The sequence below is a fragment of the Pseudomonas sp. GW456-L12 genome (assembly GCF_059424045.1).
On record NZ_JBWKZA010000007.1, the window covers coordinates 114,646 to 159,135 of the forward strand.

The 44,490-nt window shown below is 62.6% G+C and carries 40 protein-coding genes (1 of these 40 only partly in view); 17 read left to right on the forward strand and 23 right to left on the reverse strand.

The window, feature by feature from the left end:
- Positions 1-759, reverse strand: the 5' portion of a protein-coding gene (locus AC07Y9_RS11450) for an MFS transporter (protein WP_007920621.1). 609 nt of this gene lie to the left of the window's left edge; only the first 759 of its 1,368 coding nucleotides appear in the window; the start codon lies at positions 757-759; its stop codon lies off the left edge, out of view.
- 119 nt (positions 760-878) lie between these two features.
- On the opposite strand from AC07Y9_RS11450, the gene AC07Y9_RS11455 reads away from it, so the two are divergent.
- Complete coding sequence (locus AC07Y9_RS11455) at positions 879-1,766, forward strand: LysR family transcriptional regulator (protein ID WP_102679210.1); 888 nt, start codon at positions 879-881, stop codon at positions 1,764-1,766.
- A 45-nt stretch (positions 1,767-1,811) separates the two neighbouring features.
- Positions 1,812-2,936, forward strand: a complete 1,125-nt coding sequence (locus AC07Y9_RS11460; protein ID WP_102679209.1) for a GNAT family N-acetyltransferase — start codon at positions 1,812-1,814, stop codon at positions 2,934-2,936.
- A 15-nt stretch (positions 2,937-2,951) separates the two neighbouring features.
- Here the strand turns inward: AC07Y9_RS11460 and aqpZ are convergent, their stop codons facing one another.
- The 5 genes from aqpZ to AC07Y9_RS11485 all read right to left on the reverse strand — a co-directional run bounded on the left by aqpZ (position 2,952) and on the right by AC07Y9_RS11485 (position 8,242).
- A complete protein-coding gene (aqpZ, locus tag AC07Y9_RS11465) occupies positions 2,952-3,650 on the reverse strand; it encodes an aquaporin Z (protein WP_007920624.1) in 699 nt (232 codons plus the stop codon).
- A gap of 333 nt (positions 3,651-3,983) precedes the next feature.
- Positions 3,984-5,816 (reverse strand): ABC transporter ATP-binding protein, encoded by a 1,833-nt coding sequence (locus AC07Y9_RS11470; protein ID WP_102679208.1) that lies wholly within the window; start codon positions 5,814-5,816, stop codon positions 3,984-3,986.
- Positions 5,817-5,904: 88 nt separating this feature from the next.
- Positions 5,905-6,468, reverse strand: a complete 564-nt coding sequence (locus tag AC07Y9_RS11475) for a peptidylprolyl isomerase A (RefSeq protein WP_007920626.1) — start codon at positions 6,466-6,468, stop codon at positions 5,905-5,907.
- Between the two features lie 3 nt (positions 6,469-6,471).
- Positions 6,472-7,275 carry an alpha/beta fold hydrolase gene (locus tag AC07Y9_RS11480; protein WP_102679207.1) on the reverse strand — a complete coding sequence of 268 codons (804 nt, stop codon included), beginning with the start codon at positions 7,273-7,275 and terminating at the stop codon, positions 6,472-6,474.
- A 43-nt stretch (positions 7,276-7,318) separates the two neighbouring features.
- Positions 7,319-8,242 (reverse strand): PA3225 family LysR-type transcriptional regulator, encoded by a 924-nt coding sequence (locus AC07Y9_RS11485; protein WP_053260035.1) that lies wholly within the window; start codon positions 8,240-8,242, stop codon positions 7,319-7,321.
- A gap of 49 nt (positions 8,243-8,291) precedes the next feature.
- Between AC07Y9_RS11485 and AC07Y9_RS11490 the strand changes: the two genes are divergently transcribed.
- The 3 genes from AC07Y9_RS11490 (at position 8,292) to AC07Y9_RS11500 (ending at position 10,455) form a co-directional block, all read left to right on the forward strand.
- Positions 8,292-8,606, forward strand: coding sequence for a hypothetical protein (locus AC07Y9_RS11490; RefSeq protein WP_007920629.1), 315 nt, complete (start codon positions 8,292-8,294; stop codon positions 8,604-8,606).
- A gap of 149 nt (positions 8,607-8,755) precedes the next feature.
- The gene (locus tag AC07Y9_RS11495) at positions 8,756-9,355 is read left to right on the forward strand and encodes an FMN-dependent NADH-azoreductase (RefSeq protein WP_053260036.1); all 600 of its coding nucleotides are present in this window, start codon (positions 8,756-8,758) and stop codon (positions 9,353-9,355) included.
- Between the two features lie 239 nt (positions 9,356-9,594).
- Positions 9,595-10,455: a carboxylate/amino acid/amine transporter gene (locus AC07Y9_RS11500; protein ID WP_087088994.1), complete on the forward strand. Its 861-nt coding sequence runs from the start codon at positions 9,595-9,597 to the stop codon at positions 10,453-10,455.
- A 175-nt stretch (positions 10,456-10,630) separates the two neighbouring features.
- Here AC07Y9_RS11500 and AC07Y9_RS11505 read toward each other — a convergent pair whose 3' ends face one another.
- Entirely contained in the window at positions 10,631-11,929 is a 1,299-nt protein-coding gene (locus AC07Y9_RS11505; protein ID WP_038581308.1) for a mechanosensitive ion channel family protein, read from the reverse strand.
- Positions 11,930-12,121: 192 nt separating this feature from the next.
- On the opposite strand from AC07Y9_RS11505, the gene AC07Y9_RS11510 reads away from it, so the two are divergent.
- Positions 12,122-13,459 (forward strand): DEAD/DEAH box helicase, encoded by a 1,338-nt coding sequence (locus AC07Y9_RS11510; protein ID WP_007920640.1) that lies wholly within the window; start codon positions 12,122-12,124, stop codon positions 13,457-13,459.
- 56 nt (positions 13,460-13,515) lie between these two features.
- Here the strand turns inward: AC07Y9_RS11510 and AC07Y9_RS11515 are convergent, their stop codons facing one another.
- Entirely contained in the window at positions 13,516-13,791 is a 276-nt protein-coding gene (locus AC07Y9_RS11515) for a hypothetical protein (protein WP_102679206.1), read from the reverse strand.
- Positions 13,792-14,478: 687 nt separating this feature from the next.
- Between AC07Y9_RS11515 and AC07Y9_RS11520 the strand changes: the two genes are divergently transcribed.
- From AC07Y9_RS11520 to AC07Y9_RS11530, 3 genes are read left to right on the forward strand one after another with little or no spacing between them, the layout of a single operon-like run.
- Complete coding sequence (locus AC07Y9_RS11520; RefSeq protein ID WP_102679205.1) at positions 14,479-15,606, forward strand: merozoite surface protein 3b; 1,128 nt, start codon at positions 14,479-14,481, stop codon at positions 15,604-15,606.
- 1 nt (position 15,607) lies between these two features.
- Entirely contained in the window at positions 15,608-17,020 is a 1,413-nt protein-coding gene (locus AC07Y9_RS11525; protein WP_178085541.1) for a DUF6384 family protein, read from the forward strand.
- A complete protein-coding gene (locus tag AC07Y9_RS11530) occupies positions 17,020-18,375 on the forward strand; it encodes a coiled-coil domain-containing protein (RefSeq protein WP_102679204.1) in 1,356 nt (451 codons plus the stop codon). The genes AC07Y9_RS11525 and AC07Y9_RS11530 overlap by 1 nt, the downstream gene beginning before the upstream one ends.
- Positions 18,376-18,442: 67 nt before the next feature.
- Here AC07Y9_RS11530 and AC07Y9_RS11535 read toward each other — a convergent pair whose 3' ends face one another.
- The 5 genes from AC07Y9_RS11535 to AC07Y9_RS11555 all read right to left on the reverse strand — a co-directional run bounded on the left by AC07Y9_RS11535 (position 18,443) and on the right by AC07Y9_RS11555 (position 22,533).
- Positions 18,443-19,390, reverse strand: a complete 948-nt coding sequence (locus AC07Y9_RS11535; RefSeq protein ID WP_102679203.1) for an AraC family transcriptional regulator — start codon at positions 19,388-19,390, stop codon at positions 18,443-18,445.
- Between the two features lie 117 nt (positions 19,391-19,507).
- A complete protein-coding gene (locus AC07Y9_RS11540) occupies positions 19,508-20,245 on the reverse strand; it encodes a DUF899 domain-containing protein (RefSeq protein WP_007920657.1) in 738 nt (245 codons plus the stop codon).
- A 239-nt stretch (positions 20,246-20,484) separates the two neighbouring features.
- On the reverse strand, positions 20,485-21,354 hold the full coding sequence (locus AC07Y9_RS11545) for a DUF6279 family lipoprotein (protein ID WP_102679202.1): 870 nt from the start codon (positions 21,352-21,354) through the stop codon (positions 20,485-20,487).
- A 79-nt stretch (positions 21,355-21,433) separates the two neighbouring features.
- A complete protein-coding gene (locus tag AC07Y9_RS11550; protein ID WP_053260065.1) occupies positions 21,434-22,147 on the reverse strand; it encodes a TorF family putative porin in 714 nt (237 codons plus the stop codon).
- Between the two features lie 197 nt (positions 22,148-22,344).
- Positions 22,345-22,533, reverse strand: coding sequence for a PFL_1563 family small protein (locus AC07Y9_RS11555; protein ID WP_016702300.1), 189 nt, complete (start codon positions 22,531-22,533; stop codon positions 22,345-22,347).
- Between the two features lie 351 nt (positions 22,534-22,884).
- Here AC07Y9_RS11555 and AC07Y9_RS11560 point away from each other — a divergent pair, with 351 nt between their 5' ends.
- The 3 genes from AC07Y9_RS11560 (at position 22,885) to AC07Y9_RS11570 (ending at position 26,695) form a co-directional block, all read left to right on the forward strand.
- Positions 22,885-23,721, forward strand: a complete 837-nt coding sequence (locus tag AC07Y9_RS11560; protein ID WP_087088976.1) for a CvfB family protein — start codon at positions 22,885-22,887, stop codon at positions 23,719-23,721.
- 446 nt (positions 23,722-24,167) lie between these two features.
- Positions 24,168-25,616: an NCS1 family nucleobase:cation symporter-1 gene (locus tag AC07Y9_RS11565; protein WP_102679201.1), complete on the forward strand. Its 1,449-nt coding sequence runs from the start codon at positions 24,168-24,170 to the stop codon at positions 25,614-25,616.
- Positions 25,617-25,771: 155 nt separating this feature from the next.
- A complete protein-coding gene (locus tag AC07Y9_RS11570) occupies positions 25,772-26,695 on the forward strand; it encodes a DMT family transporter (RefSeq protein ID WP_009042666.1) in 924 nt (307 codons plus the stop codon).
- Between the two features lie 8 nt (positions 26,696-26,703).
- On the opposite strand, the gene AC07Y9_RS11575 is transcribed toward AC07Y9_RS11570, so the two are convergent.
- Positions 26,704-27,864 carry an MFS transporter gene (locus tag AC07Y9_RS11575; RefSeq protein ID WP_102679200.1) on the reverse strand — a complete coding sequence of 387 codons (1,161 nt, stop codon included), beginning with the start codon at positions 27,862-27,864 and terminating at the stop codon, positions 26,704-26,706.
- Between the two features lie 104 nt (positions 27,865-27,968).
- Between AC07Y9_RS11575 and ptrR the strand changes: the two genes are divergently transcribed.
- Positions 27,969-28,850 (forward strand): putrescine utilization regulator PtrR, encoded by an 882-nt coding sequence (gene ptrR, locus AC07Y9_RS11580; protein WP_007920672.1) that lies wholly within the window; start codon positions 27,969-27,971, stop codon positions 28,848-28,850.
- A gap of 138 nt (positions 28,851-28,988) precedes the next feature.
- Positions 28,989-29,117, forward strand: a complete 129-nt coding sequence (locus tag AC07Y9_RS11585; RefSeq protein WP_009042667.1) for a PA1414 family protein — start codon at positions 28,989-28,991, stop codon at positions 29,115-29,117.
- A 148-nt stretch (positions 29,118-29,265) separates the two neighbouring features.
- On the opposite strand, the gene AC07Y9_RS11590 is transcribed toward AC07Y9_RS11585, so the two are convergent.
- The 6 genes from AC07Y9_RS11590 to speB form a co-directional block, all read right to left on the reverse strand.
- Complete coding sequence (locus AC07Y9_RS11590; RefSeq protein WP_007920673.1) at positions 29,266-29,517, reverse strand: phosphopantetheine-containing protein; 252 nt, start codon at positions 29,515-29,517, stop codon at positions 29,266-29,268.
- A 72-nt stretch (positions 29,518-29,589) separates the two neighbouring features.
- The gene (locus tag AC07Y9_RS11595) at positions 29,590-30,315 is read right to left on the reverse strand and encodes an MBL fold metallo-hydrolase (protein WP_102679199.1); all 726 of its coding nucleotides are present in this window, start codon (positions 30,313-30,315) and stop codon (positions 29,590-29,592) included.
- Positions 30,316-30,399: 84 nt separating this feature from the next.
- Positions 30,400-31,779 carry a sodium:solute symporter family protein gene (locus AC07Y9_RS11600; protein ID WP_087088967.1) on the reverse strand — a complete coding sequence of 460 codons (1,380 nt, stop codon included), beginning with the start codon at positions 31,777-31,779 and terminating at the stop codon, positions 30,400-30,402.
- Positions 31,780-31,919: 140 nt separating this feature from the next.
- On the reverse strand, positions 31,920-33,431 hold the full coding sequence (locus AC07Y9_RS11605; RefSeq protein WP_102679198.1) for a purine-cytosine permease family protein: 1,512 nt from the start codon (positions 33,429-33,431) through the stop codon (positions 31,920-31,922).
- Positions 33,432-33,485: 54 nt separating this feature from the next.
- On the reverse strand, positions 33,486-33,908 hold the full coding sequence (locus tag AC07Y9_RS11610) for a YybH family protein (protein WP_062823289.1): 423 nt from the start codon (positions 33,906-33,908) through the stop codon (positions 33,486-33,488).
- Positions 33,909-33,917: 9 nt separating this feature from the next.
- A complete protein-coding gene (gene speB, locus AC07Y9_RS11615) occupies positions 33,918-34,868 on the reverse strand; it encodes an agmatinase (RefSeq protein ID WP_007920678.1) in 951 nt (316 codons plus the stop codon).
- A gap of 373 nt (positions 34,869-35,241) precedes the next feature.
- Between speB and AC07Y9_RS11620 the strand changes: the two genes are divergently transcribed.
- Positions 35,242-36,135: a LysR family transcriptional regulator gene (locus AC07Y9_RS11620; RefSeq protein WP_087088963.1), complete on the forward strand. Its 894-nt coding sequence runs from the start codon at positions 35,242-35,244 to the stop codon at positions 36,133-36,135.
- A 10-nt stretch (positions 36,136-36,145) separates the two neighbouring features.
- Positions 36,146-36,757: a tRNA-uridine aminocarboxypropyltransferase gene (locus tag AC07Y9_RS11625; RefSeq protein WP_087088961.1), complete on the forward strand. Its 612-nt coding sequence runs from the start codon at positions 36,146-36,148 to the stop codon at positions 36,755-36,757.
- A gap of 139 nt (positions 36,758-36,896) precedes the next feature.
- On the opposite strand, the gene AC07Y9_RS11630 is transcribed toward AC07Y9_RS11625, so the two are convergent.
- The 3 genes from AC07Y9_RS11630 to AC07Y9_RS11640 are packed head-to-tail and all read right to left on the reverse strand — an operon-like array spanning position 36,897 to position 41,800.
- A complete protein-coding gene (locus AC07Y9_RS11630) occupies positions 36,897-38,252 on the reverse strand; it encodes an HlyD family type I secretion periplasmic adaptor subunit (RefSeq protein ID WP_007920682.1) in 1,356 nt (451 codons plus the stop codon).
- A 10-nt stretch (positions 38,253-38,262) separates the two neighbouring features.
- Positions 38,263-40,422, reverse strand: coding sequence for a type I secretion system permease/ATPase (locus AC07Y9_RS11635; protein WP_087088959.1), 2,160 nt, complete (start codon positions 40,420-40,422; stop codon positions 38,263-38,265).
- A 19-nt stretch (positions 40,423-40,441) separates the two neighbouring features.
- The gene (locus tag AC07Y9_RS11640; protein ID WP_007920684.1) at positions 40,442-41,800 is read right to left on the reverse strand and encodes a TolC family outer membrane protein; all 1,359 of its coding nucleotides are present in this window, start codon (positions 41,798-41,800) and stop codon (positions 40,442-40,444) included.
- Between the two features lie 588 nt (positions 41,801-42,388).
- Here AC07Y9_RS11640 and AC07Y9_RS11645 point away from each other — a divergent pair.
- Positions 42,389-44,490: retention module-containing protein (locus AC07Y9_RS11645; RefSeq protein WP_146021871.1), on the forward strand; the 2,102-nt coding region annotated here is incomplete at its 3' end.

Genomic DNA, 44,490 nt, shown 5'->3' on the forward strand with positions numbered 1-44,490 from the left:
CAGGCTCAACTCGACGATGGCGTTGTCGCAGCGGCGGTAGTGCAGGACATACAGCACCACGCAGGTGACCCCCAGCATCAGGCAGCTCAGGGCGGCCAGCGGCGGGTAGTCGCCGCCGTACAGCGACATGCCCATCAGCAGGCTGCCCAGGGCCGCGCTGACCAGCAGCAGGCCCTTGATGTCCGGGCGCGCCAGGCTGGCGGGCCGGGCTTCCTTGATCCACAGCCAGGACAGGGCGGCGGCGATCAGCGAGAACGGAATGTTGCTGTGGAACACCCAGCGCCAGGAGCTGCTGTCGACGATCACGCCGCCGATGGTCGGCGAAATGGCCGGGGCGATCAGGGCGACGGCCATCACCAGGGTGGAGATCTTGGCCCGCTGCGGGCCCTGGAACAGGTTGAAGGTCAGGGCCTGGCCCACCGGGATCAGCAGGCCGCCGCCGATGCCCTGGACGAAACGCCAGATCACCAGTTCATGGAAGCTGCCGGCCATCCCGCACATCCATACGGCGGTGCTGAACACCAGCATCGAGGCGGTGAGGGTTTCGCGGCTGCCGAAACGTCCGGCCAGCCAGGTGCTCACCGGAATGATCAGGGTCAGGCCGAGAATATAGGCATTGGCCACCCAGGCCACGGATGAAGTCGAAACGTGCATCTCATGGGCAATACTCGGTAAAGCCACGGCCGACATGAATATGTTTATACAGTCGATAAAGAACCCGATGAGGAATATAAGAGCCACTTTGTAGCGATAAGTCATATGATCTCCCTTTTGCGGCGGGATCATAGGAGCGATAGACCGAGGGTGTCGATACGCCTATACTTGAAACATTGTTTGGTGGAATTTGACAATGATTTACAACACGGTGAGCATATAACATGCACACGCATCTAAATCGCGTCCAGACATTCCTGGCGGTTGTCGATTTCGGTTCCTATACCAAGGCAGCCAACTACCTGTGCATCAGCAAAGCCATGGCCAGCCTGCATGTCAAGGCGCTCGAGGAAGTTTTGTCGGCGACCCTGTTGATCCGCAATACCCGCAATATATCCCTGACGGAAATAGGCCAGGACTTTTATGACGAGTTCAAGGGGATTGTCGCGGATATCGACAATGCCTTCGAGAATGTCCTGCATGGGCATAATCGTATTTCTGGAAAGTTGCGTTTCAGTTCAACTAGTGAATATGGTGAGCGGTATATACTGCCGATCATTTCCAAGTTCACCGAACGTTATCCGGAGATCCGTCTTTGTTATAACTTCAACTCTTCGTTGAATGATCTGGTGGCGGAAAAACTCGACCTGGTGATCCGCCTGGGCAACCTTGCCGACTCGGCTTTCAAGAGCCGCAAGCTGGCCGACTACGACATCGTCCTGGTGGCCAGCCCGGACTTTCTGGTGCGCCATCCGGTGGTCGAGCCCCTGGACCTGAACAGCGTGCCGTGGATCGCCAACAGCAACCTGCAAGGGCCGACCAACTGGACCCTGAGCCACCCGCAACGGGGCCAGGTCGAAGTCAGCGGGCCCAATCATTTCGAATCCAATTCCTCCACCGCCATTCGCGCCATGACCCTGTCGTCCCTGGGGGTGTCGGTACTGCCCGGCTGGGTGGTCGAGGACGATCTGGCCAGCGGCCGGCTGGTGCGCCTGCTGCCCGACTACGCCTTGCCTTCGCAGTCGGTGAACGTGGTGTTTCCCAACAGTTCGCACCTGCCGCACAAGTCGCGGGCGTTCATCGATTTCCTGTTGCTGCACCTGGGGCAGTGATGGGCGATACTCGGCGCGTTCGTGGCATCACTTGTGGGGAACCCAATGCCGTTGCAATCCTTGACCAGCCTGGCCGCCGTCGATCCGCAGCAATGGGACGGTTTGCTCAGTGACGGCCAGCCGTTTCTGCGCCACGCCTTTCTCAGCGCGCTGGAAGACAGCGGCAGCCTCGGCCCGAATTCTGGCTGGCAGGCCGAGCATCTGCTGCATGTGCAAGACGGACGCCTGATCGCGGCGCTGCCCAGCTACCGCAAGTGGCATTCCTACGGCGAGTACGTGTTCGACCATGGCTGGGCCGACGCCTGCGCCCGGGCCGGCATCGAGTATTACCCCAAGCTGCTGAGCGCCGTGCCCTTCAGCCCGGTCAGCGGCGCGCGGCTGCTGGCGGCAAGCCTGGAAGACGGCTTCGAACTGCTGCAAAGCCTACCCGGTTACCTGGAGATCGAAGGGCTTTCCAGCGCCCATATCAACTTCACCGACGCCTTTACCGATGCCGCCCTGGCTGGGCAAGCCGGTTGGTTGCAGCGCCTGGGTTGCCAGTTCCATTGGCAGAACCGCGGCTATCGGGACTTCCAGGACTTTCTCGATACCCTCAGCTCGCGCAAGCGCAAACAGATGCGCAAGGAGCGCGAACAGGTGGCGGGGCAGGGCATCGAGTTCGAGTGGCTCGAAGGCCGGCAACTCAGCGAAGCGCAGTGGGATTTTGTCTACGCCTGTTATGCCAATACCTATGCGGTGCGGCGCCAGTCGCCCTACCTGACCCGGGCCTTTTTCAGCCTTCTGGCCGAGCGCATGCCCGAGGCCATTCGCGTGGTGCTGGCCAAGCAGAACGCCAGGCCGGTGGCCATGGCCTTCAGCCTGATCGGTGGCGACAGTTTCTACGGGCGTTACTGGGGCTGCCTGGCGGAATTCGATCGCCTGCATTTCGAAACCTGTTTCTACCAGGGCATGGATTACGCCATCGCCCAGGGTGTGCAGCGTTTCGACGCTGGGGCCCAGGGCGAGCACAAGTTGATTCGGGGGTTCGAGCCGGTGATTACCCGGTCCTGGCACTACCTGCGACACCCCGGCTTGAAAGCGGCGGTGAAGGATTTTCTCCAGCAGGAGCGGGTGGGCGTGCTGGCTTACGCCGAAGAGGCGAGGGCCGCGCTGCCGTATCGGCAGGCGTGACCCTCGGGGTTGCTGTCAGCTGTCTTCCTTGCCCAGCCAGCGATAGAGGCCACCGCCGACCACCGCGCCGAGAATCGGCGCCAGCCAGAACAGCCACAGTTGTTGGATCGCCCAGCCACCGACGATCAAGGCTGGCCCGGTGCTGCGCGCCGGGTTGACCGAGGTGTTGGTCACCGGAATCGAGATCAGGTGGATTAGCGTCAGCGCCAGGCCGATGGCGATCGGCGCGAAGCCCACCGGCGCACGTTTATCGGTGGCGCCGAGGATGATCACCACGAACATCCCGGTCATCACCAGCTCGCTGACAAAGCCCGCCGCCAGTGAGTAGCCCCCCGGCGAATGTTCGCCATAGCCGTTGGAGGCCAGCCCGCTGGCCAGCTCGAAGCCAGGCTTGCCGCTGGCGATGAAGTACAGCAGCGCCGCGGCGATCACCCCGCCTATCACTTGCGCGATGACATAGGCGGGCAGTTCCTTGAGCGGAAAACGCCCGCCGACCACCAGGCCGACGGACACCGCGGGGTTGAGATGGCAGCCGGAGATATGGCCGATGGCGAAGGCCATCGTCAGCACGGTAAGACCGAAGGCCAGCGCCACGCCGAGCAGGCCGATGCCGACATCCGGAAACGCGGCCGCCAGTACGGCGCTGCCGCAACCACCCAATACCAGCCAGAAGGTGCCTAACAACTCAGTGACTGAACGTTTGAACAGCGACATAGAAGTTATTCCTTATCGATCCGATAAAGCCGTTATGCAGCCGTGCAGCCTGGCTACAGGCCCTGCTCCAGAACCTAGGCTCAGTACAGCAGGCTTTTTTTACAAATCCAGTGCAAAAAAAAACGCCAGGGCCCTGTTCACGGGGCTCTGGCGTTTTCTGTAGCCGCTGGCGCAGCCTGCGATGGGCGGGTAGTGATTGAAGTAGCCGCCCCCCTTGTAGCCGCTGCCGAAGGCTGCGATCGGCCCCGAAGGGGACGTGTCCCTGAGGGCGTCGAGGGTTCTGCGAACCCTATCGCAGCCTCGCAGGCTCGGCAGCGGCTACAGGGCTATAGGTCAATCGATACCGACGAACCCCCCGGTCTGGTGCTGCCAGAGGCGCGCATACAAACCGCCGTGGGCCAGCAGCTCGGCATGGCTGCCGGTCTCGGCGATGCGGCCTTTTTCCAGGACCACCAGGCGGTCCATGCGGGCGATGGTCGAGAGCCGGTGGGCGATGGCGATCACGGTCTTGCCTTGCATCAGGGTCTCCAGGCTTTCCTGGATCGCCGCCTCGACTTCCGAGTCCAGGGCCGAGGTGGCCTCGTCCATGATCAGGATCGGCGCGTCCTTGAGCAGCACCCGGGCAATGGCGATGCGCTGGCGCTGGCCGCCGGAGAGTTTCACCCCGCGTTCACCGACGTGGGCATCGAAGCCGGTGCGGCCCTGGGCGTCGGAAAGCAACGGGATGAACTCGTCGGCACGGGCCTTGCGCACCGCTTCCCAGAGTTCCTCATCGGTGGCGTCGGGCTTGCCGTACAGCAGGTTGTCGCGGATCGAGCGGTGCAGCAGCGAGGTGTCCTGGGTGATCATGCCGATCCGTTCGCGCAGGCTTTCCTGGGTCACGTCGGCGATGTTCTGGTTGTCGATCAGGATGCGTCCGCTCTCCAGGTCGTAGAGCCGCAGCAACAGGTTGACCAGGGTCGACTTGCCGGCGCCGGACGGGCCGATCAGGCCGATCTTTTCCCCGGGCTTGATGGTCAGGTTGAGGTCGCTGATGACCCCGGACTTTTTCCCGTAGTGGAAATCCACATGCTCGAAACGCACTTCGCCGCTGGCCACTGCCAGGCGCGGCGCCTGCTCGCGGTCGCTGACGCTGATGGGCTGGGCGATGGTCTGCAGGCCGTCCTGGACCATGCCGATGTTCTCGAAGATGCCGTTGACCACCCACATGATCCAGCCGGACATGTTGACGATGCGGATCACCAGGCCGGTGGCCAGGGCGATGGCGCCGACCGAGATCAGCGACTGGGTCCACAGCCATAGGGCCAGGCCCGTGGTGGAGACGATCAGCAGGCCGTTCATGGCGGTGATCACCACGTCCATGCTGGTGATGACGCGCCCGGCCAGCTGGCTTTTCTCGGTCTGTTCGCCGATGGCTTCGCGCGCGTAGTTCTGCTCGAAGTGGGTGTGGGCGAACAGTTTGAGGGTGGTGATGTTGGTGTAGCCGTCGACGATCCTGCCGACCAGCTTGGAGTTGGCGTCCGAGGAAATCACCGAGCGTTCCTTGACCCGCGGCACGAAGTACCAGAGCGCGCCGATGTAGCTGGCGATCCAGATCAGCAGCGGGATCATCAGGTGCCAGTCGGCCTCGGCGAACAGCACCAGGGCGCTGACCGCATAGATCAGCACGTGCCACAGCGCGTCCACCGCCTGCACCGCCGAATCGCGCAGCGAGTTGCCGGTCTGCATGATGCGCTGGGCGATACGCCCGGCGAAATCGTTCTGGAAGAAGTTCAGGCTCTGCTTGAGCACATAGCTGTGGTTCTGCCAGCGAATCAGGCTGGTCATGCCCGGGCTGATGGTCTGGTGCACCAGCAGGTCGTGCAGGGCGACGAACAGCGGGCGGAAGATCAGCGCGACCACCGCCATCCAGGCCAGCTCGAGGCCGTGGGTCTTGAAGATCTCGACATTCGGCGTGCCCTGGGCCAGGTCGATGATCGTGCTCAGGTAGCTGAACAGCGACACTTCGATCAGCGCGACGAACAGGCCGACCACCAGCAGGGCGACGAAGCTCGGCCAGACCTGCTTGATGTAGTAGAGGTAGAAGGGCAGTACGCGGTTGGGGGGAGCGGCAGTGGGAGCGTCGCGGAAAATATCGATCAGCTGTTCAAAACGACGATAGAGCATGGGATCTGACGCCCGCGTGGCGGGCTCTCCTTATCAGTAAGCAGGCGCAGCGCTGTGTCAGCGCCGCGCCGGGACTCCCGGTGACACATTAGTCGATGCGCTTGGCCGACTTGATCAGCACGGGGTCGATCGGCACGTTCTGCATGCCTTGTTTGGTGGTGGTCTGCGAGTTGACGATCTGGTCGACCACGTCCATGCCGCTCACCACTTTGGCGAACACTGCGTAACCGGCATCGCGACCCGGATCGAGGAAGGCGTTGTCGGCGACGTTGATGAAGAACTGGCTGGTGGCCGAGTTCGGGTTCGAGGTGCGGGCCATCGACAGGGTGCCACGTACGTTATGCAGACCGTTGCTGGCTTCGTTCTTGATCGGGTCGCGGGTTTCCTTCTGCACCATCTGCGGGGTGAAGCCGCCGCCCTGGACCATGAAGCCCGGGATCACCCGGTGAAAGATGGTGTTGGTGTAGAAACCACTGTCGACGTAGTCGAGGAAGTTCTTGCTGGAGATCGGGGCCTTGACCGGGTCCAGTTCGACTTCGATCTTGCCGAAGCTGGTGTCCAGCAGGACGTGAGGCGCCTTGGCCGGTTGGGCGGCCATCAGGTTGGCAGCGAACAGAACGGAGCCGGCGACGAGGGCGATTTTTTTCAGCATGGGTCAGTGATCCTGGGTGGTGGTGTCGACTGCGGTTAAAAACTCGAGCAGGGTTTGGTTGAAGCGTTGCGGCTGGTCCAGCGGCGTGGCGTGACGCGAATCGGCGATCACCACCAGGCGTCCGTCGGGCAGCAGTTTCACATAACTTTCTTTCAGTGCGACCGGGGTGTAGTCACGGTCGGCGCTGATGACCAGGGTTGGACAGGCGACTTGCGAAAGTCGTTCCTGGACCCCCCAGCCAACGATGGCATCGAAGCTTGCGAGATAAGCACGTTTGTCGTTTTTTGCCCAGCGCTCGGCCATCTTTTGCCGCAGCTCGGCCTGCGCAGGTAGGGGGAACAATTTGCCGGCCAGGGCAATGCCGATGGTTTCCAGGCTGAGCAGGCGCATCAGGCTCCAGCGCTTGAACCATTGCCAGGCGTCGTTGGCGCTGCGGATCTTGACCTCGGGTGCGCTGTTGACGATGCACAGGCTTTTCAGCAGCCCGGGCTGATCCACCGCGAGCTGGAAGGCGATCATGCCGCCCATGGACAGGCCCACCAGATGCACCTGCGTCAGGTTCAGGTGCTCCAGCAGGGCGATGAGGTCGGCGCTGAAACCGGCGATGCTGTAGGGCCCACGAGGTTTGTCGGAGCGGCCATGGCCGCGCACGTCGGGCAGGATCAGGCGGTAACGGGCGGACAGCTCGGCGATCTGCTTTTCCCAGTCACGGGTGCTGGAGCCGAGCCCGTGGACCAGCACCAGCGGTTCGCCATGGCCGTATTCCTCATAGTGCAGGGTGCATCCTTCGTGTTCGAAATAGGCCATGGCTGAATTCCTGTTCAGGCGCGTGGAGGGTTCAAGTACGGGGTCAGGCTTGTTCCGGGGCGGCGAACGGCGCGTCCAGCGGCGCGGTGTCGAAGGTGCGCAGCAGCTCGACAAGGATCTGCGTGGCCGGGCCCAGGGGTTTGTCCTTGTTCGAGTACAGGTAGAAGGTCGGGTGGCGGCTGCCGCCCTGGTCCAACGGTAGCACCTTGAGCAGGCCCTCCCGGAGTTCGCGCTCGATTATATGCCGCGGCAGCCAGGCAAAGCCCAGGCCGCTGCCGACGAAGGTGGCGGCGGTGGCCAGGCTGCCGACGGTCCAGCGCTGTTCGGCGCCGAGCCAGCCGACGTCCCGCGGCTGTTGGCGGCCGGAGTCGCGGATCACCACCTGCAGCTGGCTTTCCAGGTCCTGGAAATTCAGCTCGCGGTTCAGGCGGTGCAGGGCGTGTTCCGGGTGGGCCACGGCGACGAACTCCACCGAGCTCATTTCCGTGCCCAGGTAGCCGGAGATATTGAAGCCACTGATGGCCAGGTCGGCCACGCCTTCGAGCAGCACCTCTTCGACCCCGGACAACACTTCTTCGCGCAGGCGCACCCGGCAGCCACGGCTTTGCGGCATGAAGGCGGTCAGAGCGCGGACCAGGCGGGCGCTGGGGTAGGCGGCGTCCACCACCAGGCGCACTTCGGCTTCCCAGCCCTGTTCCATGTGGTGGGCCAGGTCTTCCAGCTGGCTGGCCTGTTTCACCAGTTGCCGCGAGCGCCGCAGCAACACGCCGCCGGCTTCGGTGAGCACGGCCTTGCGCCCATCGATACGCAGCAGCGGCACGCCCAGTTGGTCCTGCATGCGCGCCACGGTGTAACTGACAGAGGATTGCGAACGGTGCAGCGCTTCGGCCGCCTGGGCGAAGCCGCCGTGGTCGACCACGGCCTGCAGCGTTCGCCATTGATCGAGGGTAACGCGGGGCGCTTTCATGAGGAGCTCCTCTTGTCCTAAGCTGGCGCTCCTTATTGGAGACTGCCGAATGAGAAAATTCTGTTGTGTGTTGCTGGCCCTGCTACCGCTCAGTGCGTTCGCCTATCCCATCGACGTGAAGAAACACCTCGAAGGCGTGAGCATCGACTACACCGCCTACGACACCGATGCCGACATCGGTTCGATCCAGGTGAACAACTACGGCACCACCGACGCCGCCTGCACGGTGGTCTTTCGCAACGGTCCCGAAGCCCCGCGCACGCGCAAGGTGGAAGTGGCGGCCGGCAAGTTCAAGAACGCCACGGCCAAGTTCAACCGCAGCATCATCAAGCTGCGCATCGACCTGACCTGTACCGCCAAATAAGCGCAAAGCGGAGCAGGGTGCGCGACCTGCTCCGCTTATAAACGAATTTATTGATTGGTTATAGCAGTTATTTGCGCTTTTTCATCGATATGACTCTGTTTAATCTGCGCTCCATCGACCTACAGCATTCCCGATGGAGGCTACATCCCATGTCCCGCGTTCTGATCATCGAAAGCAGTGCCCGTCAGCAGGATTCCGTTTCCCGTCAGCTGACCCAGACCTTCATCAAGCAATGGCAAGCGGCCCACCCGGGCGACCAGATCACCGTGCGTGACCTGGCGGTAACCCCGGTGCCGCACCTGGACAGCAACCTGCTGGGCGGCTGGATGAAACCCGCCGGGCAGCGCAACGAGATCGAAGAGGCCTCGCTGCAGCGCTCCAACGAACTGACCGACGAACTGCTGGCCGCCGACGTGCTGGTGATGGCCGCGCCGATGTACAACTTCGCCATCCCGAGCACCCTCAAAGCCTGGCTGGACCACGTGCTGCGTGCCGGTGTGACCTTCAAGTACACCGCAACCGGTCCCCAGGGCCTGCTCAACGGCAAGCGTGCTTACGTACTGACCGCCCGTGGCGGCATCTACGCCGGCAGCACCGCGGACCACCAGGAACCTTACCTGCGCCAGGTCATGGGCTTCATCGGGATCCACGACGTCGAGTTCATTCACGCCGAAGGTATGAACCTGGGCGGCGACTTCCAGGAGAAGGGCCTGAACCAGGCCAACGCCAAACTGGCCCAGGTCGCCTGATCCGTTAATCGCCAGATAATCGCGCAGTGGTCTAGTAGGCCCTGCGCTCCCCTTCAAGTTTGTTTGCGCATCGAACCTCCCTTTGCACTTGTTGCTCCTGAGTGCTCCCGCCCGATTGAACGCTTTGCGAGATCGGGCTTTTTTTTGCCCACGATTTATCAACCCCGCTCCTACGTAAGGTGTTTTATTGTGCGCGGCAAAACCGCTATCGTCGCCGCCTCTTCAAGACGAGGCGAGCAATGGGCTATCTACTTTTTGTCACGCTGATCCAGGCGTTTTCCTTCAGCCTGATCGGCGAATACCTGGCCGGGCATGTCGACAGTTACTTCGCGGTGCTGGTCCGGGTGCTGCTGGCCGGGCTGGTGTTTATCCCGCTGACCCGCTGGCGCCAGGTGGAGCCGGCGTTCATGCGCGGCATGCTGCTGATCGGCGCCTTGCAGTTCGGCGTGACCTACGTCTGCCTGTACCTGAGTTTCCGTGTGCTGACGGTGCCGGAGGTGCTGCTGTTCACCATCCTCACGCCACTGCACGTGACCCTGATCGAGGATGCGCTGAACCGGCGCTTCAACCCCTGGGGCCTGCTGGCGGCGCTGGTGGCGGTGGCCGGGGCGGCAGTGATCCGCTACGACCGCATCAGCCCGGACTTCTTCATGGGCTTCTTGCTGCTGCAACTGGCCAACTTCACCTATGCCGCCGGGCAGGTGCTGTACAAGCACCTGGTGGCGCGCCATCCGAGCGACCTGCCGCATTACCGGCGTTTCGGCTACTTCTACCTGGGGGCGCTGGCGGTGGTGTTGCCGGCTTTCCTGTTGTTCGGCAAGCCGGACTTCCTGCCCGAAGCGCCGTTGCAATGGGCGGTGTTGCTGTTTCTCGGGCTGGTGTCCACCGCGCTGGGGCTGTACTGGTGGAACAAGGGCGCCTGCCTGGTCACTGGCGCGACCCTGGCGGTGATGAACAACCTGCATGTGCCGGTGGGGCTGCTGATCAACCTGTTGATCTGGAACCAGCACGAAGAACTGGGGCGCCTGCTCCTCGGGGCGCTGGTGATTCTGGCGGCGGTGTGGATCAGCCGTCGTGGCACGAAAACTGTCACACCGTAGGTTGTAGGAGCGAGGCTTGCCCGCGATCCGCGCAGCGGCCTGATATTGCGTTGCCTGCCAGATTGCTATCGCGAGCAAGCTTCGCTCCTACAGATAGGCAGATAGGCAGATAGGCAGATAGGCAGATAGGCAGATAGAGGGTGATCGCCCCGGGGACGGGGCGATCAGGCGGGAATTACAGCGCGCGTTTTTCCGCCTCGGGGATATGGCTGGCGCCCAGCACCGCCGGCAGCAGGCCAGCGCGCAGGTCGTTGCCGCTCGGCTGTTGATACAGGCTCAGGCCGAACTCCGGCATCACCGCCAGCAGGTAATCGAAGATATCGCCCTGGATACGCTCGTAGTCAGTCCACGCCGTGGTGCGGGTGAAGCAGTAGATTTCCAGCGGAATGCCCTGGGCGGTGGTCTGCATCTGGCGGACCATGCAGGTCATGTTCGGCTGGATGTCCGGATGACTCTTGAGGTACGCCAGGGCATAGGCGCGGAAGGTCCCCAGGTTGGTCATGCGGCGGCGGTTGGCCGACATGGCGGCGACATTGCCCTGGGCTTCGTTCCAGCTCTTGAGCTCGGCCTGCTTGCGACTGATGTAGTCGGTGAGCAGGTGGACCTTGCCCAGGCGCGCTTCTTCCTCATCGTTGATGAAACGCACGCCGCTGGCGTCGATGTACAGGCTGCGCTTGATCCGCCGGCCGCCGGACTGCTGCATGCCGCGCCAGTTCTTGAACGACTCGGACATCAGGCGCCAGGTGGGGATCGAGACGATGGTCTTGTCGAAGTTCTGCACCTTGACCGTGTGCAGGGTGATATCCACCACATCGCCGTCGGCGCCGACCTGGGGCATTTCGATCCAGTCGCCGACTCGCAGCATGTCGTTGCTGGTCAGCTGCACGCTGGCGACGAACGACAGCAGGGTGTCCTTGTAGACCAACAGGATCACCGCCGACATGGCGCCCAGGCCGGACAACAGCAGCAGCGGCGAGCGGTCGATCAGGGTGGCGACGATGATGATCGCGCCGAACACGAACAGCACCATCTTCGCCAACTGCACATAACCCTTGATCGAACGGGTACGAGCGTGTTCGGTGCGCGCGTAGATGTCCAGCAGGGCGTTGAGCAGGGCGCTGATGGCCAGCACCTGGAACAGGATAGTGAAGGCCAGGGCCAGGTTGCCGAGGAACACCAGGCTGGTCTTGCTCAGCTCCGGCACCAGGTGCAGGCCGAACTGGACCACCAGCGACGGGGTCATCTGCGCCAGGCGATGGAACACCTTGTTCTGGCGCAGATCGTTGAGCCAGTGCAGGGACGGCTGGCGGCCGAGCAGCTTGACCGCGTGCAGGATCAGGTAGCGCGCCACTCGTCCGACGAGCAGCGCCACCACCAGCAGGATGACCAGGGCTAGGCTGGAATGCAGGAGCGGGTGCTCATCGAGCGCCCCCCAGAGGTCTTGAACGTTGAGCCAGAGCTGTTTGAAATCCATGGGGTCAGAAGCTTCCTCTATGAGACGAGACGGATCGATTAGAACATTTAAGCCGTCGAAAGTTACCGTTAAGGACAAATCGCTGACAAAAACCAATTGTTTACCGTGGTTTGCGTGAAAGAAACTCGGCCTTCGCGCCCGAAACCGTTACCCTATGCAGCTGTTTTTTTGCATATCTTCGAGGTAGCACCCGTGTTTTCCCAATTCGCCCTGCACGAACGCCTGCTCAAAGCCGTGGCCGAGCTTAAATTTGTCGAGCCAACGCCTGTGCAGGCAGCGGCCATTCCGCTCGCGCTCCAGGGGCGTGACCTGCGGGTGACGGCACAGACCGGCAGCGGCAAGACCGCCGCGTTCGTCCTGCCGATTCTCAATCGCCTGATCGGTCCGGCGAAGATCCGCGTCAGCATCAAGACCCTGATCCTGCTGCCGACCCGCGAACTGGCGCAGCAGACCCTGAAGGAAGTCGAACGCTTCTCGCAGTTCACCTTCATCAAGGCCGGCCTGATCACCGGTGGCGAAGACTTCAAGGTCCAGGCCGCCATGCTGCGCAAGGTGCCGGACATCCTGATCGGCACCCCGGGCCGCCTGATCGAGCAACTGAACGCCGGCAACCTCGATTTGAAAGAAGTGGAAGTGCTGGTCCTCGACGAAGCCGACCGCATGCTCGACATGGGCTTTGCCGACGACGTGCAGCGCCTGGTGGACGAGTGCCCGAACCGACAGCAGACTATGCTGTTCTCCGCCACCACTGGCGGCTCGGGCCTGCGCGAGATGGTCGCCAAGGTCCTGAACAACCCTGAGCACCTGCAGCTCAACGCGGTCAGCCAGCTGAACGACACCACCCGCCAGCAGATCATCACCGCCGACCACAACCAGCACAAAGAGCAGATCGTCAACTGGCTGCTGGCCAACGAGACCTACCAGAAGGCCATCGTCTTCACCAACACCCGCGCCATGGCCGACCGCATCTACGGCCGCCTGGTGGCCCAGGAGTACAAGGCATTTGTCCTGCACGGTGAGAAAGACCAGAAGGACCGCAAGCTGGCCATCGACCGCCTGAAGCAGGGTGGGGTGAAAATCCTCGTCGCCACCGACGTCGCCGCCCGCGGCCTGGACGTCGACGGCCTGGACCTGGTGATCAACTTCGACATGCCGCGCAGCGGCGACGAGTATGTGCACCGCATCGGCCGTACCGGGCGTGCCGGTAACGACGGCCTGGCCATTTCGCTGATCTGCCATGGCGACTGGAACCTGATGTCGAGCATCGAGCGCTACCTCAAGCAGAACTTCGAGCGTCGCACCATCAAGGAAGTCAAAGGCACCTACGGCGGGCCGAAGAAGGTCAAGGCCTCCGGCAAGGCCGCGGGCGTGAAGAAGAAAAAGACCGACGCCAAGGGCGACAAGAAAAAAACCGCGGCCAAGGCCCCGACCAAGCGCAAGACCGCCAACCGGCCGAAAAGCGATGCCCTGGTCAGCCAGGACGGCATGGCGCCGCTCAAGCGCCGCAAGCCAGCACCGGCTGCCGAATAAGCCGTAGCGCAACAGAAAAAGCCCGGACCCTGTCCGGGCTTTTTATTGGCCGGCGATCAGCTGTCGGCCTTCTTCTCGGCCGCGCCCAACTCCTTCAGGCGCTGGTCGATCAACTGGCACTTGTCCGGCAGATCCTTGCTGGCCGTGCTCAGGTCCATCTTCTGCAGCTCGTCGTTGATTTCCTTGGCCTTGGCCGGGTTCTGCTCGGTGAGCCTGGCCACTTCCTGGGCCAGTTGCTCACGCTTGGCGGTGGCCTCGTCAAGGGTGCAGGCCCAGGCGGGCAGGGCGCAGAGCAGGGTGGTGGCGATGCTGAGGGAGAGAAGCGATTTCATGGGGTGGCCTCTTGATCGGGGCGACAGGGTTATGCGGTTGAGGGCCAGGAACTTGGAAAAGTTCAGCGGTTGATCAGGTGAGGGCGATCTTGAGTTCAGGGCGGAAGCCGACTCAGATGCGTGTTCTTGATTCCGGCCCTTGAAGGCTCTTTGTCAGGGCTGTTGTTGCCGCCGCGGTTCCTGGTGCTGGGCGCTATAGCGGATGCTGTTGTGGCAAACGCTTCGACAAATATAACGGTCGGTGCTGTCAGTATTCGCGAAAACCGTAGCTCTGTGTTCAAGGAAGAGATCTCTTCCGAGGGGGGAGGTGATTTCGAGGATAACGCCCGATTGGACGCCTGTTCGCTCCGATGGAAGACGGGGAATAGAGCAGGTCAGTCATTGACGAAATCGACAGTCCAGACAAGAACTTTCAGTCTTGGGGTCTGTTACTATTTCGCCCGCACGTCAGTTCGGCCGGGCTTTGGGGCAGCTGTTTCCGGAGGTTCCGATGGCGCTCTGTTTCTCGTAACACCCTGTGCGGAACGTGCGCGCACATCACCTGGATTTCTAGAAGGCACAGCCCCTTGTGGTGCTTTCAACGCTTGATTCTGTATCCGATTCCGAGGGGTGGAAGCCCCTTCGCCTATTCACCTGTCAAAGGATGATGGAGCTTTTGAACCAAGGCTCCACACTGGGAATACGCTCATGAACTACCTCGAACGCTCCATGTCCGCCCTCCGCTCGGTCGGTATCAACTTTCCCACCCAGGATGCACCCGTGCTGGCGTTGCTGGACAAGGTGTCGGTATATGACGCCAACCGGGTGACCAATATCGCCGCCACTCTGCAACAGTCCACGGTTTTTAATGCCTCGGTGCGCGACAAGCTGCAGAGCATGGATATCAGTACCCGCTATGCCGATATCGCCGCCAGTTTCGATTCGATCCAGGTCGATGCGCAGCAGATGATGGAGTGGATGGCCGACGGCAAGCTGCAATTCTCCGAGCGTATCCAGCTGGCCTGGCTGAACATGCGCCGTGGGTCGATTCCGGATCGCTTCGAGGACATTCGCAAGAATTACCTGGCGGTGGCCAAGTCGGCCAATGAGCAGATCCAGTTGGAAACCCTGATCCTGGAGGCTTATCAGGACTATCGGCTGGCCATGAAAACGGCCGAGGTCGATGCCTGTGAGGTACAGAAAGTGGCTCAGGCGCAGCTCGATGCCGGCCGTAAAACCCTGGCGGATGCCAGCGCGGCGCTTGAGGTGGCCGAGCTGGAGGCGGCCGAGCGGGTGAAGCTGGAGTTGGCGCGGGATGTGGCGCTGCGCAATCTGCAGGACGAGGACAAGCGCTACCAGATCATCACCGACATCGCCGATCAGTTGAAGGCGGCCTACAACGCGGCCGAGCTGGTGTTCGCGCGTTTGAGCCAGTACCACTCGGTGAAGGAGCGTCTGTACCAGCGTGCCGTAAGCTTTTTCGCCACCAATGAGATCGTGCTTACCGGCCTGGCGGCGGGCTTCACGTCCTCCGGCGGGCTGGCTGAAGTCACCAATACCCTTAATGCGATGAACGAGGGGATCAACTCCAGTCTCGAGGCGCAGGCCAAAGTGGGCGGGGAGCAGCTCAATGCCGCGCTGAAGGCGGGCTATGGTTCGAACCTGAAGGTCAGCTCGGTCAAAGCGCTGGCCGAGGCCGTGGTGGAGTTCCAGGCCAGCAGCCTGAGCCTGATCCAGGAGTTGCGCAAAGAGTCGTCTGCGGCGGCCGCCGAGATCGAGTCGATCACCGAGGACAGCAAGCGTCGTTTCAGCGCGCTCCTGCAAAAGGGACTCTAAGGTGAGCAGTGTCTCCCTCACCGAGCAGATGGGGGCCATGGCCCTCATCGATGAGCTGCGGCACAGCCAGGCCGAGGTGCAGAAACATCTGGACCTGCCCAGGCACCGGCAGTTGGTGGCTGAACGGATTCGCGAGTTCTATCGATCCCGGGGGATCGAGGTTGAGGATACGCTGGTCGAGGAGGGCGTGCGGAGTTTCTTTGCTGCCCGTTTTACATACCAGCCCCCACGGATCCACCTCTTGTCGAGGCTGCTTGCTGAGCTTTACATCAGTCGGGGTAAATGGCGGAGACCCGCGACTATTGCTTTTATCTTGAGTGGGGTGGTGGCATTCGGCTTCTCTTTCTCCTCGAGTTTTTTGGGTGGAATGAAGACCGGTTTTATCCAGAGCAAGGTCGACAGGGCTCAGGAGCTTGCTCAAAGTCAGGCGGTACAGCTTGAGCAACTGCAAAAGCGCCTGTCCGTGCTTGAGGCCGATGTGTTTGCGGCGAATGTACCGGCGGCAGAGCGTATGTTCGAGCAGGCTAGAGAACGGTTGAATCAGGCTCGCGTCCTGCGGACCACGATTCCCTTGAAGGTCACTGCCGAGAGCCGGAAAAATGACCAGGTGCTGGTCGAACGGGCGAATCAGAACCTGCAGCGAGGCGCCGCTGATCTCCAGGCTGTTGAGGCTGGGTTGAATGATGTGTCGCAGCTCCTGGCGGCTGACTCGAAATTGAGGGAACTGCTGTCCACAACCACGTTCACCTCTCTCAGCAATACTTATCCTGTGCTGGTGACCGTGGCTGCCAACGCGCGAGCCGCGCTGGATCATGCTGACACCCAAGGTGTGCCGGCGGCGCGTACAGCGGTCGATAAGCTCGGTGCCCGGATCACCCTGATCAGCCCCTATCTCACACGCTTGCTGGACGCACAGAACGGTGTCCGCGAGATAGGGCTGAGCAAAGAGGATTCGGCTCAGTTTCAACCCCTGTTTGCAAAGGTAAACGAGGCTGTCTTGGGGTTGAATACGGAGGCTGCCGAGCGCGGTTTGCAAGAGATTGAAAGGCTGAGTTCTTTTGCGGCAAAGCGTTTGAGCTTTCATGTGATCAGCCAAACGGGAAAGGACGCCCTGATCGAACGTAATAACGGCCCGGCCGCAAGCAAAGCTTGGTATTTCCTGAGTCGGGCAGTCGATGAAGCAGGTAATGAAGTGCCAGTGCCCTTTGTCGATGGCAAAAACGGGGAACGGGTTTATGCCTCGGTTTTTGGCGTTCGTGTCGACCAGGCCACCTATGAAAGGAACAAGAGTGAGCTGTCTCTGGTCGGCCTGATGCGTGACTATGTGTTGGGGACAAAGGCCGCCAACTCGCTGACTTACCAGTTGGCCGACGGACTCTTCAAAAGCAAACCTGAATTCCTCCTGGAGTGGTGATGACCCCGAGCAGCCTGATTGCATCCCTGGGTGAGAACTCCCGGCGATACGAGCACGAACTGCGTGAGCTCCAGCTCGAGCTTTCCAGCGCGAACGAGCAGGAGTTGCGCCTGCAGCACGGTATCAGCAGCGCGTTTCAGCAGATTGCCAATTGCCATTTGACCGGTGGAGCCCAACTGACAAGTGAGGTGCTGGGCTTGTTGGAACAGCGCAGCCTGACCGAGAAAGAGTTGCGCGATCAATTGGCGGTTGCCGAGGCCAGTGTCGGGCGGCATCTGCAGGCAGCCAAGCAAATTACCGAGGAGATCGAGGCCATTGTCCACGGCCTGGACCAGCAATTGGAGGCGGATCCGCAGTATCAACAGCAAACGGCGGCGCTTGCCGAGGCGGTAGCGCTTTGTGATGGGGCGACGGCGTCATACAAGGAGCTACGTGAAGAATGCCGGAGCAAGCTTGAAGCGTTCCAGCGCGATCAACTGTACCTCTACCTGAAAGAGTGCGGATTCGGTACGGAGCGCTATTCACGCGGGACGTTGATGCATGAACTGGACCGCTGGATTGCGCGGTTGTGCAACTTCGCACAAAACAGTGCGGCCGAGCAGACACTTCTGGCCATGCAGGAAGCCAATGAAGGGGCCCGTTGGCAGCATGAGGCGAATCGGGGTGTTCAGGAGGCCAACCTGGCGCAGCGTTACCAGACCCTGTTGGCCGGCACCGATACCTCTGTGTTGCAGGCGCGGCTGGAGAAGCGCAATCGGGCTGTCGAGTTGGGCAAGGCCCAGGCCAATGCGATCCATGAACAGCTGGACAGGTATGCCGACCGCCGCGACGAGCACTTTACTCAGGCTTTCGAACTGCTGTCTCGGCAACTTGCACAGATGAGTCTTCCGGCCCTTGAGCAGCTGGCCGGGCAGACCACGACCCCTCAGGATGACGAGCTGGTGCAAAAGGTCCGTGATGGGCGGGTCGAGCTCGAGGAGCTGCAACGCCAAGTGTCTTTGCTGGATCTGAAGTACAAGGAGGCCGAGCTTGATTACCAGCGGGCTAAACAGCTCGAGCGCGATTTGCTGTCCGGAGATAAGGTCAGCATTGGTTCCACCTACTCTGAAGGTATGAATCTGGAGGCGTTGCTGCTTGGGTTCATGAAGGGTACCTTGTCCCTTTCCCAGGTGGAGAGTGAAGTCAACAGCCATCGTCAGGCGACCACAGTGGTTTCCGGCTCGTGGAGCATTTCGAGCACCACCAGTTGGAGCAGTTCAAGCACAGGCGTGTCCGGTAGATCCAGTTCGAGTGGTTCATTCAGCGCAACCCGGTCGAGCACTGGAAGTGAGTTCTCCACCAGCGACAGTCTTTAGACCTGGGCTGGGGAAAAACGGGGCAGCACAGACTGCCCCGTATCATTTCGCCCGCGCTCAGCGCGGCTTACAACGCCTTCACCGGAATACAGATCTCACACTCCAGTTCCCCCGTCTTCATGTCGTATTTCGCGTCTACCGGATAACGCTCGAACGCTGGCCGGGCGTCGAATTGCATGCCGCTCTTGGGCAGCCAGTCGCGGCACAGTTCGGTCCAGGCGTCGGCGATGTCGGGGCCTTTGCCCTGGTAGTGGGCGATGGCGTAGAGGCCGCCGAGCAGGGTGGTGACGACGGCGGGGGCGCTGGCCTTGAAGTCGTCGGGGACTTCGACGCAGGCGTCGTAGCGGCATTTTTCGGGTGGGGTGACGTAGGGATCGTCGTGGCCGATGCCGTAACGCACGCGGCCCAACAGGCCGTTTTCGACCATCCAGGGGGCGACGGTGTCGCGCCAGAAGGTGCCGATGCCCGACCCGTAGGGGCCGATATAACGCAGGTAGGCGACGCGGACCGGTGGCAGTTCCTTGAGGGTGACGTTCATCAAAAGCTCCTTCAGGTGGATGAAGGCGTCAGGATCGTCGAAGGCCGGGATGTGCGTCTGATCAGGATTGCTCAATTCCCGCAGGCGCCGTTCGCGGACGTCGCTGAGGCGGCGGTGCCAGCGTTTGGGTTCGGTGCTGCGCCAGGTGCTCGGGGTGACCGAGAAATGCTGCTTGAACGCCCGGGAGAACGCTTCGCCGGAGCTGAAGCCGACTTCCAGGGCCACCTCCAGAATGCTCATTTCTGGATGGCTGGCCAGCTGATAGGCGGCACAGGCCAGGCGGCGTCGGCGCAGGTAGTCGCCCAGGGTTTCGCCGACCCAGGCGGTGAACAGGCGATGAAAGTGAAAGGGCGAAAAATGCGCGACCTGCGCGAGTTCCGCCAGCTCCAGCGGCTGGTCCAGGTGTTGATCGATATACTCCAGCACCCGGTTCATGCGTTGGGTGTATTCGTGGAGGCTGTGATAGGCGGGGCTCATGGAGCCAAGTTTAGCCGGGGGCCAAGCCACGGGGTTGTGCCGGGCGGGTTTTTTCCGTCGGCCGGACGAACGTGATCGCAAGCCGGCTCCTGCAGGCCCGCGATCGCGGTCCGGCGCTCAGGAACCGCCATGGCAGCAACTGGCGGCTGGTTTGTCGTCATAACGATCATGGTGCCTGACCCAGTCCATGATCTGTTCTTCGTTGCGCCCCTTGGGCGTCAGGTCCAGGTAGTTGTAGGCCCCCACCAGCAGGTCCAGGCCACGGGCGTAGGTGGAGTAGGTGTGGAAGATCTCACCGGCTTCATTGCGATAGAACACGCTGAGGCCAGGCAGCTCTTCTTCGGCGCCGTCGGTTTTTTCGTAGTTGTAGGTGGCGGTGCCGGCGGCGACCTCGTCGGCCCGGGCGCAGACCCCGAAGTCGTAGTTGAAATCACAGCCGGCGGACGAAACCCAGTCGAACTTCCAGCCCATGCGCCGCTTGAACGCCTGGAACTCGGCGAAGGGTGCGTGGGATACCGCCACCAGTGCGATGTCGTGGTGGGCCAGGTGCTGGTTGGCGCCGTCGATGTGATCGGAGAGGAAGGAGCAGCCCGGGCAACCTTCGTCCCAGCCTTCGGCGAACATGAAGTGGTAGACCACCAGTTGGCTGCGATCGCCGAACAGGTCGGCCAGGCTCAGTTCGCCGTGGGGGCCCTGGAAGCGGTAGGGCTTGTCGATTTTCACCCAGGGCAGGGCACGCCGCTCGGCGCTGAGCTGGTCGCGTTGGCGGGTGAACGCCTTTTCGTGAATCAGGTGCTGCTTGCGGGCCTGTATCCATTGTTCCCGGGATACGACCGGATGATCGTTGAGGTGCATGACGTCTTCTCCTGCGGCAAAGGTGCGCGGCGACAGTGCCTACACAGGCTAGTCGTTTCGCCCGCGGGCAAATCGACAGCCGCCGGACGGTTCCGCCCAACGGTCGCCCGCCTGCTCGATGCTGCTGAACGGCTATAGGTGGCGCTATGCCTTTCATGGTGGGAGGTTGAATCAGGATGGCGACTTATAACTGGGATCTGAGCTCAGGCTCTGCCATGGGGGCGAGAGCACTTCAGGCGTTATTTCAGGCGGGTTTCTTTCATGCATTTCAACGCTTCGAACTCATCGCGCACGTTCTGCAGCTTGTTGCGCAGATGCTCGCGCTGGGCTGGCGTGCTTTTGGCCATCACGTCCACCAGCAGGTTGCGCGCCGCCTGTTCGCTGTTGGCATAGGCCTGGCGATAAGCCGGTGTCCAGAAGCTTTCACGATCCACCAGCAGGCGCTCGATGCGTCTGTCGAAGTCGCTGTTCTGGCGTTGCTCCAGCGCGGCGCTGAACTGTGCCTGCCAGTTGGCCCGATTGGCGAGCCAGAGCTGGTTCTGTTCGCCGAGGGACGTTGACCAGTCCGCCACCCGCTGGGTCTGTTCAGGAGTGAGGGGGCCGAGCCAGGTAGTCAGGCGCTTGTCCATGCGTTCGGTGCGCAGCCTGATCTGTTGCTCCAGTGGTGGCTTGAGGTATTTGCTGCGACGTTGGCGCATGTCCTTGGCGAAGGCCGACTTCATTTCCGCGACCTGTCGGTCGTCCAGGCCCCGCAGCAACTCGATGGCCGAAGGCGCGATCGCGCGGGCGGTCTGGGCAATGGCCTGCTTGGCTCCGCGGGTGAACTCTTGCAGCTCGGCATCGTTGACCTGATTGCGTGCGACCATCTGCTGCAGACGGTCCAGGTAGTCCAGGTAGCCGGGCAACTGCGTGCTGCAGTGCCAGCTCAGGTGCTCCTTGAGGCGCTGGTTGAACCAGATTTTCTGCTCGCGGTTCATTTCCAGGTAGTCATTGAGCGTCCAGGGAATGATCACATCGAGGTTGCGGTAAGCCAGGCCGACACGATTGCAGGAGGTCAGCACCAGGCTCAACAGCAGTAGCAGGGTGAGGTGTTGCAGCCGGCGCGACATGGCAAGTCCTTGCGAAGGCCTGGGTTTGTAAGCATGGGTTTCTTATCTGAACCCGGAAAGCTTCCGGCAGTTCAGCCGCTCAATAGAACGAATGCTCGGCCTTGAAGGTGAGCAGACCGTCGCATTGCGCGTTATGTCCAGAATAGGCCGAACAATCGCTGCCGTTGAGGTTGGAGTCGCTGTAGATCAGTTTCAGGTCGATGCCCATCCAGGGGCGGGAGAACTTGATCGACCAGTCGTTGAAGCTGCTGACGTAGCCGCTGCTCACCGAAACCGGGTTGCCCAGCTGATGAGTGGTGTACTTGATGCTGACGCCAATGCCGAAGGGCTGGTTGCCGCCCAGGTCGGCGAACAGGGTGCTGTTGCGCTTGTCCGGTTCCTGGCTGAACGCGGCGCCGAAGCGGCTGCCCAGCAGCGTCAGGCCGCCATAGAACTCCTGGCTGTCCTGCGGGGCCAGTTGCGGGTAGTTGTACTGGATCATCCCCACCTCATAACCCAGGGTCTGATCGAAGGGGCGCTTGAAGCCCAGGTAGGAGTCCACTTCCAGGTCGCTCTCGCCCAGGCCCATGCTCGGCGACCACTGGCCGATGTACCAGCCGCTGTCATGGGTCAGGTCCAGGCCGCCATGGAACGAGCCGGTGGCCGAGGGTTTGACCAGGCCCTGGGCCATGCTGCGGCTCGGGGTGCTGCTGAGCTTGAGGTCGAAGTCCCCCAGTTCGCGCTGGAAGATCTGCCCGTGGGCCAAGGGGCTGGCGAGAAGGCTGGCAAGCAGCACATGGGAGGGTTTGAGCATGCTTCACTCCATGAAATGCGAGGAGCAGGAACCGCGGAACCTACTGGAATGCCCGATCTAGACGTGTGCAAGGATACCGGCGAAACCTCGGGGATGAGGGCCGTTCGTCGATTTTTATGGGAGGGGAGGAGTCAGAACTCTAGTCCTAGCGCTTTGAGGCTCAAAGCGCATAGGGACCAGGAGGTGTGGCGGGGGGATTACTTCTTGCCCAGGCTGATCTGCTTGGACGGGCCGAAAGTCTGGCCGCTGACGCCTTTGGCAATTTGCTGGATCTCGCCGCCGGATTTCAGGAAAGCAGCAATCTGATCGTTGATCGATTCGCTGGTTTCAACGGCTGGAGCTGGCTTTGCTTTGCTGTTGGATGCTTTTACACGCATGGCGGCCATTAACCTTCAGAAAATTAATTTGGCCAGCCATCATACATGAAATGCTTGACAATTGCTTGGTAAATATCCTCCTGGAATAACAGTCGAAAACTCCCGAATAATCCTAAGTTGATCTCGGGAATATCCCCATAAGCTGCTGTTTTAAATAAAGACAATGGCACAAAGAGCGGCTTGCTCGGGGGCGCTGAGGCAAAAGTCGCCGCCGGCTGGCCTGACGGGCGGAACCGGTCGCTGGCGCAAAGCCATAAAAATCAAGGCATTCAGGAAAATATCCGCTGCTATCCGGCGACTCGGGCCAACCAGGAGCGGAAAACCGGGTAGAATGCCGCCCACGCAATGAGGGTATTGGAAATGGCTTTAGTCGGGCGCTACAACAGTTTGCAAGTGGTTAAACACACTAACTTCGGTTTATATCTGGACGGCGGGGCGGATGGCGAAATATTGCTGCCCAATCGTTATATTCCCAAGGATATTCCTAGTGAAGATGAAGACTGGTTGAATGTTTTCGTTTATCTGGATAGCGCCGACAAGTTAATTGCAACTACCGAAAAACCCAAAGTTCAAGTCGGTGAATTCGCCAGTCTTAAAGTCGTGGAAGTTAACAGTATCGGTGTGTTCCTCGACTGGGGCCTGCCCAAGGACCTGCTGCTGCCGTACTCCGAGGAAAAGCGCCAGCTGACCGCCGGCGAGTATTGCGTGGTGCACGTCTATCTCGACAAGCACACCCGCCGCATCACCGCCACGGCCCGTCTGGACCGCTACCTGGACAAGGCTCCGGTGACCTACAAGGTCGGCCAGGAAGTCGATCTGCTGGTGGCCGAGAGCACCGACATGGGCTTCAAGGCGATCATCAACAACAAGCACTGGGGCCTGATCCACAAGAACGAAGTGTTCAAGTTCCTGCGTCCGGGCAAACAGGAAAAGGGCTTCATCAAAGAGATCCGCGCCGACGGCAAGATCAGCCTCAGCCTGCAACCGGTGGGTGAAGAACTGGCCAGCAGCCTGAACGCGAAGATCCTCGCCAAGTTGCGGGAAAACAATGGCACCTTGCCGGTCAGCGACAAGAGCGATCCGACGGTGATCAGTGGCCTGTTCGGCGTCAGCAAGGGCAACTTCAAGAAGGCCATCGGTGCCTTGTACAAGAATGGCCAGATCGTTATTCATGCCGACCGCATTGAACTGAGCTGATTCGTTCCTCCCTGGCGTAGTTGCGGTCGAAGAACCCTTCGGCGGCGCTAACGACCCGCTGGACTGTCCGAAAAAACCGCTGCCGGAACCGGCAGCGGTTTTTTATTGCCTTTTTTCCTGGCTGCGTTGAGGGACGTCAGAGTCGGCGTCTTCGATCGTTGTCATGGTCGCTGTATACAGTTTCAAGCCATTCCTGATGCACTGATATCAGGCAGTCGTGCACAGCCAGTGGGCATGTCTGCCGCTGATCCCGGCTGCTGATCATCGTTGTGCAGCCAAGCCCCAGCCCTTGATGGACAAGCGATCCGCGCCGTTCGCCTACAGGTTTTTCCGGTATGGCACGCATTCTGCGTAGCGCTTCGTATACAACTCATGTCGGCTCCCGTACGCAGTGTGGTCGCAAGGTCAATCGCGGGGGCAGGGCCTGTCCAACAAGGAGCCTTGCAATGACCGAGCAACTACCCAAGGGCTACAGCCCGCGCTTGTACAACCAGGACCTGGGGCCGCTGCCGCAGAAGTGGAACTGGTACAACATCTTCGCCTTCTGGATGAGTGACGTGCACAGCGTCGGAGGTTATGTGTTCGCCGCCAGCCTGTTCGCCCTCGGGCTGGCCAGCTGGCAAGTGCTGGTGGCCCTGCTGGCGGGGATCTGCATCGTGCAACTGATCGCCAACCTGGTGGCCAGGCCCAGCCAGCAGGCGGCGGTGCCATACCCGGTGATCTGCCGGCTGGCGTTCGGTGTATTCGGGGCGAATATCCCGGCGGTGATTCGCGGCCTGATCGCGGTGGCCTGGTATGGGATCCAGACCTACCTGGCGTCCAGCGCCCTGATCATTGTGGTGCTGCGCTTTTTCCCGGCCATGGCGGCCTATGCCGAGCCGCATTTTGCCGGGCTGTCCTACCTGGGCTGGTTCGGTTTCCTGGCGCTGTGGCTGGTCCAGGCCCTGGTGTTCTGGGCCGGCATGGAGTCGATCCGGCGCTTTATCGACTGGGCGGGGCCGGTGGTCTACGCGGTGATGTTCCTCCTCGCCGGCTGGATCGTCTGGAAGGCCGGCTGGAGCAACATCAGCTTCACCCTGGGGGAGAAGTCGCTGTCGGGCTGGCAGGCATTCGGCCAGGTGATCGTCGCCACGGCGCTGGTGGTGTCCTACTTCTCCGGGCCGACCCTGAACTTCGGCGACTTCAGCCGCTACTGCCGCAGCATGCAGGATGTACGACGCGGCAACTTCTGGGGGCTGCCGGTGAACTTCCTGGCGTTCTCTCTGGTGACCGTGGTCATTGTCTCCGGCACCCTGCCGGTGTTCGGTGAAATGCTCCATGACCCGATCGCCACCGTGGCGCGGATCGACAACGACGTCGCGGTGCTGCTCGGCGCCTTCGCCTTTGTCACTGCCACCGTCGGCATCAACATCGTTGCCAACTTCGTCTCGCCGGCCTTCGACTTCGCCAACGTCGCTCCGAGCCGGATCAGCTGGCGCACCGGTGGGATGATCGCGGCCCTGGCGTCGATATTCATCACTCCCTGGAACCTGTTCAACAACCCACAGGTAATCCACTACACCCTCGACGTGCTGGCCGCCTTTATCGGCCCGCTGTTCGGCATTCTGCTGGTGGACTACTACCTGATCAAAAAGCAGCAGATCGATATCGGCGCGCTGTTCAACGACGGCCCGGACGGGCGTTATTACTACAGCGGCGGAGTCAACTGGACCGCGGTCAAGGCGCTGGTGCCGGCGACCCTGATGGGCGTGGCGATCACCTTCACGCCGGCGCTGCAGCCGATGGCCAACTTCGCCTGGTTCACCGGGTGTTTCCTCGGTGGCGCGCTGTTTTTTCTCCTCGCGCGCCGTGAGGCCCTGCCATCCCTGAGGCTGAGCCCGACGGCGTCGAGCTGACGGCGCGGCCAGGAAAAGGTCTTTTCCAGGCGTCTTTTTCTGTCCGTTTGGTTGATAATCGACAGCACATCCATTCTTCGCCCCGGACCGGTTCCGGGGCTTTGTCGTTTCTGTCGAGTAACTGCCATGTCTATGAGTCTGCCCGAGGGGCTGCGGTGAGTATCGAGCGGCGCAGCGCCGACGGTTTTGCACTACAAGTGATGTTGGGGCTGTGCCTGATCTGGGGCGTGCAGCAGGTGATGATCAAGTGGGCCGCGGCGGATATCGCACCGGTGATGCAGGCGGCCGCGCGTTCGGGCATTTCGGCGCTGCTGGTGGCCTTGCTGATGTGCTGGAAGGGCGGCTGGTCGCAGATCGGCAGTACCTGGCGCGGCGGCTTGCTGGCCGGCAGCCTGTTTGGCCTGGAGTTCCTGTTTATCGCCGAAGGGCTCAAGCTCACCAGCGCGGCGCACATGTCGGTGTTTCTCTATACCGCGCCGATCTTCACCGCGCTGGGGGTGAACTGGCTGCTGCCCAGCGAGCGCCTCAGGCCCTTGCAGTGGCTGGGGATTCTGCTGGCGTTCATCGGCATTGGCGTGGCCTTCGCCGGCGGCATTTCGCTGGATAACCTGGACACGCGCATGCTGCTTGGCGACGCCCTGGGTGTGCTGGCCGGCCTGGCCTGGGGCGCGACCACGGTGGTGGTGCGCGCGTCGCGCCTGTCCGAGGCGCCAGCGACCCTGACCCTGTTCTATCAGCTGATCGTCGGTTTTGTTGGCCTGCTGCTGATCGCCGTGCTGAGCGGCCAGGTCACCCATGTCAGCCTGACCCCGGTGGCGGTGGCCAGCGTGCTGTTCCAGGGATTGGTGGTGTCCTTTTTCAGCTACCTGACCTGGTTCTGGTTGCTGCGCCGTTACCTGGCCGCCAACCTGGCGGTGTTTTCCTTCATGACGCCGCTGTTCGGTGTCACCTTCGGGGTCCTGTTGCTGGGCGAACCCCTGAGCCTCAATTTCGTCATTGGCGCGGTGCTGGTGTTGCTGGGCATCACTTTCGTCAGCGCCGAACAGTGGCTGCGCCGGCGGATCCGCAGCCTGCTGTAACCCCAGGCTCAGGCCGTGGCGTGGCATTCCCGGGCAAGCGGTTGTTGCCTCAACAGCAAGACCCCCGCCAGTAGCAGGCTGCTGCCGGCGACGATCAGCGCCGGTTGCAGGCTACCGCTGAAATGGCTGCTCAGGGCCGCCAGCAGTGGCCCGCTCAACTGGCCCATGGCGAAGCAGGCCGTGAGCAAACCGGCGTTGCGCTGGGCTGCATGGGGCGCCAACTCCCGTGAGCGCTGCATCACCAACTGCATGCAGGCCAGGAACGGCGCGCCGCAAAGAATCACCCCCAGCGCCAGGCCGGCGCCACTGCCCAGCAGACAGGCGAAGACCCCGGCGGCTTGCAGCCACAAGGTCGCCATCAGCCAGTGACGGGTGGCGTTCGGGCTGTGTCGGCGCAGGCTGACCAGCCCCACGCCGATGGCCGCCGCCAGACCGAAGCACGGCCAGAACAGGTCGGCCTGCCATTGCCCTTGAAAGCGCGCGCTGGCCATCTGTGACAGGAAGGTTGCCGGGATGATGTAACCCAGGCCGTACAGCGCATAAATCAGCCCGAGGCGGGGGATGCCGCTGTGGGTCGAGGCGTGTGGCATCTGGGCGGTCAGTGCGGGCATGGCGGGTTGCGGCAGGATCGGCAGGATCACCAGCAGCATCAGCAGGCCGGCCGCGGCGTACACCAGCCACAGGATCGCGGAGCTTTGCCCCAGCAGGTTCGAGCCCAGGGCCAGCAGGCCGGTGAGGAAAATCCCCAGCCCGGGCCCGGCAAACACCAGGGCGCCCAGGCGTGGCCGGCCGGCGGCCAGGGCCAGCGACTGGCTCAGGGCGGCGATCATCACCATCACCCAGGCACTGGCCACGCCGGTGCCGAAGCGCAATACCGAATGCGCCCAGAAGCCGCCGGCCCAGAACGAGGCCAGGGTCAGCAGCACGCACAGCCACAGCCCGCCCAACAGACGCCGGCGAACCTGGGCCGGGCGGCGGGCGAACATGGCATCCAGCGCGCCGATGAAATACCCCAGGTAGTTGGCGGCGGCGATCAGGCCAGTGTCGGTCAGGTCGACCTGGCCTTCGCTCAGCAGGTGTGGCAGTTGCGGGGTGAGGGCGAAGCGACCGATGCCCATGGCCATCATCAGGGCAATGAAACTGGCGAGTAAGCGAATCAGCGGTGACATGGTCCGGGCTCCGTCGAAGAGGCGATGACCGTCAGGCTAGGACTGATTGACTTTCTATAAAAATGAATAATATTAAGTAACTTGTTCGATTTTGGAGAATGGTCGTGGAGTTCAGCCAGTTGCGCATCTTCCAGGCGGTCGCCGAGGAAGGTTCCATCACTCGGGCGGCCGAGCGCTTGCATCGGGTGCCGTCCAACCTGTCGACGCGGCTCAAGCAACTGGAAGAGCAACTGGGGGTCGAGCTGTTCCTTCGGGAACGGCAGCGGCTGCAACTGTCGCCGGCGGGCAAGGTGCTGCTCGATTACGCCGCGCGCCTGTTTGCCCTGCGCGATGAGGCCCATGGGGCGGTGCAGGGCGGTCAGCCGGCCGGGGATTTCGTACTGGGCACCATGTACAGCACGGCAGCGATTCAATTACCGGCGCTGCTGGCGCGTTACCACCGCGCCTACCCGGCGGTGAACCTGCAGGTGCAATCGGCGCCCAGCAGCGAGTTGCTCGAAGGCTTGCTGGCCGGGCGCCTGGATGCAGTGCTGGTGGACGGCCCGCTGGAGCTGGCCAGCCTGGACGGGGTGCCGCTGTGCGATGAAAAGCTGGTGTTGATCAGCGAAGCGGACCACCCGCCGATCCGCAGTGCCCGGGATGTCGAAGGGCGTGCGGTATTTACCTTTCGCCGCGGCTGCTCGTACCGCCTGCGCCTGGAGTCCTGGTTCGCCCACTACCAAGCGGCCATGGGGCGGGCGATAGAAATCGAGTCCTATCAGGGAATGCTGGCCTGCGTGATTGCCGGGTCCGGGGTGGCGCTGATGTCGGCGTCGATGCTCGCCAGCCTGCCCGGTCGCGAGAGCGTGGCGGTTCACCCGCTGGCCGAGCCATTCGCCAGTGCCACCACCTGGCTGATGTGGCGCAAGGGCATGCTCGGCGCCAACCTCAATGCCTGGATCGAGCTGCAACAGGCGAGTCAGACGGATCAGCGGGCGACGGCCTGAAACGGGCTGGCTGATTCGGATTAATCCGGTAACAGATCATTGCTATCCGGGGGGAGCACTGGGCGAAAGTTAGCGCTATTATCAGAGCGAAGCGGCTTCAGAACCCAGCCGCCAGGCACGACCCTTAAGGGGGGCACTATGAAAGAGAAACTGCAAAACTGGCTTCACGACCTCGGGGTCGCACTGGGGCTGATCGAGCCGCCATTGCAGCCGGTGCCAATCCGCACAGACGACGAACAACGGCGTCGGCAACAGCGTCGCCGCTAACCATCGGCTCGGGAATGGGGCAGGCATCCAGCCTGCTCCCGTCACTTTTCAGCCGCGCGAGGGCAGGTTCACTCGCGAACGGTTGCCGCCTTCTGATCCAAACCCGTCAACTCGCAACCCGCCCATGGTGCTTGGCGCCGTGGAGTCTTCAGTGCCGTGAAATCTTCAGCAGAAACCGGCTCAAGTCATTGGCGCTGTTCGCCGCCTTGAGCATCTGGTCTTCTTCGTGAGTGAAGGCGGTCAGTCCAAACTGATCTTCCAGGTGGAAGATCAGGTCCTCGATATCCTGCTTGTCCAACCCCAGCTCCTGCAGGCTCACGTCGTCGGCAAATCCGTCGTTGCCATCCAGCAGGCGGCTGATGAAGTCATGCACGGCTTGTCGGACTTCGGCTCTTTTCATCTTGGCTCTTTTCGCCAGGGGCCTGCGCATGGTCTTTGAAGCGGGCGCGATTGTGTGCAGTACAGCACAGCTTCATGGGTGCCGGCGGATCCAATCCTCGATCATCCTGCGCAGCTGCGTTCCCGAAAAACTGCCGAAATGGCCGCCATGCACAGTCCGCACCGGCAGTTGGTACAGGCGTCTCAGGCTGGCAGCGTAGTCCTCCAGGTTGGAGTGGTAGGCGTCTTCGACCAACGGACCGTCGTAGATGATGTCGCCGCTGAACAGGGTGCCACTGGCGGCTTCCCAGAGGCTGATCCCCCCGGGGGAATGGCCGGGCGTATGCAGCACCTGGAGGCTACGGTTGCCCAGGTCGAGCACGTCGCCTTCCTCGATCAGGCGCGTCGCCGGGGCGGCCTTGACCCGATATTCGGCGTAGCACAGCGGGCAATCCGGGTGGGCCTCGAACATCGCGTCGCCAACGAAGGCGGCCGACAAGGTATTGGCCCCGTCAGGCGCGGCTAGGATCTGCGCCTCGGCCGGGTGCACCAGGCGTTCGGGGAATTCGTGATGCCCGGCGATATGGTCGAAATGGCAATGGCTGGCCACCGCCAGCAACGGCCGTTCGGTGAGCCAGGGCAACTGTTCGCGCAAGCTGACCAGGCCGGAGCCGCTGTCCAGCAGCAGGTCCCTGTCGCGACCCTGGATATGCCACAGGTTGCAGCGATAGAACGGCCGGATATAGGGCTCGTGGATCAGCCGAATCCCGTCGCTCAGGCTTCTGACTTCGAACCAGCGGTCGCGGCTGACAATCTTCATCGACTTTCCTCCAGGCGAAAAAAAACGGGTGCAGCCACCGACGCTGCACCCGCCGAAGAAAAATGTACGGCGTCTGACCTGAGGTTAGATCGCGTTGGCCAGGGTTGCCGGGCGACGAGACAACAGGCTCACCACCACGAAGCTGATCAGGCCGACAGCCAGGCTGTAGTAGATCGGGGTGTTGGCGTCCAGGCCGTCCTTGAACATGAACGCCAGCGCGGTGAGGAAACCCAGGCCCATGCTGGCGATGGCGCCGGCGGTGGTCGCGCGTTTCCAGAAGATCGCCCCGATCAGCGGGATCAGCATGCCGCCCACCAGCAGGTTATAGGCCAGGGTCAGGGCGCTGATCACGTCGTTGACCACCAGGGCGATGCCCAGGACCACGATGCCGGTCAGCAGGGTGAACAGGCGGTTGATCCCCAGGCTCGACTGCTTGCCGCCACGCAGCTTGGGCAACAGGTCTTCGGTCAGGGTGGTGGAGGCGGCCAGCAGGCCGGCGCTGGCGGTGGACATCATGGCGGCCAGGGCCGCGGCGATCACCAGGCCACGGATGCCGTCCGGCAGCGAGGCTTTGACGATGGCGGCGAAGGCGTTGTTGACGTTGTCCAGGTCCGGCAGCAAGACATGCGCGGCCATGCCGATCAAGGCGCAGGCCAGACCGTAGAGGATGCAGTAGAAGCCGGCGACGGTGCCTGCGTATTGCGCGACTTTTTCGGTCTTGGCGGTGAACACCCGTTGCCAGATGTCCTGGCCGATCAGGATGCCGAAGAAGTAGATCATGAAGTAGGTGACGATGGTGTCCCAGCCGATGGTGGTGAAGCTGAAGCTGGACGCCGGCAGCTTGGCCACCAGCTCATCCCAGCCGCCGACGCGGTACAGGCAGATCGGCAGCAGGATGAACATCAGGCCGACGGTCTTGATCACGAACTGGACGATGTCGGTCAGGGTCAGCGACCACATGCCGCCGATCGCCGAATAAATCACCACCACGCCACCGCCCAGCAGCACCGAAATCCAGAACGGCAGGCCGAACAGCACTTGCAGCACGGTGCCGATGGCGAGGATCGAGGTCACGCCGATCATCAGCGCGTAGGCCAGCATGATCACCGCGCTGGCCTGGCGGGCCATCGGGTTGTAGCGTTTTTCCAGGACCTGGGTAACGGTGAAGATCCGCAGCTTGAGCAGCGGTTTGGCCAGCAGCAGGTTGAGGGCGATGATGCCCAGGCCCAGCGCCGCGCACAGCCAGAAGCCGGAGATGCCGTGGACATAGCCCAGGCGCACGGTGCCGACGGTGGAGGCACCGCCCAGCACGGTGGCGGCCATGGTGCCCATGTACAGGGTCGGGCCCAGGTTGCGGCCGGCTACCAGGTAGTCCTCGTGGGTCTTGGCCTTGCGCATGCCGTAATAGCCGAGCACCAGCATGCCGGCGGCGTAGATGAGTACGACGAATAGATCTAAAGCCATGATGGCGTGTCTCCGATTGTCTTTCTTATAGTGGCTTGCTGTAGAAGCGAGGCTTGCCGCAATCAAGGCGACGCGGTCTGGCGGACCCGTCGTGTGAGGCGTGATTGCCGGCGAGCCTGCCGCTACAGGTCATGCTTGAGTCAGGCGGCTTGGCGCATGACCGGTTTACCGAGCGAATCCGTGCTCTTGCTGCGTGGATCGTTGGGGCCGTAGACCGCGGCCGGCTCCGGGAACAGGTTGAGCAGGGCCAGGTACACCAGCGAGGCCAGGCCCAGGGTCACCGGCAGGCTGATATCGATGCCGTCGGCCAGGTTGCCCAGCGGACCGACGAACTGCCCGGGCAGGTTGACGAAGCACAGGCCGACCAGCGCGCTGGGGATCCAGGCCCCCAGGCCACGCCAGTTCCAGCCGTGCTGGAACCAGTAGCGGCCACCTTGCTCGCCACGGGTGAAGACTTGCAGGTCGTCCGGGCAGTAGAAGCCGCGACGCACCAGCAGGCCGATCAGCATGATCACCATCCACGGGGTGGTGCAGGTGATGATCAGCACGGCGAAGGTCGACACGCTCTGCACCAGGTTGGCGGCGAAGCGCCCGATGAAGATGAAGGCGATCGACAGCACGCCGATCAGCAGGGTCGCCTTGACCCGCGACAGCACCCGCGGGAACACGCTGGACATGTCCAGGCCGGTGCCATACAGCGAGGTGGTGCCGGTGGACATGCCGCCAATCACCGCGATCAGGCACACCGGCAGGAAGAACCAGCTCGGCGAGACCGCCAGCAGGCCGCCGACGTAGTTGTTGGCGGCGATGTAGTCGGGCGCCTTGATCTCCACGATGGTGGCGGTGGCCAGGCCGAACAGGAAGGGAATCAGGGTGGCGATCTGCGCGGCGATCACCGCCAGCATGATCCGGCCTTTCGGCGTTTCGCGGGGGATGTAGCGCGACCAGTCGCCGAGGAACGCGCCGAAGGAAATCGGGTTGCTCATGGCCACCAGCGCGGCACCGATGAAGGCCGCCCAGAAACCCGCCTGGCCGAGGGCCAGGGTACCGGCGAACTGGCTGTCGAAGGCCGGCGCGAAGGCGAAGATCCCCAGCAGGAACAGCAGGCTCGCCGCCCAGACGGCAATGCGGTTGACCCACAGCATGAAGCGGAAGCCGTAGATGCACACCGTCAGTACCAGGATCGCGAACAGGCCGTAGGCCAGGCCCAGGGTCAGGTCGGTTTCCGGCAGGTCGACCAGGCGCTTGGCGCCGCCCACCAGGGCGTCCCCCGAACTCCATACGGAGAGGGAGAAGAAGGCGATGGCGGTCAGCAACGACAGGAACGAGCCGACGATCCGCCCGTGCACGCCGAAGTGCGCACCGGAAGAGACGGCGTTGTTGGTGCCGTTGATCGGTCCGAACAGGCCCATCGGCGCGAGGATCAATGCCCCCAGGATCACGCCCAGCACGATCGCCCAGACACCCGCCTGGAAGGACAGGCCGAACAGCACCGGGAAGCTGCCGAGCACGGCGGTGGCGAAGGTATTGGCGCCGCCGAAGATCAGGCGAAACAGGTCGCTGGGCCGGGCGTCGCGTTCATGGTCGGGGATCTGTTCGACCCCGTTCGTTTCGATGCTGCTAAGGCTTTTTTCTTTGTTGTTGTTATTCATGATCTGCTCCGATCACTAGGGCGCGCTCATCGTGCGTGAGCGTCACCTTTCTGGCTAAGGGGGTGGCAGCCCTTCCGGCATTGCGGACAAATGTTCGTGGCAGGCCAGCCATAGGCCTTGTTGTTGTGTGCCGGACCCTTGTTTGCAAAAAACAATGGTCTCGCGCTCCTGGCTGAAGTGTTGCTCCCCTTGCATGCGCAGCTCGGTGGCGACGTCATGAATGAATACCGCGGTGTCCCCCTGCAGGCTGACAAACGCGTTGCTCGAGGTGCAGGACAGCACCTCGAAGCCGTCCTCGCGACGCCAGCTGTCCCACAGCGCCTGGTAGGCGTCGCGGGACAGCAGGGGCTGGGCGAGGGTGTGGAAGACGAAGCTGGCGTCGGTGCTGAACGCACCGAAGTAGGCTTCGCGATCGTTACGGGCGAAGGCCGCCACCAGTTCGGCGGCGGCTTTGAGGACCTGCTCGCGCTCGCTCATGGCCGGGCCTCAGCGACGCGCCACGCCCGGCAGCACGCAGAGCATTTCGTACAGCAGGTTGGCGCCCAGCAGCGAGGTGTTGCCGGTGGTGTCGTACGGCGGCGAGACTTCTACCAGATCGCAGCCGACCAGGTCGAGGCCCTGGCAGCCACGGACGATCTCGATCGCCTGGATGGTGGTCAGGCCGCCGATTTCCGGGGTGCCGGTGCCTGGCGCCCAGGCCGGGTCGATGCCGTCGATGTCGAAGCTCAGGTACACCGGGCCGTCGCCGACTTTCGCCCGTACTTCGGCCATCAGCGGGTCCAGCGACTTGTGCCAGCATTCTTCGGCCTGCACCACGCGAAAGCCCTGCTTGCGGCTCCAGTTGAAGTCTTCGGCGGTGTAGCCCTGGGCGCGCAGGCCGATCTGCACCACGCGGTCGCAGTCCAGCAGGCCTTCTTCGACGGCGCGGCGGAAGGTGGTGCCGTGGGCGATCTTCTCGCCGAACATGTGATCGTTGACATCGGCGTGGGCATCGATGTGCACCAGGCCGACCTTGCCGTGTTTCTTGTGGATGGCGCGCAGGATCGGCAGGGTGATGGTGTGGTCGCCGCCCAGGGTCAGCGGGATCACGTTGTGCTCGAGAATGCCGTCGTAGGCTTCTTCGATGATGCGCACGGCGTCCAGCAGGTTGAAGGTGTTGATGGCCACGTCGCCGATGTCGGCCACGTTCAGCGAGTCGAAGGGCGCGGCGCCGGTGGCCATGTTGTACGGACGGATCATCACCGATTCGGCGCGGATCTCACGGGGCCCGAAGCGGGTGCCGGCGCGCAGCGAGGTGCCGATGTCCAGCGGTACGCCGACGAAGGCGGCATCCAGGCCGGCCGGGGTAGGTACATGGGGAAGACGCATCATGGTGGCGATGCCGCCGAAGCGCGGCATTTCGTTGCCGCCCAGTGGTTGGTGGAGAATCTTGTCCACGGGATTGGCCTCATCGTTGTTTTATTTATGGGGTTTGTGGCGCGGCAATGACTGCCGGCGAAACCGAGTGGGGCCGATTCTGCGAAATGTAGTGGGCAGGAAGAATCGCTACGGGCAAATACTTAGTTCAGATTTTTCTAAACTAAGGGCGGGTGTAAAGGATAGACTCTGGCCCAGTGAGAGCGGCACTGCCCGGACCGGAGATCATTCGCGGGCAAGCCTCGCTCTTACAGAAGCAGGAGGGAGACTTGCCGGCGATTGGCCGCACAGCGGTCATAATCGGCGCCGCGACGCTGTTCATGAAGGAACGCCAATGAGGTCTGGATGACCCTGACACCCGATCCCCGTTGTCGATTTTCCTTGTGGAGCTCCCATGGCCAACGCTTTACCTGATCTGAAACTATTGCGCATCTTCGTCAGCGTGGTGCGGCATCAGGGGTTCGCCAATGCCCAGCACGAACTGAACCTCTCCACGTCGGCCATCAGCACCTACATGAGCCAGCTCGAGTCGGCCCTGGGGCTGGTCCTGTGCCACCGTGGCCGCGGCGGTTTCACCCTGACCAGCAAGGGCGAGTTGTTCCACCAGGAAACCCTGCGCCTGCTGGGCGAGCTGGAGGGTTTCGAGCAGTACGCCGCGGCGCTCAAGGGCGAACTGCGCGGCACCCTCAACCTGGGGGTGATCGACTCGACGGTGAGCGACAAGGCCCTGCCGTTCGCCGAAGCCATCGGTGCCTACAGCCAGGAACACCCGGCGGTGCATTTGCATCTGTCGGTACTCAGCCCCTACGAATTGCAGCTCGGCGTGCAGGACAACCGCCTGGACCTGGCCATCGGTGCGTTCTCCACGCGCATGAGCGGGCTGGTGTATATGCCGCTGTACCGCGAGCAGCACTGGCTGTATTGCAGCAGCCGGCACCCGCTGTTCAACGAGCGGCGCATCCCCGAGCAGGTGATCACCCAGCAGCGCATGGTCGGCCGTGGCTACTGGAGCCAGGCCGAGCTGGCGCGCCACGGCTTCAAGCACAGCGCGGCGACGGTGGAGAGCATGGAAGCGCAACTGATCCTGGTGCTGTCCGGCGCCTACATCGGCTACCTGCCGGAGCATTACGCCCAGGCCTGGGCCGACAAGGGCGATTTGCGCGTGCTGCTGCCGGCGACCTTCGGTTATCAGGCGCCGTTTTCGATGATCGTGCGCCGTGGGCGCAGCCGCGAACCGTTGATCCAGACGTTCCGCGACCTGCTCAAGGCGCAGCTCAATCAGGCCTGAGGAGGCGCCCATGTCGAGAATTCAATGCCCGCGTTGCCTGCGCCCGAAAACCCATTGCCTGTGCCCGCTGATTCCACGGCTGGACAGCCGCACCCGGATACTCCTGTTGCAGCATCCCAGCGAAGTGAACCACGCGCTGAACACTGCGCGGCTGGCGGCGTTGGGGTTGAACAATGCCGAGTTGATCGTCGGCGAGGTGTTTGCCGATCTGCCGAAGCTGTTGAACTGTCCCGGGTATCAGGCACGCCTGCTGTTCCCGGCGGAGGACGCGCAGCCGTTGCAGGCCTATTCCCGCGTGCCGGACGAGCAGCCCTTGCTGTTGGTGGTGCCCGACGGTACCTGGCGCAAGGCGCGCAAGTTGCTGCACCTCAATCCGCTGCTGGCCGCGTTGCCCCGGGTGACCCTGGCCGAAGGCACGGTGTCCCGTTACCGGCTGCGCAAGGCGCCCGGGCCGGGGGCCCTGTCGACCATCGAGGCCATCGTCCAGGCCCTGCAGGTCCTGGAGGCACCGGCCACGTTCGTGCCCTTGCTGAAGCCTTTCGAGGCCTTGATCGACGGACAGATCGCGGCAATGGGCGAAGACACCTACCAACGTAACCACCAGCAGACAAAAGACCTGTAGCCGCTGCCGCAGGCTGCGATCGACCGCGAAGCGGGCGCCGATCCAGGCGCCTCGGTCTTGCAGGAGGTACGCGGTGTCAGGCCCAGGGGCCGCTGCGCGCCCCGGCGCAGCCTGCGGCAGCGGCTACAGGTCGGGTGTATCAGCGCTCGCGCATCGCCTCGGTCCGCGCCTTGAGCACCGGCTTGAGCAGGTAGTCGAGCACGCTTTTCTCGCCGGTGATGATGTCCACCGTGGCGACCATGCCGGGGATGATCAGCAGCGGCTTGAGGTCGCCGCCCAGGTGGTTCTTGTCGGTGCGCACCTGGATCAGATAGAAACTGTTGCCCTTGTCGTCGGCGATGGTGTCGGCGCCGATCAGTTCCAGCTTGGCGCTCAGGCCACCGTAGATGGTGTAGTCGTAGGCGCTGAACTTGACCATGGCTTTCTGCCCGGGATGGAGGAAGGCCACGTCCTGTGGCCGCACCTTGGCCTCGATCAGCAGGTTGTCCTCCAGCGGCACGATTTCCAGCATGTCGCTGCCCGGCTGGACCACGCCGCCGATGGTGTTGACCTTGAGCTGCTTGATCACCCCGTGCACCGGCGAAGTCACGGTGGTGCGGGTCACTCGGTCGTCGATGGCGATGCTCGAGGCGGTGATTTTCGACAGGTCGGTGCGTTTCTCGTTGAGTTCCTTGGCGGCGTCGGAACGGAAGCCTTGTTCGGACTCGTCGATCTTGCTCCTGATTTCGTTGATCGCCGATTCCGCCCGGGGAATGGCCAGGGTCGTGGCATTCAACGAGCCGCGGATTTCCACCGCGCTGCGTTTGAGACGCAGGATCTCCACCGGTGACACCGCGCCGGTACTTACCAGCGGCGCCGACATGTTCATCTCCTGGTTGAGCAGGGCCAGGCTGGAACTGAATTGCCCCTGTTTCGAACGGAACTCCGCCAGTTCCTGGGTCTTTTGCCGCAGCTGTTCGCTCAGGGTCCGTTGTTCGCTGGCCAGGCGGCGCTGGCGCTGTTCGTACAGCGAGCGTTCGTCCTCCGCCACCTGGGGCGCCTTGGCCACCACTTCGTCGGATGGCTTGAACGGCCGACCCTCGGCTTCGGCGGACAGGCGTTCGACCTGGGCCATCAAGGCATAGCGGTCGGCCTCGCTTTCGCCCTTGTTCGACAGGAAACGTGTGTCGTCCAGGCGCAGCAGGGTGTCGCCCTTGTTCACCATCTGCCCTTCGCGCACGAAGATCTCGGTGACGATGCCGCCTTCCAGGTTCTGCACCACCTGCACCTTACTCGACGGGATGGCCTTGCCTTCGCCGGTGGTGACTTCCTGAAGCACCGCGAACTTGGCCCAGAGCAGGGCGCTGACGAGCAGCCCGGTGGTCAGCCAGACGACGATGCGCGAGCCGCGGGGCGAATCCTGCAGCGAGGCGCCGGCGGTTTCGGGCATGAACTCGCTTTCCGCGCTTTTGCGCAGGCTGGCGAAGTAGCCGCGTGATTGCGATGAGGCAGGCATAGGGCGACTCCTAGACCGCCGCAGAGCCGACACGGCCCTTGCGCAGTGCATCGATGACCGCTTCTTTCGGCCCGTCGGCGACGATCCGCCCGTTGTCCAGGACCACCAGCCGCTCCACCAGGCTGAGCATCGAGGTGCGGTGGGTCACCAGCAGCAGGGTCTTGCCTTGCACCCAGGCGTGCAGGCGCTGGCGCAGGGCGTCTTCGCTGCTGTTGTCCATGGCGCTGGTGGGTTCGTCCAGGAGCATGATCGGTGGGTCCAGCAGCAGCGCTCGGGCCAGCAGCACCGCTTGGCGCTGGCCGCCGGACAGCAGCTGGCCACGCTCGCCCACCGGCCGGTCGAAGCCTTGGGGATGCTGGCGTGCCAGCTCGGTGACTCCGGTCAGCTCGGCGACCTCGAGCATGCGCGCATCGCTGATGTAGCGGGCGCCGAGGGTCAGGTTGTCGCGCAGGCTGCCGGCCAGCAGCGGCAGGTCGTGGGCGACATAGCCGATCTGCTGGCGCAGGTCGGCCACGTCCAGTTGGCGCAGGTCCAGGCCGTCCAGCAGCAACTGGCCTTCCTCGGGGGCATAGAAACCCATGACCAGGCGTCCCAGGGTGCTCTTGCCGGAGCCGCTGCGGCCGATGATGCCGATGCGTTCGCCGGGCTGCATGCTGAAGCTGATATTGCTCAGGGCCGCGGCATTCTGTCCCTGATAACGGAAGGTCACCTGATTGAGCGCCAGCGCGCCTTGCAGTTGCGTGCGCTCCAGCGGGCGCTGGCGGGCATCGCGTTCCTGGGGCAAGGCCATCAGGGCGTCGGTGCTGCGCATGGTCAGTTGCGCCTGCTGGTAGCGGGTGATCAGCCCGGCGATCTGCCCCAGCGGCGCCAGGACCCGGCTGCCGAGCATGTAGGTGGCGACCAGCGCGCCGACGCTGAGGTTGCCGGCGATGATGCTGTAGACCCCGGCGACTATGGTCGCCATGCCGCAGAACTGCTGGATGAACAGGGTGCCGTTGGTGGCCAGGGCCGAGAGATTGCGCGCGTGGCTATCGAGGCGGGTGAGGGCGCCGTGGGTGCTTTCCCACCGGTGCTGGCGTTCGCTTTCGGCGCTGCAGGCCTTGAGGGTTTCCAGGCCGCCGAGGGTCTCGATCAGCAGCGCCTGGCGTTCGGCGCCCAGGCTCAGGCTCTTTTGCACGGTGTCGCGCAGGCGGGCCTGGATCAGCATGGCGAAGGCGATGGTCAGGGGAAACGCCAGCAGCGGGATCACCACCAGCCAGCCGCCGAGCAGGCCGATCACCAGCAGCATCAGCACGGCGAAGGGCAGGTCGATCAGGCTGGTCAGGGTCACGGCGGTGAGAAACTCGCGCAGGCCCTGGAAGTCATGGATGCTCTGGGCGAAGCCGCCGATGGTCGCCGGCTTGGCTTTCATCGCCATGCCGGTGATGCGCTCGAACAGGGTGGCGGAGAGAATCACGTCGGTGCGCTTGCCGGCGCTGTCCAGCAGATGGGCGCGCACCACCCGCAGTACCAGCTCGAAGCCGGTGCCGATCAACAGGCCGATGGCCAGCACCCAGAGGGTCGAGGTGGCCTGGTTGGGCACCACGCGGTCGTAGGTCTGCATGACGAACAGCGGCACCATCAACCCCAGGAGGTTGATCAGCAGGCTGGCGAGGATCGCGTCGCTGTACAGCCAGCGCGAGAGTTTCAGGGTGTCGCGAAACCAGGCTTCGACCCGCGGCACCAGGGAATTGCGCAGTTCTTCCAGTTCGTGGCGTGGCCGGGCGAACAGCGCCTGGCCACTGTAGTCATCGTTCAGCTCCGCCTGGCTGACCCACTGCTCGCCGCCTTCGGCTTCGCTGGGCAGGATCAGCGCCTGGCCGTCATCGCCCCAGCGGCGCAGGACCGCACAGCGGCCATGCTTGAGGATCAGCAGCACCGGCAGGTTGAGCCTGGAGATCGCCGACAGCTCACGCCGCAGCAGGCGGGCCTGCAGGCTGGCGCGGGCCGCGGCGCGGGGCAGCAGGTCCAGGCTCAGGCGTTGCTGGGCCAGAGGCAGCCCCGCGCTGAGGCTGGCCCGGCTGACGGTGCAGTCGTGCAGTTTGCAGAGGATCAACAATCCGTCCAACAACGGGTCATCAAAGCTCAGGCGCGGATCGACGCCTGAGCTCCCGGGTTCCATGCTGGTCACATTGAAGTCCTCCGAGGACTTAACGCATCTCAGGCAGACGGGCTTCGCTCTTCACTTCGGTCTGGGCGATCGCTTCGGCTGGTACCACGACTTTTTCCTTGTTCAACAACTCGCCCATGTTCGCCAGCACGCGATACATCGAAAACTCCTCGGTGTAACGCACCTCGGTGTAGCGGCGGTTGGCGTTGTACAGCTCGTTTTCGCTGTCCAGCAGGTCGAGCAGGGTGCGCTGGCCGAGACCGAACTGGTCCTGGTAAGCGGCCCGTACGCGGGTGGTGGTTTCAGCGTATTCGCGAGCGGTGGGGGTCTGCTTCTTGGCGTTGAGCATGGCGTTCCAGGCCAGGGTGATGTTCTCGTTGAGCATGCGCAGCGCGTTGTTGCGGATGTCCATGGCCTGGTTGATCTTGTGCGCGTCCGATTGCAGGCGGGCTTTGTCGCTGCCGCCGCGGAACAGGTTGTAGTTCATCACCACGCCCACTCGCCATTCATTGTCGTGGCCCTTGTCGCCCTGCACGTTGTCGTTGGCGCCCACCGCGGCCTCGGCATCGAAGCGTGGGTAGAACGGCGACTTGGCGACTTCGTACTGGCTCTCGGCCGCTTGCACGTCGGCCTGGGCCGATTTCAGGTAGGGGTTGTTCTCCAGCATGCTCTGCCGGGCATCCGGCAGGCTGGCGGGGATCTCGCCGCGCACCGAAGGCAGGCTTTCCAGTTCGTCGGGCATACGGCCCACGGCGCTGAAGAAGTTGGCTTCGGCGTCGGCCAGGTCGACCTGCGCCGTGTCATAGTTGTTTTCCGCCAGGGCGCGACGGGCCTTGGACTGGTCGAGGTCGGCGGTGCTGCCGACGCCACGTTCGCTGCGCAGGCCGATCTGGTCGTTGACCCGCAGGTGCGCCTGCAGGTTGTTCTTGGCCAGGGTCACCAGTTCGCGGCGCTTGAGCACTTCCAGGTACACCTCGATGGTGCGCAGGGCCAGGCTCTCGGCGGTACCGCGGGTGTAGTAGGCCCGCGAGTTGGAGACCGACTGGGTACGCCCGACTTCGTTGGCGGTATTGAAGCCGTCGAAGAGCATTTGCCGCAGGCGCAACTCCGACTGGGTATAGGTCAGGGTCTCGGTGTGATGGTTGCCCAACGCGCGCGTGGTGGTGTTGTCGCTGTAGCCACGGCCATAGGCCGCATTCAGGTCCAGCGATGGATAGAAGCCCCCTTTGGCGACCTTGACGTCCTCATCAGCCGACAGACGGTTGTTCTGGCTCGCGCGCAGTTCCGGGTGGTTGTCCAGCGTGCTTTGAATCGCCTCCGTCAGAGACATGGCTTGGGCCTGATGAATGCAGGCCATGGCTAATAAAATCGCGCTACTGAGGGGGGTAAAAACGCGCATGAGGTACATCTCCCTGGTCCATGTATGGTGCTTTGCAATCGCCAAAAAAATGACGAACTTTATAGGTCAAACCGTTTCAGGCTTGTAACAACAGAGCTAAGAACATCCTGAGCGGAAGCTAAGAAGAATTTCTCATAAGGCTTATGCTGAAAAAAACTTATGCACTCTGTGAAATCCAGCACATTGTTCAGTTCGCAAGCCCCGTATTTATAGGCTCTAGAGGGCTTTTCAGGGGTTTGAAAAGGTTCAACAAAATTTGCGACATAGGGCGGGAGAGGAGCGGTGGGGAGGGTGCGATACGGATTTTACAGCGACATTTTTTTGTCACTTGCAGTGTTTGAATCCATGTCGCGACTTTCGCGGGAGGGCTGTCCGAAGCCTGAATGCGTTTGATTGCATTCGGTTTTGCCTTCGGCAGAAACAGCAGGCCAGCGAGGGACGAGCGAGAGGGAAGGCCGGTGCGCAGGTTCGACTGAGCAGCAATCAGCGAACCTTCAGGCTGGCGTTTCCTGTCGGTGACCCGATAACGCCATAGCACTTTTCCGTGCAACCAGATGCCGATAGCGGTCGGCAGCGGAGGAAGTGCTCATGGCTAGGTTAATCGGTGTCGTCAGTAAGGTAATCGGGCAGGTGGTAGCGGTAGCGGCGGATGGCAGCCGGCGCGTTCTGGTAGAAGGCGATCGTCTGTTTGCGGGGGATCAACTGGTGACCGGTGCGCAGGGCGCGGTAGCCGTGCATCTGCAGAACGGCCAGGAACTGACCCTCGGGCGCGACAGCAGCCTGCAATTGACCCCGCAACTGCTGGCGAACCAGGCGCCCCATGTGCAGGCTCCTGAAGTCGTGACCCCCAGCGAGGCGCAACTGACCGATGTCGAGCAACTGCAGAAAGCTATCGCTGCCGGCGCCGACCCGACGCAGACTGGCGAAGCCACCGCGGCCGGCCCCGGTGCTACGGGTGGCACCGCTGGCGCCCTGGGTGGCGGGCATACCTTTGTACTGCTTGAAGAAGTCGCGGGTCGGGTCGAGCCGATCATTGGTTTTCCCACCGCGGGCTTCAACGGCATTCCCGAGTTCGTGCCTGAGCGGATTGCCGCGGTACCGCCTAGCGACGACGGCGGTATCGCACCGCCACCGCCACCGAACAACCCGGTCACCCTGGGCGGCCTGTCGGTTGCCAATGGCGAGTTGACCCTCAGCGAAGCCAATCTGCCCCAAGGCTCGGCGAGCAATCCCGCGGCGCTGGTGCAGAACGGTACCTTCAGTGTCTCCGCCCCCGACGGGCTGCTCAGCCTCAGCGTGGGTGGGATCGCCGTGGTCAGTGGCGGGGTGGCCGCCAGTTTCCCGCAGTCGATTACCACCGCCCTCGGCAACACCCTGACCATCACCGGTTTCGATCCTGCCACGGGTACGGTCAGCTACAGCTACACCCTGGTCGGCAACGAAATCCATTCCGCCGCCGACGGTGCCAACAACCTGAGCGAACATTTCACCGTGGTCGCCAGCGACAGTAATGGCGATTCGGCGAGCAACTCGCTGGATATCAACATCACCGACGATGTGCCCCAGGCGTTCAACGACAGCAATGGCGTCGCCTCGGAAAGCCAACTGACCCTGAGCGGCAATGTCCTGACCAACGATGTGCAAGGCGCCGACCGGGTGCCCAGCGGACCGATCACTGCCGGCACCTTCAACGGCACCTACGGCACCCTGGTGCTGGCCGCCGACGGTACCTATACCTACACCGTGCATACCAGCGATCCGGCGTTCCTCGCGCTTCAGGGCGGCGGCAACGGTACGGACAGCTTCACCTATACCCTGACCGATGCCGACGGCGACAGCAGCACCGCCAACCTGGTGTTGCAGGTGCACAACAACGACGACACGGTGGTGATTCAGGGCCTCAATGCCGAAGGCGGCGAAGTCACGGTCTACGAGAAAAACCTGGCGGACGGCAGCAGCCCGGATGCGGGCGCGTTGACCCAAAGCGGCACCTTCACCGTGACCGCGCTGGATGGCCTGCAGACCCTGACGGTGGGCGGGATCAATGTGGTAACGGGCGGGGTGGCCGCGGGCTTCCCACAATCGGCGACCACCGCTTTGGGCAACACCTTGACTATCACGGGCTATAACGCCGCCACCGGGGTGATCAGCTACAGCTACACCCTGGCCGACAATGAGGCCCACCCGACGGCCAATGGCGCCAACAGCCTCAGCGAACACTTCAATGTGGTGGCGACCGATGCCGATGGCAGCACCGCCAGCGGTTCGCTGGATGTGAATGTGGTGGACGACCTGCCAACGGCAGTCGATGACAGCAATGGCGTGGCCTCGGAAAGCCAGCTGGTGCTCAGCGGCAATGTGTTGACCAACGACGTGCAGGGCGCTGACCGCGTACCCACAGGCCCAGTGACCGCCGGTACCTTCACCGGCACCTACGGCACCCTGGTCCTCGCAGCCGATGGCACTTACACCTACACCCTCAACACCGCGGACGCCGACTTCAAGGCCTTGCAGGGCAATGGCAACGGCACCGAAACCTTCGCCTACACCCTCACCGACGCCGATGGCGACCCGAGCACCGCCAACCTGGTGCTGAATATCCATAACAACGATGACGGCGTGACCCTCGATGGCCTGGATACCAACGGCGGCGAACTGACGGTCTACGAGAAAAACCTGGCGGACGGCAG

Bases quoted from the DNA above. Each gene is read 5' to 3' on its own strand.
- AC07Y9_RS11455 (WP_102679210.1), top strand. From the start codon at position 879: ATGCACACGCATCTAAATCGCGTCCAGACATTCCTGGCGGTTGTCGAT.
- AC07Y9_RS11460 (WP_102679209.1), top strand. From the start codon at position 1,812: ATGCCGTTGCAATCCTTGACCAGCCTGGCCGCCGTCGATCCGCAGCAA.
- aqpZ (WP_007920624.1), bottom strand. From the start codon at position 3,650: ATGTCGCTGTTCAAACGTTCAGTCACTGAGTTGTTAGGCACCTTCTGG.
- AC07Y9_RS11470 (WP_102679208.1), bottom strand. From the start codon at position 5,816: ATGCTCTATCGTCGTTTTGAACAGCTGATCGATATTTTCCGCGACGCT.
- AC07Y9_RS11475 (WP_007920626.1), bottom strand. From the start codon at position 6,468: ATGCTGAAAAAAATCGCCCTCGTCGCCGGCTCCGTTCTGTTCGCTGCC.
- AC07Y9_RS11480 (WP_102679207.1), bottom strand. From the start codon at position 7,275: ATGGCCTATTTCGAACACGAAGGATGCACCCTGCACTATGAGGAATAC.
- AC07Y9_RS11485 (WP_053260035.1), bottom strand. From the start codon at position 8,242: ATGAAAGCGCCCCGCGTTACCCTCGATCAATGGCGAACGCTGCAGGCC.
- AC07Y9_RS11490 (WP_007920629.1), top strand. From the start codon at position 8,292: ATGAGAAAATTCTGTTGTGTGTTGCTGGCCCTGCTACCGCTCAGTGCG.
- AC07Y9_RS11495 (WP_053260036.1), top strand. From the start codon at position 8,756: ATGTCCCGCGTTCTGATCATCGAAAGCAGTGCCCGTCAGCAGGATTCC.
- AC07Y9_RS11500 (WP_087088994.1), top strand. From the start codon at position 9,595: ATGGGCTATCTACTTTTTGTCACGCTGATCCAGGCGTTTTCCTTCAGC.
- AC07Y9_RS11505 (WP_038581308.1), bottom strand. From the start codon at position 11,929: ATGGATTTCAAACAGCTCTGGCTCAACGTTCAAGACCTCTGGGGGGCG.
- AC07Y9_RS11515 (WP_102679206.1), bottom strand. From the start codon at position 13,791: ATGAAATCGCTTCTCTCCCTCAGCATCGCCACCACCCTGCTCTGCGCC.
- AC07Y9_RS11520 (WP_102679205.1), top strand. From the start codon at position 14,479: ATGAACTACCTCGAACGCTCCATGTCCGCCCTCCGCTCGGTCGGTATC.
- AC07Y9_RS11530 (WP_102679204.1), top strand. From the start codon at position 17,020: ATGACCCCGAGCAGCCTGATTGCATCCCTGGGTGAGAACTCCCGGCGA.
- AC07Y9_RS11535 (WP_102679203.1), bottom strand. From the start codon at position 19,390: ATGAGCCCCGCCTATCACAGCCTCCACGAATACACCCAACGCATGAAC.
- AC07Y9_RS11540 (WP_007920657.1), bottom strand. From the start codon at position 20,245: ATGCACCTCAACGATCATCCGGTCGTATCCCGGGAACAATGGATACAG.
- AC07Y9_RS11545 (WP_102679202.1), bottom strand. From the start codon at position 21,354: ATGTCGCGCCGGCTGCAACACCTCACCCTGCTACTGCTGTTGAGCCTG.
- AC07Y9_RS11550 (WP_053260065.1), bottom strand. From the start codon at position 22,147: ATGCTCAAACCCTCCCATGTGCTGCTTGCCAGCCTTCTCGCCAGCCCC.
- AC07Y9_RS11555 (WP_016702300.1), bottom strand. From the start codon at position 22,533: ATGGCCGCCATGCGTGTAAAAGCATCCAACAGCAAAGCAAAGCCAGCT.
- AC07Y9_RS11560 (WP_087088976.1), top strand. From the start codon at position 22,885: ATGGCTTTAGTCGGGCGCTACAACAGTTTGCAAGTGGTTAAACACACT.
- AC07Y9_RS11565 (WP_102679201.1), top strand. From the start codon at position 24,168: ATGACCGAGCAACTACCCAAGGGCTACAGCCCGCGCTTGTACAACCAG.
- AC07Y9_RS11575 (WP_102679200.1), bottom strand. From the start codon at position 27,864: ATGTCACCGCTGATTCGCTTACTCGCCAGTTTCATTGCCCTGATGATG.
- AC07Y9_RS11585 (WP_009042667.1), top strand. From the start codon at position 28,989: ATGAAAGAGAAACTGCAAAACTGGCTTCACGACCTCGGGGTCGCACTG.
- AC07Y9_RS11590 (WP_007920673.1), bottom strand. From the start codon at position 29,517: ATGAAAAGAGCCGAAGTCCGACAAGCCGTGCATGACTTCATCAGCCGC.
- AC07Y9_RS11595 (WP_102679199.1), bottom strand. From the start codon at position 30,315: ATGAAGATTGTCAGCCGCGACCGCTGGTTCGAAGTCAGAAGCCTGAGC.
- AC07Y9_RS11600 (WP_087088967.1), bottom strand. From the start codon at position 31,779: ATGGCTTTAGATCTATTCGTCGTACTCATCTACGCCGCCGGCATGCTG.
- AC07Y9_RS11605 (WP_102679198.1), bottom strand. From the start codon at position 33,431: ATGAATAACAACAACAAAGAAAAAAGCCTTAGCAGCATCGAAACGAAC.
- AC07Y9_RS11610 (WP_062823289.1), bottom strand. From the start codon at position 33,908: ATGAGCGAGCGCGAGCAGGTCCTCAAAGCCGCCGCCGAACTGGTGGCG.
- AC07Y9_RS11620 (WP_087088963.1), top strand. From the start codon at position 35,242: ATGGCCAACGCTTTACCTGATCTGAAACTATTGCGCATCTTCGTCAGC.
- AC07Y9_RS11625 (WP_087088961.1), top strand. From the start codon at position 36,146: ATGTCGAGAATTCAATGCCCGCGTTGCCTGCGCCCGAAAACCCATTGC.
- AC07Y9_RS11630 (WP_007920682.1), bottom strand. From the start codon at position 38,252: ATGCCTGCCTCATCGCAATCACGCGGCTACTTCGCCAGCCTGCGCAAA.
- AC07Y9_RS11640 (WP_007920684.1), bottom strand. From the start codon at position 41,800: ATGCGCGTTTTTACCCCCCTCAGTAGCGCGATTTTATTAGCCATGGCC.